52 protein-coding genes and 2 pseudogenes are annotated in these 56341 nt (G+C 67.9%); 24 read left to right on the top strand and 30 right to left on the bottom strand.

The window, feature by feature from the left end; translation table 11 throughout:
• Window positions 1–68 precede the first annotated feature (68 nt).
• From OEJ37_RS27240 to OEJ37_RS27220, 5 genes are all read right to left on the bottom strand, one after another.
• Window positions 69–950, bottom strand: a complete 882-nt coding sequence (locus OEJ37_RS27240) for a neutral zinc metallopeptidase (RefSeq protein WP_174420754.1) — start codon at window positions 948–950, stop codon at window positions 69–71.
• Window positions 951–1306: 356 nt separating this feature from the next.
• On the bottom strand, window positions 1307–3331 hold the full coding sequence (locus OEJ37_RS27235) for a sigma-54-dependent Fis family transcriptional regulator (RefSeq protein WP_263347355.1): 2025 nt from the start codon (window positions 3329–3331) through the stop codon (window positions 1307–1309).
• A 348-nt stretch (window positions 3332–3679) separates the two neighbouring features.
• Window positions 3680–4186: an acetone carboxylase subunit gamma gene (locus OEJ37_RS27230; RefSeq protein ID WP_034180969.1), complete on the bottom strand. Its 507-nt coding sequence runs from the start codon at window positions 4184–4186 to the stop codon at window positions 3680–3682.
• A 40-nt stretch (window positions 4187–4226) separates the two neighbouring features.
• Window positions 4227–6551, bottom strand: a complete 2325-nt coding sequence (locus tag OEJ37_RS27225) for a hydantoinase B/oxoprolinase family protein (RefSeq protein ID WP_263347351.1) — start codon at window positions 6549–6551, stop codon at window positions 4227–4229.
• 11 nt (window positions 6552–6562) lie between these two features.
• Window positions 6563–8707, bottom strand: coding sequence for a hydantoinase/oxoprolinase family protein (locus OEJ37_RS27220; protein ID WP_263347349.1), 2145 nt, complete (start codon window positions 8705–8707; stop codon window positions 6563–6565).
• A 430-nt stretch (window positions 8708–9137) separates the two neighbouring features.
• Between OEJ37_RS27220 and OEJ37_RS27215 the strand changes: the two genes are divergently transcribed.
• From OEJ37_RS27215 to OEJ37_RS27195, 5 genes are all read left to right on the top strand, one after another.
• Entirely contained in the window at window positions 9138–9929 is a 792-nt protein-coding gene (locus OEJ37_RS27215; protein ID WP_263347347.1) for an SDR family NAD(P)-dependent oxidoreductase, read from the top strand.
• 184 nt (window positions 9930–10113) lie between these two features.
• Window positions 10114–11166 (top strand): LysR family transcriptional regulator, encoded by a 1053-nt coding sequence (locus tag OEJ37_RS27210; RefSeq protein ID WP_263347345.1) that lies wholly within the window; start codon window positions 10114–10116, stop codon window positions 11164–11166.
• A 101-nt stretch (window positions 11167–11267) separates the two neighbouring features.
• Window positions 11268–11954: a DUF4286 family protein gene (locus OEJ37_RS27205; RefSeq protein ID WP_263347343.1), complete on the top strand. Its 687-nt coding sequence runs from the start codon at window positions 11268–11270 to the stop codon at window positions 11952–11954.
• An 89-nt stretch (window positions 11955–12043) separates the two neighbouring features.
• Window positions 12044–13351, top strand: a complete 1308-nt coding sequence (locus OEJ37_RS27200; protein WP_263347341.1) for an MFS transporter — start codon at window positions 12044–12046, stop codon at window positions 13349–13351.
• Window positions 13352–13400: 49 nt separating this feature from the next.
• Window positions 13401–14102 (top strand): DUF2848 domain-containing protein, encoded by a 702-nt coding sequence (locus tag OEJ37_RS27195; protein ID WP_175918270.1) that lies wholly within the window; start codon window positions 13401–13403, stop codon window positions 14100–14102.
• A 96-nt stretch (window positions 14103–14198) separates the two neighbouring features.
• On the opposite strand, the gene OEJ37_RS27190 is transcribed toward OEJ37_RS27195, so the two are convergent.
• On the bottom strand, window positions 14199–15179 hold the full coding sequence (locus tag OEJ37_RS27190) for an NAD-dependent epimerase/dehydratase family protein (protein WP_263347338.1): 981 nt from the start codon (window positions 15177–15179) through the stop codon (window positions 14199–14201).
• A gap of 98 nt (window positions 15180–15277) precedes the next feature.
• Between OEJ37_RS27190 and OEJ37_RS27185 the strand changes: the two genes are divergently transcribed.
• Window positions 15278–16180, top strand: a complete 903-nt coding sequence (locus OEJ37_RS27185; protein WP_174420745.1) for a LysR family transcriptional regulator — start codon at window positions 15278–15280, stop codon at window positions 16178–16180.
• Between the two features lie 38 nt (window positions 16181–16218).
• Here OEJ37_RS27185 and OEJ37_RS27180 read toward each other — a convergent pair whose 3' ends face one another.
• Together OEJ37_RS27180 and OEJ37_RS27175 are read right to left on the bottom strand one after the other, a co-directional pair.
• The gene (locus OEJ37_RS27180) at window positions 16219–16539 is read right to left on the bottom strand and encodes a hypothetical protein (RefSeq protein WP_174420744.1); all 321 of its coding nucleotides are present in this window, start codon (window positions 16537–16539) and stop codon (window positions 16219–16221) included.
• A gap of 59 nt (window positions 16540–16598) precedes the next feature.
• Entirely contained in the window at window positions 16599–17471 is an 873-nt protein-coding gene (locus OEJ37_RS27175) for a LysR family transcriptional regulator (protein ID WP_174420784.1), read from the bottom strand.
• A gap of 147 nt (window positions 17472–17618) precedes the next feature.
• Between OEJ37_RS27175 and OEJ37_RS27170 the strand changes: the two genes are divergently transcribed.
• On the top strand, window positions 17619–19079 hold the full coding sequence (locus OEJ37_RS27170; protein WP_263347333.1) for an MFS transporter: 1461 nt from the start codon (window positions 17619–17621) through the stop codon (window positions 19077–19079).
• A 75-nt stretch (window positions 19080–19154) separates the two neighbouring features.
• Here OEJ37_RS27170 and OEJ37_RS27165 read toward each other — a convergent pair whose 3' ends face one another.
• A complete protein-coding gene (locus OEJ37_RS27165) occupies window positions 19155–19361 on the bottom strand; it encodes an oxidoreductase-like domain-containing protein (RefSeq protein ID WP_174420742.1) in 207 nt (68 codons plus the stop codon).
• 79 nt (window positions 19362–19440) lie between these two features.
• Between OEJ37_RS27165 and OEJ37_RS27160 the strand changes: the two are divergent.
• Window positions 19441–19661 (top strand): annotated as a pseudogene (locus OEJ37_RS27160) (RidA family protein); the annotation flags it as partial.
• A 74-nt stretch (window positions 19662–19735) separates the two neighbouring features.
• Here OEJ37_RS27160 and creD read toward each other — a convergent pair.
• The 4 genes from creD to OEJ37_RS27140 all read right to left on the bottom strand — a co-directional run bounded on the left by creD (window position 19736) and on the right by OEJ37_RS27140 (window position 24221).
• A complete protein-coding gene (gene creD / locus OEJ37_RS27155) occupies window positions 19736–21127 on the bottom strand; it encodes a cell envelope integrity protein CreD (protein ID WP_263347330.1) in 1392 nt (463 codons plus the stop codon).
• A gap of 103 nt (window positions 21128–21230) precedes the next feature.
• Window positions 21231–22700 carry a two-component system sensor histidine kinase CreC gene (gene creC / locus OEJ37_RS27150; RefSeq protein ID WP_263347328.1) on the bottom strand — a complete coding sequence of 490 codons (1470 nt, stop codon included), beginning with the start codon at window positions 22698–22700 and terminating at the stop codon, window positions 21231–21233.
• A 14-nt stretch (window positions 22701–22714) separates the two neighbouring features.
• Window positions 22715–23425, bottom strand: coding sequence for a two-component system response regulator CreB (gene creB, locus OEJ37_RS27145; protein WP_174420739.1), 711 nt, complete (start codon window positions 23423–23425; stop codon window positions 22715–22717).
• Window positions 23426–23507: 82 nt separating this feature from the next.
• Window positions 23508–24221: an SDR family NAD(P)-dependent oxidoreductase gene (locus tag OEJ37_RS27140; protein ID WP_263347326.1), complete on the bottom strand. Its 714-nt coding sequence runs from the start codon at window positions 24219–24221 to the stop codon at window positions 23508–23510.
• A gap of 395 nt (window positions 24222–24616) precedes the next feature.
• On the opposite strand from OEJ37_RS27140, the gene OEJ37_RS27135 reads away from it, so the two are divergent.
• Window positions 24617–25324 (top strand): dihydrodipicolinate reductase C-terminal domain-containing protein, encoded by a 708-nt coding sequence (locus OEJ37_RS27135; protein ID WP_263347324.1) that lies wholly within the window; start codon window positions 24617–24619, stop codon window positions 25322–25324.
• A gap of 99 nt (window positions 25325–25423) precedes the next feature.
• Here the strand turns inward: OEJ37_RS27135 and OEJ37_RS27130 are convergent, their stop codons facing one another.
• Together OEJ37_RS27130 and OEJ37_RS27125 are read right to left on the bottom strand one after the other, a co-directional pair.
• On the bottom strand, window positions 25424–26233 hold the full coding sequence (locus OEJ37_RS27130) for an SDR family oxidoreductase (RefSeq protein WP_263347321.1): 810 nt from the start codon (window positions 26231–26233) through the stop codon (window positions 25424–25426).
• On the bottom strand, window positions 26230–27063 hold the full coding sequence (locus OEJ37_RS27125) for a molybdenum cofactor biosynthesis F family protein (protein ID WP_263347465.1): 834 nt from the start codon (window positions 27061–27063) through the stop codon (window positions 26230–26232). The genes OEJ37_RS27130 and OEJ37_RS27125 overlap by 4 nt, the downstream gene beginning before the upstream one ends.
• A 170-nt stretch (window positions 27064–27233) precedes the next feature.
• On the opposite strand from OEJ37_RS27125, the gene OEJ37_RS27120 reads away from it, so the two are divergent.
• From OEJ37_RS27120 to OEJ37_RS27105, 4 genes are all read left to right on the top strand, one after another.
• A complete protein-coding gene (locus OEJ37_RS27120; RefSeq protein WP_263347319.1) occupies window positions 27234–28028 on the top strand; it encodes an AraC family transcriptional regulator in 795 nt (264 codons plus the stop codon).
• Window positions 28029–28230: 202 nt separating this feature from the next.
• Window positions 28231–29205 carry a DMT family transporter gene (locus OEJ37_RS27115; RefSeq protein ID WP_263347316.1) on the top strand — a complete coding sequence of 325 codons (975 nt, stop codon included), beginning with the start codon at window positions 28231–28233 and terminating at the stop codon, window positions 29203–29205.
• A gap of 197 nt (window positions 29206–29402) precedes the next feature.
• Window positions 29403–29975: a permease gene (locus OEJ37_RS27110; protein WP_263347314.1), complete on the top strand. Its 573-nt coding sequence runs from the start codon at window positions 29403–29405 to the stop codon at window positions 29973–29975.
• Between the two features lie 418 nt (window positions 29976–30393).
• Window positions 30394–31059: a hypothetical protein gene (locus OEJ37_RS27105; protein WP_263347311.1), complete on the top strand. Its 666-nt coding sequence runs from the start codon at window positions 30394–30396 to the stop codon at window positions 31057–31059.
• 327 nt (window positions 31060–31386) lie between these two features.
• Here the strand turns inward: OEJ37_RS27105 and OEJ37_RS27100 are convergent, their stop codons facing one another.
• Complete coding sequence (locus tag OEJ37_RS27100) at window positions 31387–31521, bottom strand: entericidin A/B family lipoprotein (protein ID WP_021158165.1); 135 nt, start codon at window positions 31519–31521, stop codon at window positions 31387–31389.
• Window positions 31522–31754: 233 nt separating this feature from the next.
• On the opposite strand from OEJ37_RS27100, the gene OEJ37_RS27095 reads away from it, so the two are divergent.
• The 4 genes from OEJ37_RS27095 (at window position 31755) to OEJ37_RS27080 (ending at window position 37102) form a co-directional block, all read left to right on the top strand.
• Window positions 31755–33050: an aspartate carbamoyltransferase gene (locus OEJ37_RS27095; protein ID WP_034180473.1), complete on the top strand. Its 1296-nt coding sequence runs from the start codon at window positions 31755–31757 to the stop codon at window positions 33048–33050.
• A 375-nt stretch (window positions 33051–33425) separates the two neighbouring features.
• The gene (locus OEJ37_RS27090) at window positions 33426–35663 is read left to right on the top strand and encodes a TonB-dependent receptor (protein WP_263347304.1); all 2238 of its coding nucleotides are present in this window, start codon (window positions 33426–33428) and stop codon (window positions 35661–35663) included.
• A 3-nt stretch (window positions 35664–35666) separates the two neighbouring features.
• The gene (locus OEJ37_RS27085; protein ID WP_263347301.1) at window positions 35667–36422 is read left to right on the top strand and encodes a tetratricopeptide repeat protein; all 756 of its coding nucleotides are present in this window, start codon (window positions 35667–35669) and stop codon (window positions 36420–36422) included.
• Window positions 36419–37102, top strand: a complete 684-nt coding sequence (locus OEJ37_RS27080; protein WP_174421920.1) for a Fe2+-dependent dioxygenase — start codon at window positions 36419–36421, stop codon at window positions 37100–37102. Before OEJ37_RS27085 ends, OEJ37_RS27080 begins: the two co-directional genes overlap by 4 nt.
• Before the next feature lie 79 nt (window positions 37103–37181).
• Here the strand turns inward: OEJ37_RS27080 and OEJ37_RS27075 are convergent, their stop codons facing one another.
• Window positions 37182–37604, bottom strand: coding sequence for an amino acid-binding protein (locus OEJ37_RS27075; protein WP_096473850.1), 423 nt, complete (start codon window positions 37602–37604; stop codon window positions 37182–37184).
• Window positions 37605–37808: 204 nt separating this feature from the next.
• Between OEJ37_RS27075 and OEJ37_RS27070 the strand changes: the two genes are divergently transcribed.
• The 5 genes from OEJ37_RS27070 (at window position 37809) to OEJ37_RS27050 (ending at window position 39754) form a co-directional block, all read left to right on the top strand.
• Entirely contained in the window at window positions 37809–38048 is a 240-nt protein-coding gene (locus OEJ37_RS27070; RefSeq protein ID WP_034180481.1) for a type II toxin-antitoxin system Phd/YefM family antitoxin, read from the top strand.
• On the top strand, window positions 38045–38440 hold the full coding sequence (locus OEJ37_RS27065; protein ID WP_175918709.1) for a type II toxin-antitoxin system VapC family toxin: 396 nt from the start codon (window positions 38045–38047) through the stop codon (window positions 38438–38440). The genes OEJ37_RS27070 and OEJ37_RS27065 overlap by 4 nt, the downstream gene beginning before the upstream one ends.
• A gap of 87 nt (window positions 38441–38527) precedes the next feature.
• Window positions 38528–38728, top strand: coding sequence for a M15 family metallopeptidase (locus OEJ37_RS27060; RefSeq protein WP_263347295.1), 201 nt, complete (start codon window positions 38528–38530; stop codon window positions 38726–38728).
• A 102-nt stretch (window positions 38729–38830) separates the two neighbouring features.
• Window positions 38831–39415: an NTP transferase domain-containing protein gene (locus tag OEJ37_RS27055; RefSeq protein WP_263347294.1), complete on the top strand. Its 585-nt coding sequence runs from the start codon at window positions 38831–38833 to the stop codon at window positions 39413–39415.
• Window positions 39416–39610: 195 nt separating this feature from the next.
• Window positions 39611–39754, top strand: coding sequence for a hypothetical protein (locus OEJ37_RS27050; protein WP_165948077.1), 144 nt, complete (start codon window positions 39611–39613; stop codon window positions 39752–39754).
• Window positions 39755–39856: 102 nt separating this feature from the next.
• On the opposite strand, the gene OEJ37_RS27045 is transcribed toward OEJ37_RS27050, so the two are convergent.
• From OEJ37_RS27045 to panE, 8 genes are all read right to left on the bottom strand, one after another.
• Window positions 39857–40615 (bottom strand): SDR family oxidoreductase, encoded by a 759-nt coding sequence (locus OEJ37_RS27045; RefSeq protein ID WP_263347289.1) that lies wholly within the window; start codon window positions 40613–40615, stop codon window positions 39857–39859.
• The gene (locus tag OEJ37_RS27040; RefSeq protein WP_175918319.1) at window positions 40612–42159 is read right to left on the bottom strand and encodes an FGGY-family carbohydrate kinase; all 1548 of its coding nucleotides are present in this window, start codon (window positions 42157–42159) and stop codon (window positions 40612–40614) included. The genes OEJ37_RS27045 and OEJ37_RS27040 overlap by 4 nt, the downstream gene beginning before the upstream one ends.
• Before the next feature lie 29 nt (window positions 42160–42188).
• Window positions 42189–43277: an alcohol dehydrogenase catalytic domain-containing protein gene (locus tag OEJ37_RS27035; protein ID WP_263347286.1), complete on the bottom strand. Its 1089-nt coding sequence runs from the start codon at window positions 43275–43277 to the stop codon at window positions 42189–42191.
• A gap of 46 nt (window positions 43278–43323) precedes the next feature.
• Complete coding sequence (locus OEJ37_RS27030; protein WP_263347283.1) at window positions 43324–44334, bottom strand: ABC transporter permease; 1011 nt, start codon at window positions 44332–44334, stop codon at window positions 43324–43326.
• Window positions 44321–45841, bottom strand: coding sequence for a sugar ABC transporter ATP-binding protein (locus tag OEJ37_RS27025; protein ID WP_175947756.1), 1521 nt, complete (start codon window positions 45839–45841; stop codon window positions 44321–44323). Before OEJ37_RS27025 ends, OEJ37_RS27030 begins: the two co-directional genes overlap by 14 nt.
• A gap of 62 nt (window positions 45842–45903) precedes the next feature.
• Entirely contained in the window at window positions 45904–46842 is a 939-nt protein-coding gene (locus tag OEJ37_RS27020; RefSeq protein WP_174421927.1) for a substrate-binding domain-containing protein, read from the bottom strand.
• A 119-nt stretch (window positions 46843–46961) separates the two neighbouring features.
• On the bottom strand, window positions 46962–47921 hold the full coding sequence (locus tag OEJ37_RS27015; RefSeq protein WP_174421928.1) for an AraC family transcriptional regulator: 960 nt from the start codon (window positions 47919–47921) through the stop codon (window positions 46962–46964).
• Window positions 47922–48194: 273 nt separating this feature from the next.
• Window positions 48195–49142: a 2-dehydropantoate 2-reductase gene (gene panE / locus OEJ37_RS27010; protein WP_263347278.1), complete on the bottom strand. Its 948-nt coding sequence runs from the start codon at window positions 49140–49142 to the stop codon at window positions 48195–48197.
• A 251-nt stretch (window positions 49143–49393) separates the two neighbouring features.
• Here panE and OEJ37_RS27005 point away from each other — a divergent pair, with 251 nt between their 5' ends.
• Entirely contained in the window at window positions 49394–50947 is a 1554-nt protein-coding gene (locus OEJ37_RS27005) for a methyl-accepting chemotaxis protein (RefSeq protein WP_174421930.1), read from the top strand.
• Window positions 50948–50972: 25 nt separating this feature from the next.
• On the opposite strand, the gene OEJ37_RS27000 is transcribed toward OEJ37_RS27005, so the two are convergent.
• Window positions 50973–51650, bottom strand: a complete 678-nt coding sequence (locus OEJ37_RS27000) for a response regulator transcription factor (protein WP_174421938.1) — start codon at window positions 51648–51650, stop codon at window positions 50973–50975.
• 379 nt (window positions 51651–52029) lie between these two features.
• Here OEJ37_RS27000 and OEJ37_RS26995 point away from each other — a divergent pair, with 379 nt between their 5' ends.
• The gene (locus OEJ37_RS26995; RefSeq protein WP_263347275.1) at window positions 52030–52521 is read left to right on the top strand and encodes a hypothetical protein; all 492 of its coding nucleotides are present in this window, start codon (window positions 52030–52032) and stop codon (window positions 52519–52521) included.
• Window positions 52522–52543: 22 nt separating this feature from the next.
• Here the strand turns inward: OEJ37_RS26995 and OEJ37_RS26990 are convergent, their stop codons facing one another.
• From OEJ37_RS26990 to OEJ37_RS26975, 4 genes and pseudogenes are all read right to left on the bottom strand, one after another.
• Entirely contained in the window at window positions 52544–53050 is a 507-nt protein-coding gene (locus OEJ37_RS26990; protein WP_263347272.1) for a hypothetical protein, read from the bottom strand.
• Window positions 53051–53134: 84 nt separating this feature from the next.
• Window positions 53135–54541 (bottom strand): sigma 54-interacting transcriptional regulator, encoded by a 1407-nt coding sequence (locus tag OEJ37_RS26985; RefSeq protein WP_411859290.1) that lies wholly within the window; start codon window positions 54539–54541, stop codon window positions 53135–53137.
• A gap of 174 nt (window positions 54542–54715) precedes the next feature.
• Window positions 54716–55300, bottom strand: coding sequence for a hypothetical protein (locus OEJ37_RS26980; RefSeq protein WP_263347270.1), 585 nt, complete (start codon window positions 55298–55300; stop codon window positions 54716–54718).
• 156 nt (window positions 55301–55456) lie between these two features.
• A pseudogene (locus tag OEJ37_RS26975) lies at window positions 55457–56341 on the bottom strand (chemotaxis protein CheA); the annotation flags it as partial.

The raw sequence follows: 56341 nt of genomic DNA, 5'->3' as shown, positions 1-56341 counted from the left end.
TAGCCGGTGTAGCCGGTGTAGCCGGTGTGGCAGGGACAATGCGGGCGCGCGACGGCGCGCGCCTTCCGTCAGCGTGCGTTCGCGGCGAACGTATCGCAGGCGCTCACCTCGCCCGCCTGCATCCCGCGCCGCAGCCAGTACACGCGCTGGTCGCTGCTGCCGTGCGTGAAGCTTTCCGGCACGACATAACCCTGCCCTTGCTGCTGCAGGCGATCGTCGCCGATCGCGGCCGCCGCCTTCAGCCCCTGCTCGAAATCGCCGGGTTCCATCAGCCGCTGGTTCGCACGCTGCGCGTTGTTCGCCCACACGCCGGCGAAGCAGTCGGCCTGCAGTTCCATCCGCACCGACAGCGCGTTCGAGCGCGCCTGGCTCGAACGCCTGCGTGCGGCGTCGACCTTGTCGGAAATACCGAGCAGGTTCTGCACGTGATGGCCGACTTCGTGCGCGATCACATAAGCCTGCGCGAAATCGCCTCCGGCGCCGAAGCGCTTGCGCAACTCGTCGTAGAAGCCGAGATCGATATAGACCTTGCGGTCGGCCGGACAGTAGAACGGCCCCATCGCCGTCTGGCCCGTGCCGCATGCAGTCGGCGTCGAGTTCGTGAACATCACGAGCTTCGGCGGCTCGTACTGCGCATGCAGCTGCGTGTTGAACACGCCCGTCCACGTGCGCTCGATATTGCCGAGCACCTTGCGCGTAAACACCGAGCCCGGATCGTTCGCCGGCGCGCCCTGGCGCTGCGCCGGCGCGGGCTGCGCCTGCTGCTGGCGGCCCTGCAGCGCCGATGCGCCTTCGAGCACCACGCGCGGGTCGATCCCGAAGAAATACGACGCGGCCAGCGCAACCACGATCGTGCCGATGCCGATCGTCGCGCCGCGCCCGCCGCCGAAACCGCCGGCGCCCCGGCGATCCTCGACGTTCATGCTTTCTCTTTCGTCGTCCAGCCTCATTGCCGGCTCTCCCTTCCTTGTCGTTGTGCTGACCGGACAGCCCCCGGCAGGCGATTGATTCCCATTGCGGCGGGCAGCGTCAGGCTCGTTATCGCACGGCGGCACCGCCCGGCCAGTCGTGTAGACCCGTTCAGACCTGTCGATACACGACGCACGCGGCACCCGGATGACAAGCTGGCGCACGCGCCATTTTGCCGACCCTGGCGTCTTATCGCAAAAAATATGGAGCATAGAGCGACCGGCCCGGCGACATCGTCATTTTTTGCAAAATGACGGCACGCGCGGCCCGGGAGGGCGAGATGGCCAGAGCGGAAAACCAGCTGGCCCGCCCGCCGCGCGGGCAGGCCAGCCGCGACTTACTTCGCGCGCCCCCGGCCGTCGCTCACTGCGTCGAGCAAGCGATACTTGCGGATCTTTTCATAGAGCGTGCTCTTCGCGATGCCGAGCTGACTCGCCGCCTTCGTCAGGTTGCCGGCATGACGCACAAGCGCACGGCGGATCGATTCCGCCTCGGCCTTCTTCAACGAGTCGCCCGCATCCGGCGCGAGCGTGTCGGCGGGCCGAGCGGCGAATGCGTCGATCGACGCCCCCGCGCCGATCTCGGCAGGCAGCTTGTCGGCCTTGATCACCGGGCTGTCCGACAGCAGCAGCGCCCCCTCGATCGCGTTCCGCAGTTCACGCACATTGCCGGGCCACGGATAGCGCAACAGGCACGCATACGCATCGTCGTCGAACGACCTCGGGGAGAGGCCATAGGACTCGCACAGATGCCCGAGCCAATGCGCAATCAGCGCCGGCAGATCCTCGCCGCGCTCGCGCAAGCTCGGAATCGACACAGTCGTGACCGCGATCCGGTAGTACAGATCCATCCGGAACTGGCCTTTCGCGACGGCGTCCTTCAGATCCCGGTGCGTGGCCGCGACCAGCCGGAAATTCACCCTGCGCGGCGTATTCTCGCCGAGGCGGTAGATCTCGCTCTCCTCCAGCACGCGCAGCAGATGCGGCTGGATGTCGAGCGGCATTTCCCCGATCTCGTCGAGAAACAGCGTGCCGCCATCGGCCGCTTCGATCTTGCCCGCCGCACCGGACTTGCGTGCGCCGGTAAATGCGCCTTCCGCGTAGCCGAACAACTCGCTGGCAAGAAGGTCTCTCGACAACCCGCCGCAGTTGAGCGCAACGAACGGACCGTCGGCGCGATCGCTCGCCTGGTGGATACCCTGCGCGAACAGCTCCTTGCCGACGCCGGTGTCGCCGAGCAGCAGCACCGGCACCCTGGATGGCGCGAGCTGGCGCGCACGATTCACGGCTTCCCGCAATGCGGCGCTGTCGCCGACGATGCGCTCGAACCCTCGCGGCTCGCTGCCGTGCCGTTCCCGTCCGCGCGCGATCGGGACGGCCCCGCGGGGATTCGCGATGCCCGGCGTCACGATCATGTAGCCGAGCACATCCGCGCCGTCCCGCACGGTTTCGATGTGGCTGCGCGACAGCCATGCCGGCGCACTTGCCGGCAGGCGGCCGTCGCCCGCGTAGTGCTCGAGTTCGGGCAGCGCGAACGCCGCGTCGCACCGGATATCGAATCCGAGCCGGCGCAACACCGGAACGACCTGCGCGTTGGCCTTGACGAGTCGGCCGCGCTCGTCGACGACGATCACCGCATCGGCGGAAGACGCACCGAAGCGTGACGCGCAGCGGTCAAGCAGGCTCAGGCGGCGCGCCATGCCCTCCTTCGCGAGCCGGCTTTCGATACGGCCCGCAAGCGACACTGCGAGCGCAAGGCTGTATGGGTTGTAGGTCTGCGCGAGCCCCGAAATGTCGATCACGCCCAATACGTGCCCGTCACGCGGATCCTGGATGACGGTGGCCGAGCAGGTCCAGCGCTTGATGCCCGCGCAAAAGTGCTCCGCGCCATGGATCTGCACCGGCTGCCTGAGCGCAAGTGCGGTGCCGATCGCATTGGTGCCGCAATTCAGTTCGGTCCACTCGCAGCCCGGAATGAGGCCGACCTCGCGCGCAGGCTCGACGATCCGCATGTCGCCCTCCTGCTGGAGGATCATCCCGCTCGGATCGGCCAGCAGCATCACCGTGCCCGTCTGCGAAAGGAAATCCCGGGTCTGCTGCATCAGCGGCAGGCTGGCATCGACGAGGCGACCGTTCGACGTGCGCCACTGCACGAGCCCGTCTTCGTCGAGCGGCGGCGGCGCGCGGTCGACGCCGGGATCGACGCGACTGACGAGACAGCGCTGCCACGAATCGTCGACCACGCCGCGTACGTCGGGCGAGCGCCACTCGCTGCCTGTCACCAGATGCTCCCATGCGGCCATGATGCTCGCGTCATGGTGTGGACTGGGAAACCAGTCCATCGGCGTGCCTCTCTGTTGCATGTCTGTCTCCTGGCGGTTTCGTGACGGCACGAACCGCAAGGCCGTCGCAGCGGCCTTTTTGTCGACTATGTGGGGCGCCCGACCGCAGCCGGCGGCGAGCGTAGCGACTATCGTACTCCGTCCCGGCGCCTCGACGGCCGTCGGGTCACCCACCACCGCAAGCAATGCGCGCGCCAGCCAACGCGCGCCCGCACGGCGTCGCGCGGCCCGGCACGCCGCCGGGAACCGATGGCCGAAAAGAAACCGGCCGTTCGAAAATCGAACGGCCGGAAATCGAACGCTTCCCGCGGACGAGGCAGAAACAAGGCCGGCATAAGCCGGGCCCCGCAGGCAGCCTCAAACATCAGATCATTGCACGCGCTCCGGAACCGGCAGCTTCACCCATTCCGCGTAGAACGCATCGATGTCGGGCTCGAAGTCGTGAATGACCGGGTACCACGGCGTAGGCGCCTCGACGTCGTGCATCGCGCCGCAGGTCGGGCAGTAGTATTCGCGGTAGACCTGCCATTGCGTGTCGGGCGCCATCAGGCGTGGATAGACCTCGTCCATCGCCTCTTCGGATTCGCGCACGAAGATGTTCGCGTGCAGCTTCCAGTTGTCGCGGTAATCGCAGAACACGTGGCCGCAGTCGCACTGTGTGACCCAGTGCTTCGTCGCCCATTGCTGCACGATGTACAGGTGCGGGCCGAGCGGCAGCACGATGCGGTCCTTCCAGCCGAGCTTCTGCTGCAGCGCATCGACATACATCCGGAAGCGCTCGCCGTCCTTCGGCATCGACAGCATGCGCAACGTCGTGTCCCAGTCGAGCTTGCCGTCGACCATGTTCCTGATCTGTTCCTTGGTGTAGGTAGACATCTCCAGTCCTCCATGTGGGTGATAGTGTGCAGGGTCCGGCTTACTCCTCGACCAGCACCACCGTATTGACGTCGGGCATCTTCGACAGGTCCATGCGGAATTTCGAGCCGTAGGTCGGCACGTCGAGCTCGTCCTCGGTGAGCGTCCACGTATCCGGCAGCTCCCAGAACGCGCGGAACTGCTGCTCGAATTTCGTCGACAGGCCGAAGCTCGTCGCGAACATGTGCTGCACCTGGGTCGACGCGTGCTTGAGCAGGATCCGCTCGCGCTCGCCCTTCATCCATTCGCGGGTCGGTTGCGAGCGCGCGAGACGCGCGTTGCGGATCTCGATGCGCTGCAGCGCGGTCGCTTGCGCGTCGACCGTCCAGATGCCGTTGGTATCCCGCGTCGCGACCGCCCCGTAGACCTTCTGCGCGTATTCGGGCAGCAGCACCGCATTGTTGAGATCGCGTTCGATCGCGTCGATCTCGCGGTCGAGCGGATCGCCGAAGCCAGGGCCGCCGCGCAGGTAGTTCAGGTAGAGATCGTAGTTGCTGTAGCAGTCCTCCGTGGTCATGCATTGCTGGTCGCGCTTGACGACCGCGCCGGCGTTCAGGTGGTTTTCGTAATCCGGCAGGTCCGGATTCGTATCGCCGCCGAGCGGCAGGCTTTCGCCGAGCGCGATGCGTTCCTGGATACCCGTGCGATGCGCTTCGAAGCGATAGCCGGTGGCGGGCGGGTAGCCGCCCATCAGGCCCCAGTCGCTGTTCATGTAGCCGTTGCCCATGAAGAACATCGTCCAGTCCTGCGCCTTCCAGACCATGCGCAGCGTCTCGAATCCGCACCCGCCGCGGTACTTGCCGTAGCCGCCCGAATTCGACTTCACGTTGCGGCCGAGGTATAGCAGCGGCTCGGCCATCTCCCAGATCTCGATGTCGCCCATGTCGCCTTCGGGGTTCCAGATCGCGGCCGCGTGATTCAGGCCGTCCTTGATCGCGCACGCGCCGGTGCCGCACGACGAGGCCTCGAAGCTGTTCACCGCATGGATGTCGCCGTCCTGGTTGATCCCGCCGCCCTGCAGCCAATTCGACGTGTTGGCGTTCCCCGCGTTGACTTCCTCGAGATAGCCGCGGCTGAAGTACGCCTGCGACAGCGCGCGCCACATCGCGCTCCAGCCCGACACCAGGAAGTGCCACGCATAAGCGTGCCCGGTGCGGCGGTCGTCCGGGTTCATCCACGCGCCCTTGGGCAGGTGGAATTCAGTGCCGAAATACGCGCCGTCGTTGATGCGCTGCGTCGGCACCAGCGTCTGCGTCATCATCACCCAGATGCCGCTCGTGAACGCGACCTGGTGCGCGTTGTACGAGTGCCAGCCCCAGCGGCTCGCGCCTTCGAAATCGAGACGCCACGAGCCGTCCTTGCGGATCTCCATCTCGACCGGCGAATGCATGATCGAGTCGAGCTTCGCAAACGCCGACGACGTCTGCACGTCCGGATGGTTGTACGGCACGTCGACGAACGCGACCTTGCGATACTTGCCCGGCAGCGTCATCGCCTTGATGCGCGTCTGCAGGCCGCGCCGCCCTTCCTCGATCACCTCGTAGCTGAATTCCTCGTACGCGTCGATGCCCTCCTCGTCGATCACTTCCTCGATCAGGTCGCGAATCATGTGGCAGCCGGCGATACGCGTGCGCTCGTCGAGAATCCAGTACTTCGGCGTACGAACCGATCGCTGGCTCTCGTGCAGCCAGTCGCGCAGCGGCGTGTCGTTCACCCCTGTCTTGCGGCACGTGATCATGTACCCGTCGCCGAAACGCTGCACCTGGCCCGTCGACATCGAGCCCGGCGTCACCGCGCCGGTATCGATCACGTGCGTGACGCCGCCGACCCAGCCGACCAGCTTGCCGTGCGCGAAAATCGGCACGATCGTCGCGATGTCGCACGGGTGGACGTTGCCGATCGAGCAGTCGTTGTTGGTGAACATGTCGCCGGGCTGAATGCCCGGATTGGCTTCCCAGTTGTTCTCGATCATGTACTTGATCGCCGCGCCCATCGTGCCGACGTGGATGATGATCCCGGTCGACGTGAGCACGCAGTCGCCCGCCGCGTTGTAGAGCGTGAAGCACAGCTCCCCTTCCTGCTCGACGATCGGGCTCGCGGCAATCTTCTTGGCCGTTTCGCGCGCATGCACGAGGCCGCCGCGCAGCTTCGAAAACATCTTCTCGTAGCGGATCGGATCGCGCTCGCGCAGCTCGAGCCGTTCGAGACCGTTGTAATGGCCGGTTTGCGCGGTGCGCTCGAGAATGCCGTCGCGAAACTGCTTGAGCGTCTGGCCGTTCTTCAGCAGATCGGCGAAGCCGACTTCCTGGCTGGACATCATGTTCATCGCATGTCTCCTTACTTGACTTCCCTGAGATGGAAGAGGCGGTGCTTGTCGAGCGTGGTGGCGAAGCCCTTCGGGACGACGAACGTCGTCGCGTCGGATTCGATGATCGCGGGCCCCGCGATCTCGTTGCCCGGCTTGAGCGACTCCATTCGCCAGATCGTCGCGTCATGCCACTGCTTGTGCCGATACAGACGCCGCGTGCCGACACGCGCGTCCGTCGGCGGCGTTGGGCCGGCGACAGGGTCTTCCGGCAAGACGGGTTTCTGCGTGACGACCATGCCGCGCATGATCGCGCCCGTGACCGAGAAGCCCAGCTCCGGCGAGCGCGCGGAGCTCGCGTACACGCGGCCGTAGGTGTCTTCGAAGGCCGTCACGATCTTGTCCCAGTCGTCCGCACCGGATGCGCCCGCGATCGGCGATTCGATTTCGAGGTCGTTGAGCTGGCCCATGTACTGCATCCGGAAGCCTGGCCGCAGGATCACGTCACGCTCGCTGAAGCCGTTGATGCGAAACTCGTCGATCACCTTGGCTGTCAGTTCGGCCCATGCCTTCTGGATCGTCTGCGCGGCCCGCGCCTTCTCGGCGTCGGACGCGAGCTGCGGCAGCGCGAGATCGACGCTCTTGTCGTAGCGATACTCGAAATCCGCGCACGCGCAGCCGAAGGCCGAGAAGCCCGCCGCCCATGCCGGCACGACAACATCCTTGAAGCCGAGACCTTCGGTGTAGCCATACGTATGCACCGGCCCCGCGCCGCCATACGAGAAGCACACGAATTCGGTCGGGTTGTAGCCTTTCGCGCTGACGTTCGAGCGCAGGTATTCGCGCAGTTGCAGGTCGAGCAGCTCGATCACGCCGGCCGCCGCATCCTCCACGGAGAGTCCGAGCGGCTCGGCGATCTGCACGCGAATGTGCTCGCGGGCGCGATTCACGTCGAGCTTGATCTGGCCGCCGAGGAAGTTGTCAGGATTCAGGTAACCGAGCACGACATGGCAATCGGACACGGACACCGTCGTCAGGCCGCTGTCGGGCCAGCACGTGCCGACGCGATAGCCGGCGCTGTCCGGCCCGAGCTTGATGGCCCCGCTGTACGGATCGAGCCGCACGAAGCTGCCGGCGCCCGCGCCGACCGAATCCATCGTGACGAGCGGCAGCGACAGCACGAGGCGCGCCATGTCCGGGTCGGACGCGATCGCGAATTTGCCCTTCGTGATGAGCGCCATGTCGAACGACGTGCCGCCGATGTCCGAGCATGCGATGTTGTCGTAGCCGAGTGCCTCGCCGAGGAGCTTCGAGCCGATCACGCCGCCGATCGGCCCCGACACGATGGTGCGCGCCAGCTCCTTCGCTTTCCAGCTGATCGTGCCGCCGTGCGTCGCCATCACGCGCAGGTCGAATTTCGCGCCGTGCTTGCGGAAGCGGTCGCTGACTTTCCTGAGCGTCTGCCGCGACGGCTCGGCCGCATACGCTTCGAGCACCGTCGTGTTCATCCGGTGGCTTTCCTTGCGCTGCGGGTAGTAGTCGACCGATGCGAACACCGGGAGATTGACGCCGCGCGCAGCCAGCTCGTCGCGCACGATGTCCCGCGCCTGGCGCTCGCTCGCCGCGTTCTTGTGCGACTGGAGAAAACAAATGACGATCGCTTTCGCGCCGGCGGCGACGAGCTCCCGCGTGGCCTGCCGCACTTCGTGTTCCCGCAGCGGAATGACGATCTCGCCCTGGACGTCGGTACGCTCGGTGACACCGCGCGTTCGCGACAACGGCACGAGCGGCTCGTCGTAGCGGTGCGTATTCAGGTGGATCCGCTCTTCGAGCGCGTACCCGAGGTAGCTCTGGATCGCCCGCCCCATCAGGTGCACGTGCTCGAAGCCCTTGTTGACGAGCAACCCGACGTCGAGCCCCTTGCGCTGCACGACGCGGTTGAGCATCGCAGTGCCGGAATACACGCAGGTGACGAGTTCCGGATAGACGTCGTCGACGTCGCGTTGCCAATGCGCGAGCGCGTCCTGCGACGAGTTGAAGATCGCGAGTGACTCATCCTCCGGATTGCTTTGCGCCTTGCCGACGACAAACCGTCCGTCCTCGCGCACGAAGAAGGTGTCGGTCATCGTGCCGCCCGCGTCGATGCCCAAGACCTGGACTTGCGAAAGTCCTTCCATGGTGATGTCTCCAATGATTGAAGTCGTGATGAGCCGCGTTCCGGTTCGAGCGAGGTCATCGTTCGACCCCAGACGTCGGCTCATCTGCAAGGAGGCAACAACCGTGCCATTCGGCGGATCCGGCCGGTCGGCGCGCCCCGGCCAAGCCAGGCGGGGCGCTCATCGGATGGAGCGGCTCTTCGTGCAGGTAGCGCACCGCGCGGACGTCCGGATTCCGGACTGGCCTGGCGTCCGAATATCAGTCGGCGCCACCGGCGGGCGATTGCACGCTCGCCCCGGATCCGGAACGGCGGCAACGCGAGCGCCTCGCCGTGCGGCGTTGTGTCACCGCCGATTGTCATCCCTCATTCGCGTTCATCCTTTCGGCTGATATCGGCGCTCGCCCGCACCGCCTAAAGTGGCCGGAAACGCCCCCCTTCCGGAGAACGACATGACGCACCCGCAACCCCGCACGATCGCCATCACCGGCGCTGGCACCGGCATCGGCGCCGCATGCGCGCGCCGCTTCGCCGGCCGCGGCGACCGCATCGTGCTGATCGGGCGGCGTCAGGCGCCGCTCGACGCGCTGGCCGCCGAGACGGGCGGCCTCGCGCTCGCCGGCGACGCCGCGAGCACCGCCGACTGGGCCGGCTTCATGCCGCGGATCGCCGAACGCTTCGGCCGCGTCGACGCGCTCGTCGCGTGCGCGGGCGGGCACGGCATCGGCCGTGCGGACGAAACCGGCGACGCGCAGTGGCGCGACGCAATACACGCGAACCTCGATACCGCGTTCGTCAGCGCGCGTGCGTGCCTGCCCGACCTGATCGCGCAGCGCGGCAGCATCGTGCTGGTCGCGTCGATCGCGGCGCTCGCGGCCGGGCCCGGCGTGTGCGGCTATACGGTCGGCAAGCACGCGCTGCTCGGGCTCGTGCGGTCGCTCGCGCGCGACTACGGGCCGCACGGCGTGCGTGCGAACGCCGTGTGCCCGGGCTGGGTCCGCACGCCGATGGCCGACGCGGAAATGGAACCGCTGATGGCCGCGCATGGCGACACGCTCGACGATGCGTATGCACGCGTCAGCGCCGACGTGCCGCTGCGGCGCGCGGCCGATCCGGACGAAATCGCGGCCGTGTGCGCGTTCCTCGCGTCGCCCGATGCGTCGTTCGTGACCGGCGCGACGCTCGTCGCGGACGGCGGTGCGATGATCGTCGACGTGCCGACGCTCGCGTTCGACAAGCTTTGATGCGAGGGGGCACGCTGCCCGCGTGACGCATCGCTGCGGGCGGCGTTCCGTGCAACGTCCTCGGGAACTCCGACGCCCGCTGCGGCACGTGCGCCGCACCGCCCGCTCGTTTCCCGCGCCGAAAATCCGCTACCATCGACCGACCGCGTGCCCCTCCCGGCGCCACCTCACCGTTCCGACCTCGATGAACATCCGGTTTCTTGAAACCTTCGTCTGGCTCGCGAAGCTGGAAAACTTCCGGCTGACCGCTGAAAAACTGCACACGACACAAGCTGCGGTATCAAGCCGCATCGCGTCGCTCGAAGAAGCATTCGACGTGCGCCTGTTCGACCGCAACACGCGCTCGGCCACGCTCACGCCGGCGGGCCGCCGCATGCTGGCCTATGCGGAGCGGATCGTGCGGCTCGACAGCGAAATGCGGCGCGACATCGACGCAGCGAGCGATGCCGGCCTGATCCGCATCGGCGTGATCGAATCGATCGTGCACAGCTGGTTCCCGGCGCTGATGGCGCAGCTGCGCGAGCGCTATCCGCGGCTCGACGTCGAGATCACGAGCGACACGACGCTGCACCTGATCCGCCTGCTCAGCACCGACGGCGTCGACCTGATCCTGCAGACCGACCCGGTGCCGGGCCCCGACTTCACGAACCTGCCGCTGTGCGAATTCCCGGTGCGCTGGGCCGCGAGCCCGCGCCTCGGGCTCGGCGGCCAGCCGCTCGACGTCGCGCGCCTGGCCGAATTTCCGATCATCAGCTTCTCGCGCCACTCGGGGCCGCACGCGACGATCGAGCGGCTGTTCGCGGCCGTCGAGCGGCCGGCCAGCATCAACTGCATCACGTCGGTCGCCGCGATGATCCGGCTCGTCGCCGACGGCCTCGGCGTGGCCGCGCTGCCGCCCGCGATCATCGGGCGCGAGCTGCACGAAGGCACGCTCGAACTGCTCGACGTCGAACCCGAATTCCCCGCGCTGCCGCTCGTCGCGACGTACCGCAGCCAGGGCCTGCCGGTCGCCGCGCGCATCGCGGAACTGGCAAGCGAAGTCGCACGCGCAATGGCGGCCGCCGCGAGCATCGCGAAGCCGGTCGCACCGGCCAGCCCCGAACCCGTCGACGCATCGCCCGCCCGTACGGCGGCCAAAATAGAAACAAAGACAACTACGAAGGCAACTGCGAAGCGCGCGGCGAAATCCGCGCCGCCCGCCGCCGCCCCGGCAAAACGCCGCCCGCGCCGCTCATAAGAAAACCTGTTCACCGCGAATTTGTTTTCTTGTTGGACGGGCGCGGCCCGTCTTCGGGAAACTGCGGTTCCTGACACACCCCCGTCACGAGGAACCCCGCGATGACCCGCATTTCCCTTCCGCACGGCCAGCTTTGCGTCTGGACGGATATCGACCCCGCGCACGAAGCCGATTTCAACGCGTGGTACGACCGCGAGCACATGCAGGAACGTGTCGCGATTCCCGGCTTCACGCATGCGCGGCGCTTTCGCGCGAACGATGGCGGTCCGCGCCAGTACCTCGCGCTGTACGTGACCGACGCGCTCGATGTGTTCCGTAGCGACGCATACCGGCGCGCGTTCACGCAGCAGACCGCGTGGTCGCTCGCGAACTTCGAGCGCATGACGGGCACGCAGCGGCGCGTCGGCGAACTGACGATCGAGGCCGGCGACGGCGAAGGCGCGCATCTCGCACTGTTCGTGCTGCCGCCGGAACGCATCGACGTGCTGCAACTGCGCGAGCGCTTCGACGCCGCGCTGCGGGAACCGGGCATCCACGCCGCGCGGCTCTTCCGCACCGCGCCCGAGCTGTCCGCGCCGATCGGCGCCGATGCGGCCGCCCGCCCGGCCGCCGACGCGCTCGTGCTGATCGAAGGCAGCGACGCGGCCGCGACACGCCGCGTGGCCGCCGCACTCGCCGGGCACGACGACGTGCGCACCTTCGACCTGCTGTGGCGCGCCGCCGCGCCGCTGCCGGTTGCGCACCACGGCTCCGAAGCCGAACCGGCCGCCGCCGCGTTGCCTGCCTGAACGCCGACGCCGGCCGCGCCGCACCCGCACGCGGCCGACGCGTCGGCCCCGCGCTTGATCCCGTTCTCCGTCACGACAGGCCCGAACCCATGAGCACTCTCGCCCAGCCCGCCGCCCACGCCCCCCGCCGCGTCCGCAACAGCCGACTCGCGACCGCGAGCATGATCGGCACGTCGCTCGAGTGGTACGACTTCACGATCTACAACACGCTTGCCGCACTCGTCTTCAACCACCTGTTCTTCCCGTCGGTCGATCCGCTGGCCGGCACGATCCTCGCGTTCTCGACCTATGCGGTCGGCTATGTGTCGCGCCCGCTCGGTGGCTTCGTGTTCGGCAATCTCGGCGACCGCATCGGCCGCCGCGCGGTGCTGATGCTCACGCTGGTGCTGATGGGCGTGACGACCGCGCTGATGGGCGCACTGCCGACCTACGCGCAGGCCGGCATCCTCAGCCCGATCCTGCTCGTCGCGCTGCGCTTCGTGCAGGGCGTCGCGCTCGGCGGCGAATGGGCCGGCGCGGTGCTGCTGTCGGTCGAGCATGGCGACCAGAAGCGACGCGGGCTGTCCGCGTCGTGGACGCAGATGGGCCCGTCGTTCGGCACGCTGCTCGGCACCGGCTGCATCGCGCTCGTGACGCTGTCGACCACGTCCGCGAACTTCCTGTCGTGGGGCTGGCGCGTGCCGTTCGCGGCCAGCGCGCTGCTCGTCGTGTTCGGCTTCTGGCTGCGGCGCGGCGTCGACGAAACGCCGCAGTTCGAGCAACTCGCCGAATCGCACGCGACCGCCGAGGTGCCCGTCGCCGACGTGCTGAAATACCACTGGCGGCGCCTGCTGATCGCGGGCGGCGCACGGATCGGCTCGGACGTGCTGTATGCGCTGATCGTCGTGTTCACGCTGACCTACGTAACGACCGTGCTGCACCTGTCGCGCCCCGTCGCGCTGACGGCCGTGATGGTCGGCACGGCCTGCAACGCGCTCGCGGTACCGTTCTTCGGCGCGCTGTCGGACCGCTTCGGCCGCCGGCCCGTGTACCTCGCCGGCGCGATCGCCGGTGTCGTGTGGGCATTCGTGTTCTTCGTGATGCTCGATTCGGCACGCCCCGGCGCGATCGTCGCCGCTGTCGCGATCGGCCTCGTGATCCATGCGGTGATGTACGGCCCGCAGGGTGCGTTCGTGACCGAACAGTTCCCGACGCGCGTGCGCTATGCGGGCTCGTCGCTCGCGTACACGCTCGCCGGCATCGTCGGCGGCGGCTTCGCGCCGCTCGTGATCGCCACGCTGTTCCGGCAGACGGGGACTACGACGGCTGTGTCGCTGTACGTCACCGCGTCGCTGGTCGTCACCGCGATCGCGCTGCTCGCCGCGCGCGAGACCGCGCACCGGCCGCTTGCGGATTGAGCGCCGCCGCAAGCCGATTCATTCCTTCGCACTTCAAACGGATATCTGCATGCAAGCCCTGTCGTTCAACGTGATTTCCCTGCAACGCGCGCCTGCCGCCGTCGACGTCGAGATCGAGCGCGTCGTGATTGCCGGCTGGGCTGGCCGCGATCCGGCGGCGATCCGCGCGCACATCGACGAACTCGCGGCGCTCGGCGTGGCCCCGCCTTCGACCACGCCGTGCTTCTATCGCGTGTCGTCCGCGCTGCTGACGCAGGCGCCGTCGATCGATATACTCGGTGCACGCTCGGGTGGCGAGATCGAATGCGTGCTGGTCGACAGCCCGGCCGGCACGCTGGTCACGGTCGGCTCCGATCATACGGATCGCGAAGTCGAGGCGTACGGCGTCGCGGTATCGAAGCAGGTGTGCGCGAAGCCGCTCGGGTGCGATGCGTGGCTTTACGCGGATGTCGCCGATCACTGGGATGCGATCGAGATGCGTTCGTGGTTGATCGGACGTGACGGCGAGCGCATTGCGTACCAGCACGGCGCGGTCAGCGGCCTGCTCGCGCCGGACGCGCTGTGGCAACGCTTCGACGACCGCCGCACGATGCCCGCGCGCTGCGCGATGTATGGCGGCACGGTCGCCGTGCATGGCGCGATCGCGGCGATGGACGACGGCGACGCGTTCGAGATGGAACTGCGCGATCCGGTGCTCGGGCGCAGCCTGCGGCACCGGTATGCGGTCGAGGTGTTGCCGGTCGTGGCGTGACGGAAGCGGCGGGCCTGACGGATGCCGAAGTGAAAGGCGTGCACGCATGCTGTCATGTCGACACGTTCCGTTCACCGCCGCCTCTCGTGCCGCCGATCACCGCAAGCAACCGAGCCCCGCCAGCGTCGCCTCCACCGCCGTATCGAGCGGCGTCAACGGCTCGCGGCCGAGCACCGCCGTCACCCGCGCGTTGTCCATCCTGAGCGGCTCGCGCCACAGGTAGCGCATCTCCAGCATCTCGCGCAGCGTCGTGACGAACGGCGCCGCGGCCCACACGAGCCACCACGGAAAGCGCCGCACCGCCGGCCGCATCCCATGCCGTTGCGCCACGCGACTGATGGCCGCGGCCATCTGCGTGCCGTCCGTATCCCAATGCCCGCCGAGATGGAAGCGCGCAAACGGCTCCAGCGTGTCGCGTCGCTCGATCAGCTCGACCATCGTGCGCGCGACGTCCGGCAGATACGCCCACTGATGGCCGACGCCCGGCCGCCCCGGCACACTGATCGTCGAGATTGGCCGCCCCGGCTTGATCAGCCCCTGCGCAAACCAGTTGTTGCCGGCACGCACCCCGAAGAAATCGCCCGCGCGCACGATGATCGTGCGGACGCCCTGCGCGGTCGCTTCCTGCAGTCGCCGCTCCAGTTCGACGCGGATCGCGCCCTTGCGGGTCGCCGGATGCTGCGGCGCGTCTTCGCGCAGCACCGGAAACGCGTCGGCGCCGTAGTTGTAGACCGTGCCGGGCAGCACGACGGTCGCCCGCGCCACCGTCGCCGCCGCGATCGTGTTGTCGATCATCGGCAGCACCTGCGTCGGCCAGTTCCGGTAGCCGGGCGGGTTCACCGCGTGCACGATCACGCTGCAGCCGCGCGCGGCCCGCACGACCGCCTCGCGATCCAGCGCGTCGCCGCGCATCCACGTCATCCCGTCGCGCTCCACGACTTCGGCGTCGAGCCCGCGCTTGAGCGCACGCACCTGCCAGCCGGCATCGCGCAACTGCCGCGCGACTTCCCCGCCGATCCCGCCGCTCGCTCCGAGCACGAGTGCCTGTCGTTGCGCCGCGCCTGCGTTCGTCGTCATTGCCGTTCTCCTTGAATAAACCGTCGTGAGATGCATTCTGGCGCGCCGACGGTTAGCAAGGAATTGCCTATCATCGGATATCAGCTATACATTTATGCATGACCACCGATCTGAACTGGGAACGCTACCGCACCTTTCTCGCGGTACTGACGGAAGGCTCGCTTTCCGGCGCGGCGCGCGCGCTCGGCATCACGCAGCCGACGGCCGGCCGCCACGTCGCGGCGCTCGAGGCCGCTTTCGGCCAGACGCTGTTCACGCGCTCGCCGTCGGGCCTGCTGCCGACCGAGGCGGCGCTCGCGCTGCGCGGCCATGCGGAGGCGCTGCGCAGCGCGGCAGCCGCGTTCGAGCGCGCGGCCGCGAGCCACGGCGCCGGCGTGCGCGGCACCGTGCGGATCTCGGCCAGCGACGTGATCGCCGTCGAGGTGCTGCCGCCCATGCTCGCGCAATTGCGGCGCGATCATCCGGGGCTCGTCATCGAACTGGTGCCGACCGACCGCATCCAGGACGTACTGAACCGTGAGGCCGACATCGCGGTGCGGATGGCGCCGCCCGCGCAGGATGCGCTCGTCGCGCGGCGGGTCGGCGAAATCGAAGTCGGGCTGTATGCGCGCGACGACTACGTGGCGCGCAACGGTTCGCCCGCGACGATCGACGAACTCGCGCATCACGCGCTGATCGGCTTCGATACCATCACGCCGTTCATCCGTTCGGCGGGGCGCGGAATGCCGCTGTGGAAGCGCGATGCGTTCGCGCTGCGCACCGACAGCAACCTCGCGCAGCTCGCGATGATCCGCGCGGGCTACGGCGTCGGCTTCTGCCAGTCGGGGCTTGCGAAACGCGACGCGCGGCTCGTGCGCGTGCTGCCGGACGGGCCCGCGATGAAGCTGGAAACCTGGATCGTGATGCACGAGGACCTGCGGACGAGCCCGCGCTGCCGGGCCGTATTCGATGCGCTGGCGGACGGGCTGCGCGCCTATGCCGACGGAGAAGCTGCCGAGTAGACGGCTCGAAGCGGCAGGCGCGCATCGCCCGGACGGCGCTACTCGTAGATTTTCCCGGCGAACAGGATGTCCGCCATGCGCCGCCACGGATTGTCGGGCACGTCGTGGAAGCGCAGCCCTTCCTCCGACGCTTCTGCCCAGTCGACCATCGCCTCCAGGTATTCGCCGATCGAGCGGTTTTCCCAGCCGAGCGCGGCGCGCGCGTACGGCGACGGCGGCACGTCGGCCTCGAGTTGCCGCTCCGTGTTCCAGTCATGGCCGAGGACGCGCAGGAAATGGATCAGCGAGCGCTCGTCGACCACCCGCTCCAGCGCGTCCTGCAGCCTTTCGGCCATCCGGCTTTTCAGTTCGTCGTTCATGCGCTTGGCCCCTCCTGCTGCTCTCGAATACGCGCCGCTGCCTGTCGCGCGGCGCGCTTTTACATCAGCAACTGCCGCGACAGCACCTCACGCGCCTGCGTGACGGTTTCGCGTTCGCCCGGCATCGGCGGCGTCAGCGAAAACACCGCATCGGGCAGCGGCGGCAGACGGTATTTCGCGCCGAGCCGCATCATGCCGTCGCCGATCGCCGACGCGCACAGGCAGCCGACACCGAGCCCCGCCGCAAGCATCGACTGCAGCCCCGCGACGCCCGACGCGCTGTGCACGAGCACGTACGGCATATGCTGCTCGTCGAGCGAGCGCACCGCGATCTGATGCATCATGCAGTCGTCCGGCAGCAGCACGAGCGGCAACGGCTCGGGCAATTGCTCGGCGAGCGCGGGCGACGCGACCCACGACAGCGGCTCGCGCCGCAGCACCCAGCGCGTGTCGGCCGACGCCGGCCGGAACGGCCCGCTCGACAGGTTCATCACGACGCCGAGATCGATCTGCCCTCTCGCGTGCGCCGCCTCGATGTCCGCGCTCTTCATCGCGCTCACGTGCAGGCTCAACTGCGGGTAGCACTCACGCAACCGCGCGAGCAGGCCCGCGACTTCATTCGTCCGGTAGTAGTCGGTGATCGCGACACGCAGCTCGCCCTTGATCGCCTGCCCGCGCAGCTCGTCGAACGCGGCCTCGTTCAGCGCGACGATGCGCCGTGCGTGCTGCAGCAACCGCGTGCCGGCCGGCGTCGGCTCGACGCCGCGCTTGCTGCGCACGAACAGCGGCACGCCGGCGCGCGCTTCGAGCTTGCGCACCTGCTCGCTGACCGTCGACTGCGACAGGTGCAGCAGCGGCGCGGCGGCCGTCAGGCTGCCGGCGTCCGCGACCGCCGCGAAAGTGCGCAACTGGTCTAGGTCGAAACCGCGCATCGCCATCCCCCATCCATCGATTAACCCGTTGGATGCTACCACCCTTTCCCGCTTTTCCGATTCATCGACCGCACCCAGAATACGGGGTCAATGGCCGGCCCGCGCTGCTCGCGCATACGGCCCTCATTCTTTTCGGACCTTTCGTTCATGACGAACCAAACCCTTGCCCCTTGCGCGCCGGCCGGCGCGGCTGCCGCGGCGACGCCGCGCAGCCATCACGGCTGGGCGCTGGTGGTCCTGCTGGTCGGCGCCATTCTGCCGCCGCTCGACTACTTCATCGTGAATCTCGCGCTGCCGGCCATCCGCGACGGCATCGGCGCGCGCCCGGCCGAGCTCCAGCTCGTCGTGTCGGCCTATGCGTGCGCGAGCGCAGTCGTGCAGATCACGGGCGGCCGCCTCGGCGACCTGTACGGTCGCAAGCGCATGTTCATGCTGGGCATGGCCGGCTTCGTGCTCGCGTCGACGCTGTGCGGGCTCGCCGGCAGCGGCGCGGTGCTCGTCGGCGGCCGCGTGCTGCAGGGCCTGTTCGCGGCGATCCTCGCGCCGCAGGTGCTCGCGACGATCCGCAGCGTGTTCAGCCCGCAGGAACAGGTGCGCGTGATGGGCTTCTACGGTTTCGCGTTCGGCCTCGCGGCCGTGATCGGCCAGCTCGGCGGCGGCGCGCTGATCAGCCTGCATCCGTTCGGGCTCGGCTGGCGCGCGATCTTCCTCGTCAATCTGCCGATCGGCATCCTTGCGCTGATCGGCAGCTGGCGCTTCATCCCGGAAAACCGGCCGCCGCGCGGCCAGCGCATCGACGTGCCGGGCACGGTGCTGATGTCACTGTTCCTGCTGATGCTCGTGTATCCGCTCACGCAGGGCCGCGAGGCCGGCTGGCCGCTGTGGATGATCGCGTGCGTCGTCGGCGCGCTGCCGATGCTCGGTGCGCTGCTGGCGGTCGAAGCGGGCCGGCTCGCGCGCGGCCGCGATCCGCTGCTCGACGTGCGTCTGTTCCGCAATCCCGTCGTCGCGCTCGGGCTCCTGCTCGCGTTCCTGTTCTACACGCTGAGCGCGTTCTTCCTGAGCTACGGGATCTATCTGCAAGGCTGCCTGAACTGGTCGCCGCTCGCGTCCGGGTTCGCGATCCTGCCGCTCGGGCTCGGCTTCCTCGCGAGCCCGCTGCTGATGCCGCGCCTCGTCGGCCGGTTCGGCGGTTATCGCGTGCTGACGCTCGGCTTCGTCATGCTCGCGGCCGGCGTCGCGACCGCCGCCGCGCTCGCCCGCGAAGGCGCGCCCGGGCCCGGCTTCTACGCGGGCATCGCAGCGATCGGCATCGGGCAAGGGCTCGTGCTGCCGTCGGTCGTGCGGATCGTGCTCGCGGAAGTCGACGCGGCACGCGCGGGCGTCGCGTCAGGGATGGTCAGCGCGATGCTGCAGATCGGCGCGGCCGTCGGCGCCGCGACGATCGGCGGCGTGTTCTTCGCGCGGCTCGGCGTGCATCCGGCCGCGGTCGATTACGTTCAGGGGTTCCGGACGTCGATGTTCACGCTGACGGTCGTATTGCTTGCGTGCATCGCGCTGTCGACCGCGCTCGGGCCGCTGCATCGGCGGCTTCATGCGGGCGCATGATACGGGACGCGGATCGCACCGCCGGCAGAACCTGCGGCGGGAAGGTGAATGCGCGGCCGCTCGCCGGCATCCGGCTCATCGGCGTTGTTTGCGTTGCGCCTGCCGCGCTTCCCACTCGGCCAGCTCGACGCGATAGCGCGCCAGCGCTTCGTCGTACAGGTCGAAGACGCACGGCGAGCAGCCGCTGTTGCAGCAGTCTTCCAGTTCGGGTTGTTCGGGCGGGATCGGGCGGGGATCGTCCGCGGACGGATCAGACGGATCGGTGGGGGCAGGCGTGGGCACGGCGAAGATCGAATGACGAGGAACGTCTACCAGTATAAGGGGATGCCGCCCGGCCTGCCGGCAGCGTCACATCCGTCCGCAGATGCGCGATGTGATCTCGCTCGTCCATCACGCGACCGACGTCGATGCGTCCATGCAGGCCGGCGATATCCGCAACACCTGCTTCGCCGGGCCCGGTCCGGTCCGGTGACGACGGCGATCCAGGTCGAGCGTCTCTACCATCCGGATCTGCCGATCGAGATCACGGCCGCGGCTGGAATTCCGCTGGCGCGGTTTCGCCGGCCTTCGCCTCACGCGTGAATCGCGACCGTCCCGCGCGGCGTTGCGCTGCCGGCCGGGGCATACCCGGCCGGCAGCGCACGCGAAACCCGCGCTTACTTCGACGGCGCACCCGGCTTCACGGCATCCGCGCCCGACTTGTCGGCCAGCGGCTGCCACGCGGCGCCGAGCGCATACCAGTCGATGCGGCGCGTGAGCGTCATGATGCCGGCGAGGATCGCGAACAGCAGCAGCGAACCGAGCATCAGCGCGTTGTCCTCCGACAGCAGCAGCCCGTAGAGCGCCGCATACAGCATCGCGAGCAGCGCCGCGAACGTCGCGCCGCGCTTCACGCTGTGCAGCACGAACGACAGGTAGAAGCCGAGCAGCCCGATGCATGCGCCGCTCGCCGCGAGATACGCATAACCGAACGCGATATGCTCGGACAGGCTCAGCAGCAGCAGGAAGAACAGCGCAAGCGACAGGCCGACCAGCAGGTACTGGATCGGGTGAATGCGCAGCCGCTTCGCGAGTTCGTACATGAAGAAGCTCGCGAACGTGAGCATCACGAACAACGCGCCGTACTTCGTCGCGCGTTCGGCCTGCAGATAGACGTTCACGGGTTCGATCACCGATACCGACGCCATCTCGATCGCGCCTTCTCCGTTGCCGGTCGCGACCTGTTCGCGCGCCTTCGTGTTGAACGACGTCACGTGCCAGTTGCCGGTGAAGCCGTGCGCATCGATCGTGCGCTCGCCCGGCAGGAACGCGCCGCCGAAGCTCGGATGCGGCCACGTCGATTTCAGCGAGAAATCGTTCTGGTCGGCCACCGGTGCAAACGCGACGGATTCCGCGCCCGCCAGCGGCAGGCCGATGCTGAACGGCACGACAGCCGCTGCGTTTGCGTCCGCCAGCGCCGCGAGATCGATATTCGCGTGCACGCCCTGGCGCAGGCTGTCCAGCCGCGTGCCCTGCTCCACGTCGAACCGCTTGCCGCCGATGCGCAGGTCGGGCTGCGCCTTCAGCCCGCGAATGTCGCCGATGCCGATTGCGACATACGCGCTGTCGACCGCGAAGCTCACGTGGCCGTCGGCCTGCGGCAGCTTCTTCAGGTCCGGCAGCGCCAGCGTGCCCGTCAGCCGGCTATCCAGCCCGTACACGAGCGCCTTGTGGATGCCGCGATAGCGCACCTCGACCTTGAGCGTGCCGTCGACGTTCAACGTCTTCGGAAACACCAGCAGGCGCTTCGTCTCGCTTCTCAGGCTGGTTTTCGCCGCGCCGCCGGCCGGCGTGTCATCGCGCACGCGCGTGACTTCCGTGTAATGCACGACGAGCACCGGCCCCGTCACCGTCTGCGGCCCCGCGTAGCTGGCCCAGATGCTCTGCAATGCGCTCTCGCGATACTCGGCGCGTTCCCGCACGATGCTTTGAACCATGTGCAGCGGGATCAGGATCGCCAGCGCGAGAAACGCGGTGATCACGGATTTGAACAACAGGACTCGATTCATTGCTGACGGGTACCGGAGTGGAAGATGCGGTCAGCATGAACGGGCCCGGTGAACGGCGATTGAAGCCGGTGTGAAGCGAATGTGTGGCGAGCGTGAAGCGCGCTCAGCCCGGCGACGGCAGCGTGAGCGTCGCGCACGCGCCGCCTTCGTCGCGGTTCGCGAGCGCGACCTGGCCGCGATGCAGCATCGCGACTTCGCGGACGAAGCACAGCCCGAGGCCCGTGCTGCGATCCTGCCCGTCGGGGCGCGGCAGCGAATAGAAGCGTTCGAACACGCGCGACAGCGCGTAGTCGGGCACGCCGGGACCGTCATCGGTCACGCGCACGACCGCGACATGCGCCCTGCCCGCCGGCTGCCGTTCGAGCGCGATCCGGATCGTGCTGCCTTGCGGCGCGAAATCCAGCGCGTTGTCGAGCAGGTTGCCGAGCGCCTGGCGCAGCAGGAACGGATCGCCTTCGACGACTGCCGGATCGGCCGCACCGTTCGCGTCGTTCGCGTCGTTCGCGCCGATCCGCAGGCTCACGCCGCGCTGGCGCGCGCGCGGCTCGATATCCTCGACGAGCTGTTCGAGCACCGGCAGCAGCGCGACCGGCTCGCGTACCGACAGGCGTTGCTTTTGCTCGACTTCGGCCAGCGCGAGCAGCTTGCGGATCATCTGTTCGAGGCGACCGGCCTGGCGGCGGATGTTCTCGGTGAAGCGCCGGCGGTTCGCGACCGGCATCTCTTCCTGCAGCAGTTCCGCCGCGCCGCTGATCGCCGCCAGCGGGCTTTTCATCTCGTGCGTGAGCGTGTGGATATAGGTTTCGACGTACTGCCGGTCCTCCAGACGCTGGTGCATGCTTTCCACCGCGCGCCCGAGCTCGGCCAGCTCGTTCGCGCCCTGCAGCGGCATCGCCGCGCGCTCGCCGGCCGCGATCGCGCGCGCATAGCGTTGCAGCCGCCGCAGCCCGAGCACCAGCCACCATGTGCAGGCGGCGCCGATCAGGATCGCGCCGCCCATCAGCAACGCGCCGTACAGCATGATCTTGCGCTGGCTGCGCGCGATGAACGGCGCGACGGTCTGGTTCGGCTTCGCGATCGTCAGCACGCCGATGATTTCGTTACCCCGCCGGATCGGCGCCGCGACGTGCATCACGGTGGTGCTTTCGTCGTTCGGATCGGCGCGCGTGCTGCGTGCGCCGTATTCGCCGCGCAGCGTCCGGTACACGTCGTTCCAGCGCGAATAGTCCTGCCCGACCGCGCCGCCGGCCGAGTCGTAGCGCACGATGCCGTGCGCGTCGGTGATGTAGATGCGGTAGCTGATCGTGTTCTTGTGCATGCCCCACACGTTCGCACTGACCGGGTTCTCGTGCAGTTTTTCGAGCTGCCGCGCGAAGGCGCCGTCGGCGATATGCCCGTTCGCCATGTCGGCGGCGGCCAGCGTCGCCAGCACCTGCGCGACGTCGACGAGCGTGTCCTCCATCGCTTCGCGCACCCCCGGCTTCACCTCCTGCACGAACACGCGCAGCGTGATCAGCGCGGCAAGACCGACGATCAGGAAAAAACCGAAGAAGATGCGCAGGCCGATATGCATGGCGGTGCCCGTCGTTACGGTTGCAGCGAATAACCCATCCCGCGATGCGTGCGGATCGGGTCGCGCTCGGGATCGATCGCGCGCAGCTTCGCGCGCAGCGTCTTGATGTGCGTATCGACCGTGCGGTCGGCCGAATCGAGCGCCTCGTGCCACACGAGGTCCATCAACTGCTCGCGCGAATAGATGCGCCCCGGATGCCGGACAAGCAGCGCCAGCAGGCCGAATTCGTAGCGCGTGAGGTCCAGCGCGTGGCCGAGCCACGACACGCGCGCGCCTTCGGTGTCGAGCACGAAGCCCGGCGCGGTTGGCGCGGCCTGCGCCTCTGCCGGCGCGGACGTCGTTTGCGGCGCGGCCGCCCGGTGGAAGCGCCGCAGGATCACGCGCACCCGCGCGGCCAGCTCGCGCGGCGAAAACGGCTTGACCACGTAATCGTCGGCGCCGATTTCGAGCCCGACGATCCGGTCGATTTCGTCATGCCGCGCGGTGAGGAAGATCACCGGCACGTCCGTGAACGTGCGCAGCCGCCGGCAGACTTCAAAGCCGCTGAGGTCCGGCAGGCCGACGTCGAGCACGACCAGGTCGAAGCGCGACTCGCGCAGGTGGTCGAGCGCCGCCTGCCCTAGCGTGCAGTGGACGGTCTGCATGCCGTCGGTGCCAAGGGCGTAGACGATCGTGTCCGCGATCGCCGTTTCATCTTCGACGATCAGGATCTTGGGCTGATTCATGGTCTCAGGCTGGGCTCGCACGTTTCCGGTGCGACATTGTACGCACGGCCGGCTGCGGCGCGGCGAGCCCCGCCCGCCCGCGCTACGCCACGCGGCCGTTCACCGGAATCGACGCGCCGGTGATCGCCTGTGCGTCGGCCGACAGCAGGAACCCGATCGTCGCCGCGATCTGTTCCGGCCGGACCCAGCGCGAGAAATCCGCGTCGGGCATGTCCGCTCGGTTCGGCGGAGTATCGATGATGCTCGGCAGGATCGCGTTCACCGTCACGCCGCGGTCGAGCAGTTCGGCCGCCAGCGCCTCGGTGAGACGCGCAACGCCGGCCTTCGCGGCCGCATAAGCGCCCATGCCCGCGCCCGCCTTGAACGCCGCGCCCGCGCCGATGTTGACGATACGGCCGGCCGGGCTCGCGAGCAGGTACGGCAGCGCGGCCTTCGACGCGTTCAGCGCGGTCTTCACGTTCAGCTCGTACATGCGGTCCCACGTGGCGGCGTCGCCGTCGGCGATCGTCTGCCATACGAATGCGCCGGCGATGTTCAGCAGCGCGTCGACCCGGCCGAATTCGCGGTTTACCGATTCGAGCGCCCGTGCGGCGGCCTGCGGGTCGACCAGGTCGATGCCGCCGATGCGCAACGCGTCGGCCGGCACGCCGGGCAGCGTCTGCGCAGCAGGCACGGCGCCGCGGCCGATCAGCGCGACGCGTGCGCCGCGCTCGCCCAGCCATGCGGCCGTCGCGACGCCCAGATGACCGAATCCGCCGGTGATCGCGACTGCCTTGCCTTTCAAGTCGTGTTCCATCGATGTGCTCTCCTGGATCGAAGGTGGATTGTCGATGCGTGATGCATGGGTCATGCCGGCCGCGGCACGAAAGTGCGCGGCCGGCGTTTCGACAGCGTAGCGCCGTTCACGCCTGCGTGCGCGCGGCGACGAAGCTGCGGCGACGCAGTTCCTCCGCCGTTTCGCGCTGGTTGCAAGGGCGTCAGCCCGGCGGCGGAATCACGAAGCGGAACGCGGTCCACACGTGGCGGGCCGCCGCGACTCCGCATGCGAGGCCTGGCGGGCACGCATGCGGGCGGCCGGGCATAATGCGCGAGGCCCGCTAGGCGTGTCGCGAGCCGTGACCGGGCCGTGCCAGGCTACCCGACGGCCACGCCGATCCCGTATCGAATCCTGAACCTCAACCCGTCAATCCCATGCAAGTATTCGTCGTTGGAACCGGCAAGCTGGCCAATGAGCTGCTCGGCTCGCACAAGCTCGACCCGGCAACCTGTCGCGTGATGCCCTGGTCGGACAGCGCGCGAACCGACGAGCGGAGTAGCGACGCGCGACGTAACGACGCCCGATCGATCGTCGTGCATGCCGGCTCCGGCCGCGAGCTCCCCGCCGTGATCGCGTTCTGCGAGGCCACCGCATCGCCGCTCGTCGAACTGTCTACCGGCTCCGACGTCGAAACCGGCACGCACGGCTTCCCGGTCGTGCTGTGTCCGAACACGAACATCCTGATGCTCAAGTTCATGAGCATGCTGGAAACCAGCGGCCACCTGTTTCGCAACTGCGAGATCAGCCTGACGGAGTCGCATCAGGCAGGCAAGACGTCCGTCCCCGGCACGGCCGTCGGCATCGGCCAGTCGCTCGGCGTGCGGCCGGAAGACATCCGCTCGGTGCGCGACCCGGACGTGCAGCGCAGCGAATTCGCGATCCCCGACGATCAGCTTGGCCGCCACGCGGTTCACCGGATACGCATCGACGACGGCGCGTGCAGCCTGCAGTTCGAATCGCGCGTGTACGGCGCGACGCCCTACGCGGATGGCGTGTCGCGCATCATCGAGGCCGTCCGGCAGCACGATCTCGAGAACCGCCGCTATTCGATCGTCGAGTTCATCCGCAACGGCTGGCTGTAGTCGCGGCGATGTGCGGCGGGGCCGACGATCGCGCCGCCGCAGAACCGTGCCGGCCGCGATCGCGCCACGGCCACATCGGATGCCGGTTCGACTCCGCCGTCACACGTCCCCCAGCACCGCGCCGCTCTCCGGCAAGGTCGCGCCGCCGTCGACGACGATCGTCTGCCCGGTGATGTACGCAGCATCGGCCGAGGCGAGAAACAGCATCGCGTTCGCGATGTCCTCCGGTTCGCCCATCCGCGCGAGCGGAATGTCGCGCGCGATCTGCGCCGCGACCGACGCGTCGCCGAGATTGCCGGCCGCCGGCGTGCGAATCATCCCCGGCTCGACACCGTTGACCGTCACGTTGCGGCGCGCAAGCTCCAGCGCCGCCGCGCGAATGAAGCCGTTCACGCCGGCCTTCGACGCCGCGTAGTGCGCGAGCCCCGGATAGGCGACGCGCGGCCCCGTCACCGACGACGTGACGAGCAGCCGCCCGCCCCCCACGCGCTCGAATGCGGGCAACGCGGCCTGCGCGAGCCAGAACAGCGCCGACAGGTTGACCGACAGCGTCCGCTCGAGCGTCGGCTCGTCGATCTGCGCGAACGGCGTCAGCGGAAAATACGCGGCATTGTGGACGACGACATCAAGCCGGCCGCCGTCGCGCTCGACCGCCGCGACCAGCGCGCACAGTTCGTCGCGGCTGGCGGCATCCACCCGATACGCACGCGCCGCGCCGCCCGCGCCGGCAAGCGCATCGGCCTGCTCGGCGGCGGCCTCGCCGTTCAGGTCGGCGAGCGCGACGAACGCGTCGGATTCCGCGAAACGGCGCGCGATCGCCGCGCCGATCCCTTGCGCGGCGCCCGTGACGAGCACGACACGCCCGCTGAAATCCGCACGCAGGCGGCCGCTGCCCGGCACGGCATTCATCGCTGCGCCTCGCCGCCGAGCGGATGCACGGTTTCATTCAGCACCTGCGCGTGGGCGCCGATCTGGAAATTCGACAGCGTGCCGAAATCACCGCCCTGGTAGCCGAAGATCTTGCCGTCGGTCTTGCGCTGCGCGAGGTCGATCAGCACGACGCCGAGCGTCGGCACCACCTTTTCGCGCCACACGAACAGATACAGCTCGTTGGCGATCCTGAAGCAATGGCAGCGATCGACATCGGCCAGCCCGCCTTCGACGCCCTGCAGGCACTGCCACGCGTAGAAGTTCTCGTTCAGGTAGATGTGCTCGTAGCATTCGGTCGGGCTGTAGCGGTACATCGTCCGCTTGCCGATCAGTTCGCGCGTCGGCCCGTGCAGCGGCCCCGGCCGTGCGTGACCGCCGAGCGTGCCGTGCCGGAACGCCGCGTCGACGGCCGTCAGCGGCAGCCCGCGCGCGACGCGCGTGAACGCGTCGATGCGCGTGTCGGCTTCGGTCGGCAGCACGCCGACGACCGACGTCCATACGCCGCTGTCGAGATCGATCACGAGACTGACCGACGTCGCGCGGGCGGCCGTGTCGATGTAGTCGACGAAGTACAGAGCGTCGCGCAGCCGCGTGACGCGGCACGGCTCGCGGCCGCCCGTGCCGGTCGCCGCGTCGCGCCACTGCAGCGCGCCCGGCTCGAACGCATAGACGCGCCACGCGCCCGATGCATCGCCGAGCGCCAGCGTACGCCCCGCGAGCGCGTCGACGGGCGCGAGGATGTTCGCTTTCGGCGCGAAGCCGTCCGCGAGGGCGCCAACCTGAATGAATACCGGATCCTGTCGTTCCACCTGCCGCCTCCCGCGCAGCTTCAGGCCCGGCGGGCCGTATACGCTGCTCATGTGTACATGGTGCGGGCTGCGCGCGCCGCGCGGTATCGGCCAAAAGGATGAAGGGCGCGCGGCGGCGGAACGCGTTAAAGTGCACGTGATCCGCGCTGCACCCGGCGCGAGGAGCGCACATGCACCGTGTCACCCACTACCGACGGACCAGCGAAGGCATCGAGGCGATCAGCCTCGAATCCGACCGCGCGTTTCCGCGCCACGCGCATGACGAATTCGGGGTCGGCGTGATCGTCAGCGGCGCGCACCGGTCGTGGAGCGGCCGCGGGCAAGTCGACGCGCTGGCCGGCGACGCGATCATGGTCAACCCCGGCGAAATGCACGACGGCTCGCCGCTCGATGCCGGCACGGGCCGGCGCTGGCGGATGCTGTACCTCGCGCCCTCGCTGGTCGCGGGCGTCGCGGCGGAAGAAGGCCTCGGCGGCGTCGAGCTTGCGCATCCGGCGGTGCGCGACGCGCGGCTCACGGCCGCCGTCGGCCGGTTGCATGCGCGCATCGTCGCCGGGGAAACCCAGCCGCTCGCCCGCGACGAGGCGCTCGTGATGCTCGTCGCGGGGTTGCTCGCCCGGCACGCGAACCGCACGCTGCCGGCGGCCGGCGTCGCGCCGGCGATTCGTGTCGCCCGCGAACGGCTCGACGCGGCGCCAGCCGCGCCTGTTTCGCTCGCCGAACTGGCCAATTTGAGCGGCGTGAGCCGCTTCCAGTTGCTGCGCGGGTTTGCGCGCGAACTCGGCATCACGCCGCATGCCTACCTGATCCAGTCGCGCGCGCGGCTGGCGCGCACGCTGCTCGCCAGCGGCCTGCCGATCGCGGACGCCGCGGCCGAAGCCGGTTTTGCCGATCAGAGCCACTTGACGCGCGCATTCGCGCGCCAGTTCGGCATCACGCCGGGGCGGTTTACGCAGGCCGGTTGACGCCGACGTCGTTCCACCGAAAGGCCATCGGGTGCGCCGCGTTATAGGTGGCTGCCACGTCGAGGACCGCAGCGGCTGTCGATGTTGCTGACTGCCGCTGACACCTGCACGCCAGGCTCCGCGCACCGCACTCGACATCCCCTCGCGCCCGTTGCAATTTCGTTCAAGACGCGCACCGTCGCCGTACGCGACGATGCGGCGCATGAAGACACGACTGATTGGCTATCTCTATCTCGCCGCCGCGATGGTGGGCGTCGGCAGCACCGTCATCGCGAGCCGTCTCGCGGCCGGCGGCCTGCCGCCATTCGCGGCCACGGCGCTGCGCTTCCTGATCGCGACACCGCTGCTGTTCGCGCTGATGCGCGCGCAGCGAATGCGCTGGCCGCGCATTTCCCCACGCGACGCCGTGCTGCTCGTCATCCAGGCCGCGGCGGGCGGCGTCGGTTATACGGTGCTCCTGATCAGCGGCACGAAGCTGTCGTCGCCGCTCGATGCGGGTGTGATGCTCGGCACGCTGCCAGCAATGTCGACGCTGATCGCGGCTGTCGTGCTGCGCGAGCGGCAGACGCCGCGCGACTGGCTGGCCGCCGCGCTCGCCACGGGCGGCGTGCTGTTCGTCACGTTCGCGCCCGGCCAGGCCATGCCGTCGCTCCAGACGCTTGTCGGCGATGCGCTGGTGCTGGCCGCCGTCGCGTGCGAAGCCGTCTTCATCCTGCTCAACCGGCGGCTTGCCGCACCGATGCCGCCGCTCGCGCTGTCCACCGCGATGTCGGGCCTCGGCTTCGTGCTCGCCGTCGTGCCGGCCGCGTTCGAATGGCGCGCGGCGGCAACCGGCTGGACCGTCGGCGCCGTATCGGCGATCGCCTACTACGCACTGGTGCCGACCGTACTCGGCTACCTGTGCTGGTATGCCGGCTCCGCGCGCACGAGCGGCACCGAGGCCGCGCTGTTCACGGCGGTCGCGCCGGTCTCGGCCGTGCTGTTCGCGGTCGCGCTGTTCGGCGAGACGCTGACCGGCACGCGTGTCGTCGGCATCGCGCTCGTCGTCGCGGGCATGCTCGTCGGTGCGACGCGGCGGCGCGAACCGCCCGCGCACATCACCACGCGCGATGCGACGCCGGCGAACTCGATACAGCCTGCAAGCCCCGCGCCGTCGGCGCAAACCGCCGCCGACTGACCCGAACCCGCGCTCATGCAAAAACGACGGCCGCGCATTTCCGTGACATGGCCGGTCGATCCCCCTACTCTCGCAAAGCCGCCGGCGACTGTAGGAATGTGTCCGCGCGCCGCAAAACCGTTGCGCACCATCACGCAAGATGCAATATTCGCGTGGCCGGAACCTTTGACAACCATCTGACAACAAACCGCCAAGCAATGAACAGGAAGGACGCCAAAACAAGAATCGCGGTGCTGCTGTCCGCGGGAACGAGGAAGGCCGACGTGCTGGCCGAGCTGTCCGGACAGGGGCTCAAGGATCGCGTGATCGCAGGCCTGATCGCGTCGCGGCCCGATCCGGAACGCTGTCGCAAGAACAAGGTGCACACCTGGATCCTGGTCGCGCTCGGCATCCTCCAGTTGGCGATCAGCCTCGTGCTCGCCTATTACTTTTCCGCCGCTGCCGGCGACCTTGGCGTGTCGGGCGCGCTCGGCAATGGCCTTGTCGTCGTGTTCCTCGCGCTGACCGTGCCGCTGTCGCTGCTGTTCATCTGGGGCTTTGCGACTCATCGCGTCGGCGCGTATCACGCGTTTATCGTGCTGTCGCTGCTGCAGTTGCCGAAGACCGTCGCCGAGCTCGGACGCGATCCGTCGACCGCGCTGCCGGGCCTTGCGGTCACGCTGGTGCTGGTGGGTTATGTCTGGTTCGTGCGCAACCGGATGTTCCCCGACTACGGCTGGTTTACGCCGCGCAAGGTCGAAGGCCGATACGCGTTCGTGGAACGCGCGTGACGCCACCGGCGTCAACGCCGCGCTGTCCAAAAAAATGTTCATCGTGGATTACCGGGGAACGCGGGGCAGACTGTCGGGGATCGGCCAAACGCGGACGATCGACATGGTCATTGAGATCGTTGACACCCATCACTGGGCCCGACGGGCTGAAACGTTTGCGCAGAGCTGGGCCCAGCCAGAGCTAGCGCTATCGTCTCTGCTCAGAATTCCGCACGGTGTTCGACACAGGCGCTGTAACCCTGCAAGCGGGACTGAAGTGTGAAGGCCTACCTGGAAGGACGAACGGAAAAGAGGCGATACACCAACTCGCCCTCATGGAAGGAGAGGGAAAAGATCTGGACATAAATTCCTTCCAAGCATTCCGCTCCGGGCGTGCTACACTCCTTTCCGTGCGCTCAAACAAAGGAACGGGGAAGAAATGACGAACGTCTATCAAACACCGGAAAAATTCTCGACGAAGACCACTCTTTTTCGTATTGGGGAAGAGGCGTTGCGGAAGGAAGGGTGGGAGGTGAATTCCGTGCCCGGCGCCGGAGCGGGAAGCGTGCGGCGAATCACGCGCGGAAATGAGAGCAAGCTGGTCAGCATCCGGACGACCCAGGACACCTATATCGCATTCCCGCGCGACCGGCAGGACAAACGGTGGGTAACGCTCTCGGACGTGGATGCGGTGGTGGCAGTATCTGTCGATGACCGGCACAACCCACAGAACGCCAACGTTCATTTTCTCGATGCCGAGGAAGTGCGGGCCCGCTTCGACCGCAGCTATGCTGCTCGGATCAAAGCAGGTCACAGGATTCCCGTTGGTCGCGGTGTGTGGGTCGGTCTTTACCAGAAAGAGGCCTCACATCCCCCCAGCCATGTCGGCGGTGGCATTGGCCTCATCTATCCGCCGATCGCACAAGCCCCACTCTCTGCCGAGTTCCGTGCATACGCGACTTCGGAAGAGGAGGAGCTGGCAGTAGATGTAGCGCCGCCCGCGGAGAAGGCTGAAGCGCCCCTCACTATCACTGAGGCGAAGCGTCGCTTGGCGGAGACTTTCGGAGTCTCGCCGGACAGCATCAAAATCACGATCGAGGCCTAGAGGGCGCCCGGCATTAACGAGCGCGAGCCCAGCGTCTGCCGAAGACGGCGGCTCGTGCTGGATTACTGCCTGGCGCTCACTTGGCCGCTTTGCGAGGCAATGATTTGGCCCGTGCCGTGTTGTGCGCCATCGCCTCGCGATCCTATCCGCATCAATGAGTCACAACGGTTCGATCTTCAGCTTGACGACCGTTACCGAGCAGCGTGACCGGCCGCTCTGGGTCGGCAAGCACCATCCACGAAATTCCGCAAAGAACCAAAAAAAGCGCCGGGCCGTCCCGCAATCGCGGGACGGCCCGGCGCTTTCTGCATTCCGGAACCGGTCGGCTTACTTGGCCTTTTCAGCCGTATCGCTGATCGCCTGGCCGCCCTTCGAAATGTCCTGGCCCACGCCGGCGACCGTATTGCAACCGGCGAGCGCAGCGGTCACAACCAGCAACATTGCAGCAATCGTACGCGTCATTCTCATTCTCCTTCGAATCAACAAGCCCGACCGGGCGAATCGTTTGCGGCATGGCGCCCTGCCGATGCAGGGCACGGGGCCTGACCTGATTATACGGAGGCGGACGCCGCGCGCCAGTGCGAGCCCGTCGAGTGTCACACGCACCTCACAGCCCGATCACGCAGATTTTCCTTGACTTCACTGCACCACGAACTAATATACGCACCGCGTATATTTTCCGTCAGGAGCCGCCGATGACCGTTCCCCAGCAAGCCTTCCTCCGCGACGCGATGCGCCGCCTCAACATGACCCGCGAAGCGTTCGCCAATCGCATCGGCGTCAGCCGGCGCGCGCTGGATACCTGGCTGCTGCCCGACGATTCGCAGGAATCGCGCGGGATGCCCGAGATCGTCGAGCGCTTCGTGTCGGAAATCGTCGAGCGTTCGGCACCGGAAGGTGGAGTCTATACGCAAAGCGTAGACAACCAGGGGCTCGCGAAGCAGTTCCTGTTCGAAGGCAAGCCGCAACTGCTGTCGGTCGACCAGTTCTCGCGGGAATCGGTCGAGGCGCTGTTCCGCGTGGCCGACGTGATGCAGCCAATCGCGCGGCGCCACAAGATTTCGCGCGTGCTGGAAGGCGCCGTGCTCGGCAACCTGTTCTTCGAGGCCAGCACGCGGACGCGCGTGTCGTTCGGCGCGGCGTTCTGCCGGCTCGGCGGCTCGGTGTGCGACACGACGGGCTTCACGTTCTCGTCGATGGCCAAGGGTGAATCGATCTACGACACGAGCCGCGTGATGGCCGGCTACGTCGACGCGCTCGTGATCCGCCACCCGGAGAAAGGCTCGGTGGCCGAGTTCGCGCGCGCGACCAACCTGCCCGTGATCAACGGCGGCGACGGCCCCGGCGAGCACCCGAGCCAGGCGCTGCTCGATCTCTATACGATCCAGCGCGAGTTCTCGCGGCTCGGCAAGATCGTCGACGGCGCGCACATCGCGCTGGTCGGCGATCTCAAGTACGGCCGCACCGTGCACTCGCTCGTCAAGCTGCTCGCGCTGTACCGCGGACTCAAGTTCACGCTCGTGTCGCCGCCGATGCTCGAGATGCCGGCGTACATCGTCGACCAGATCTCGACGAACGGCCATGTGGTCGAACAGACGACCGATCTCGCGGCCGGGCTGCGCGGCGCGGACGTCGTCTACGCGACGCGGATCCAGAAAGAGCGCTTCACCGACGAGTCGTTCGAAGGCTACACGCCGGATTTCCAGATCAATCAGGCGCTCGTCGACTCGGTCTGCAAGCCCGACACGCTGATCATGCACCCGCTGCCGCGCGACAGCCGGCCCGGCGCAAACGACCTGTCGGTCGACCTGAACCGCGACCCGCGTCTCGCGATCTTCCGGCAGACCGACAACGGCATTCCGGTGCGGATGGCGATCTTCGCGGTGCTGCTCGGCGTCGAGAATCTTGTGCAGCATTCGATGCGCGACGCGACGTGGCGCCCGCCGGCATACCTCGGGCCGGAGGACGCGGTGTTTCACGGAGTCGATTGAGCCGCACCGGGGGGCTCGCGCCCGCCTGCCATCGCTTCATGGGCCGGGCGCGCTTGCCTGACGCAGAACGCGCCGTGTTGCACGGCGCGTTTTCAATTTCAGCGCAGTTTATGGAGGCTGGCGACCGGGTGCTACCGCGCCCACTCTAGCCCGCCCGAAGATCCCGTCACACTCGGCCAATCGGCCATCATCCCCCGCCCACCCACCCCGTAACATTCGTCAACACTTACCTTTTAATTGATAACAAGAACGCTTCTCATTCAACAAAAAATTACATAGAATGCCGGCTGAAAACAAATCGTAATAATTCCCGGCGGCATGCACATTTCCGCAGCACACCGCCTCCGGGGCCACATCGCGAGGTCCAAGCGCACCATGAAGTCCCGTTCCGACGAGTTGAAGCTCGGCAAATTCACCACCCTGTGCAGCGTGCTCGCCGCGAGCCCCGCATTCGCCGACGGCGCGCCGCCGCCCCCCCCGTCCAGCACCGAAGGCCATCTCGCGCCGATCGAGATCCAGGGCAAGACCGAGCACAGCTACAAGGCCGACTTTTCCGCTTCCGCGAAATTCACCGCGCCGCTCGTCGACACGCCGAAATCCGTCACCGTGATCCCGCAGGAACTGATCCGGAACAGCGGCGCATCGACGCTGACCGAAGCGCTGCGCACCGTGCCCGGCATCACGTTCGGCGCCGGTGAAGGCGGCAACCCGCTCGGCGACCGTCCGTTCATCCGTGGCTACGACACGCAGGGCAGCATGTTCGTCGACGGCATGCGCGACACGGGCGCCACGACGCGCGAGATCTTCAATACCGAGCGCGTCGAGATCACCAAGGGTTCCGACGGCGCGTACGGCGGCCGCGGCGGCGCCGGCGGCAGCATCAACCTGATCACGAAGGCCCCGCACCTCGGCACGACGGCCAGCGCGAGCGCGGGGGTCGGCACCGACCGCTATCGCCGCTTCACGGCCGACGGCAACTGGCAGTTCGCCGATCACGCCGCGTTCCGCCTGAACCTGATGAGCCACAACAACGACGTCGCCGGCCGCGACGCCGTCAACAACGAGCGCTGGGGCGTCGCGCCGTCCATCGCATTCGGCCTCGGCACGCCGACGCGCGTGACCGCGAGCTACTACCACCTGTCGACCGACGACATGCCGGACGGCGGCATCCCGTACGTCTACGGCTTCAACATCCCGAAGGGCGTCACCGACGGCCCGGCGCCCGTCGATCGCCACAACTTCTACGGGCTGATCGACCGCGACTTCCGCAAGACCACGTCGGACATCAGCACGATCAAGATCGAGCACGACATCACGTCGTCGCTGACGATCCGCAACACAACGCGTTACACGGAATCGACGCAGGACTACATCTGGACGCAGCCTGATGACAGCCAGGGCAACGTGGTCAACGGCAAGGTCTGGCGCCGCAACAACAACCGCAACAGCTCGATCAACAGCATCGCGAACCTGACCGAGCTGTTCGGCGAATTCCGCACCGGCCCGTTCAAGCACAGCTTCACGACCGGCATCGAGCTGACACGCGAATGGGGCAAGCGCGACACGTACAACGTCGCGACGGATAAGGGCAATATCTGCCAGAAAGGCATCGGCGCGGCGTCGGGCTACAACTGCACGAGCCTGTGGTCGCCGAACCCGAACGATCCATGGGCCGGTTCGATCACGCGCAACAACGACTACGCGCATGCGCGCACCACGACGAAATCGATCTACGGCTTCGACACGATCGAGATCACGCCGCGCTGGCAGGTCAATGCCGGCGTGCGCGTCGACGACTACTCGACCCGCTTCACCGACACCAAGGCCAACGGCAGTAAAACCTATACGCGCGACGACACGCTCGTGAACTGGCAGGCCGGCCTCGTATTCAAGCCCGCGCAAAACGGCAGCATCTACGCGTCGTATGCGACGTCATCGACGCCGGCCGGCATGCTGCTCGGCGAAGGCAGCGAGACGCAGTCGCTCACGCCGGGCCGCGGTGGCGTTGGCCCGAACGCAGACCAGATGGCCCCGGAAAAAAACCGCAGCATCGAGCTCGGCACCAAGTGGAACGTGCTGAACGACAAGCTCGCGCTGACCGCCGCGCTGTTCCAGATCGACACGACGAACGCGCGCGTGACGCTGCCGAACAACCAGTACGCGATGGTCGGCAACAAGCGCGTGCAGGGTCTCGAGCTCGGCGTCGCAGGGCAGATCACGAAGCAGTGGCAGGTATTCGGCGGCTACACGTACATGAAGAGCGCGCTGCGCGACAACGGCAAGGACGCGGCGAACAACGGCAACCGCTTCCCGAACACGCCGAAGCACAGCCTCACGATGTGGTCGAACTACGACGTGACGCCGAAGTTCACGGTCGGCGGCGGCGCGTTCTACATGTCGGAAGTATTCGGCGATCCCGCAAACCAGCGCGCCGTGCCGTCGTACTGGCGCTTCGATGCGATGGCGCAGTACCGGATCAACAAGAAGCTCGATCTGCAGCTGAACGTGAACAACCTGTTCAACCGCACGTACTTCGATCAGGCGTATCCGGCACACTACGCGTCGATCGCACCGGGCCGCTCGGCGTTCGTCACGCTGAACGCGCGCTACTGATCGATGGAGGCCGTGTCGCTGAAGGCGCTCGCGTCGGTATCGCCGCGCGAGTTCGCCGATATCCTGGCCGGGCCGCCCGAGCGCGCCGCCGCGTGGGTCGCGGCGGCGGCCGACCACGGCATCGTCGATGCGCAGGCCGTCTACGGGCAGTACCTGCTCGACGGCCATGGCGTCGCGCGCGATCCGGCTGCCGCGTTCGGCTGGTTCCGGCACGCCGCGCGGGCCGGTCATCCGATGGCGATGAACATGCTCGGCCGCTGCTACGAGTTCGGCTGGGGCACGGCCGCGTGCGCGCCGGTCGCCGTGTACTGGTACCGGCTCGCCGCGCAGGCGGGGCTCGACTGGGGCATGTACAACTACGCGACGGCGCTCGCGCTCGGAAACGGCGTCGACGAGAACCGCGCCGACGCGCTCGACTGGTTCCGCCGCGCGGCCGCGCTCGGCCATGCGAAATCGATCAACCTGATCGGCGGCTTCTATGAGGACGGCTGGGCCGTGCCAGTCGACCACGACGCCGCGTTCGACCACTATCGCCGCGCAGCCGTTGCCGGCGACTTCCGCGGCCAGTTCAACTTTGCGCGGCTGCTCGCCGAGCGCGGGCGCATCGACGAAGCGCTCGTCTGGCTCGCGCGCGTGCCGGCCACCGCGACGCCCGCGTTCATCGCGAAGATGCGCGCGTATCTCGCGTCGTCGCCGATCGACGCGTTTCGCTCGGCGGCGCTGCCACTGGCGTCGCACGCAATGGAATCCGCATCATGATGCTTCATATCCCCGGCGTATTGACCAAGCCGCAGGTCGCGCAATGCCGCGACCTGCTCGATGCGGCCGAATGGGTCGACGGCAACGCGACGTCCGGCGCGCAATCGGCGCTTGCCAAACGCAACCGGCAGTTGCCGGAAGGCTCGCCGGCTGCGCGCGCGGTGGGCGACGCGATCCAGGACGCGCTCGCGCGCCATCCGCTGTTCTTTTCGGCGGCGCTGCCGCTCAAGGTGTTTCCGCCGCTGTTCAACCGCTATGAAGGCGGCGAGACGTTCGGCACGCACGTCGACAATGCGATCCGGCTGCTGCGCGGCACGGATTTCCGCGTGCGCAGCGATCTGTCGGCGACGCTGTTTCTCGAGGAACCCGATGCGTACGACGGCGGCGAGCTGTGTGTCGAGGATACGTATGGCGTGCATCGCGCGAAGCTGCCGGCCGGCGATCTCGTGCTGTATCCGGCGTCGAGCCTGCATCACGTGACGCCCGTTACGCGCGGCGAGCGCGTCGCATCGTTCTTCTGGATCCAGAGCATGGTGCGCGACGATGCCGATCGCACGCTGCTGTTCCAACTCGATACGCAGATTCAGCAGCTCTCCGCGGACAAAGGTGCGCACGACCCGGGCGTGATCGCGCTCACCGGGATCTATCACAACCTGCTGAGACGGTGGGCGGATGCGTGAGCCATCCGGCGGGGCCCCGCAACCTCCTGAACCGCATGCCCCTTCCGGCCAAACCAGTCCACCGTCCAACGCAGCCGCCTTATGCCCGCTGCAGGATATCGATCGCCTTGTCTGCATCGTCCACCGAATCGACCGCGAAATAGGCAATGAACTGGGAACCCAGCACGGCGGCCGACACGCCACGGAGATTGATCGCGCCGTCCGCGAGCATCTGGGTCAGTTGCCCGATGATGCCCATTTGATCCAGACCCATTACGCGGACGGAGTGAACGCTCGGGGTGACGCTGAACCCCACCTGCGTGGCCGCGCGAATCACAGCGTCTCCCTGCAGCGGCGCGACAAACACGACGCCCTTGCCCGGCGCCTCCGATGTGCGGCGTGCGACGATGAACTGCAAGTCTGCACCGGCAGTCCGCAGGGCGCCTAATACTGTCGCGAGGCCGCCCGGCTTGTCGTCGATGTTCGCCGCCCAGACATCGACACGTTCTACGCTCAGTTCCATGGCGTCCCTCCCGCCTGAGAACCCGGATAGAAAAAATCTAGGTCACGGCAAGCATGCAAGCAAGGCGGGCAGCATCTTCCGCCCCTCGGTATCGACGCACCCTGTCGCGCTTTGCATGCATCCGGTGACGCCCGACCTTCGCGACTTGCCTTCCTCCGCCGCACCGCCATAAAATGACCATCGTCACATGACCAGGTCCATATCATGATGCCGCACGCTCCCGTTTCGAAATCCGAATTCAAGGCTCGCGCACTCGAATACTTCCGGCTCGTCGAGTCGTCGGGCGAAAGCCTGATCGTCACCGATCACGGCAAGCCGACGCTCGAGATCCGGCCATATCACGCACGCGAGGCCCAGCCGTTGGACATATTGCGCGGCTCGGTCATGCGCTACGACAATCCTGTCGATCCGATTGCGGAAGATGATTGGGAGGCGTCGCGGTGATCGTGCTGGATACGCATGCATTGGTGTGGTGGGTGGCGGGCGATCCTTCGCTCAGCAAGAAAGCGCGAAGCGCGATCGATCGCGCGCGCAGCGAAGGCGCACTCGCGGCATCCGCGATCTCCGCGTGGGAGATTGCGATGCTCGTGCGCAACGAACGCCTCGCACTGACGATGGAAGTCGACGCATGGCTCGCCACCGTCGCGCAGATCGACGGCATGCGCTTCGTGCCCGTCGATGCCGACATCGCCGCGAAGTCCACTGCGCTGCCCGGCACGTTCCACAAGGATCCGGCCGACCGCATGATCGTCGCCACCGCGCGGCGGCTCGGCGCACCGCTCGTCACCCGCGACGAAAAAATCCGCGCTTACGCGCACGTGAAGACGCTCTGGTAAGCGTCGCGCAGCCGCAGGCCAATCCACATCGCACGCCCACGCCAACTCCGACATGTTGGCGATTCGTCTGACCAGATCGACCATAACTTGCAGGTACAACCGGGCACGCCCGCACTGCGAAACCGCCACGTACTGATCGCCGTGCTGACCGGCACCGGCTTCACGAATTACCCGTCCGAATGGTGGCACTGGTCGTTCGGCGATCGCTATTGGGCCGTCATGCAGCGTGAATCGCACGCGATTTACGGCCCCGTCGAGGAAAACATGCTCGACGAAGGTGCGCGATGACAGTCTTTCCGACCTGACGGGCGCGACTCGGTAACATCCTCACTTGCCGATCCCCGCCCGCTCCCGCACAATCGCAGCACCTGTCTCACTCCCCCCGCGCCGATGTCCTATGCGTCACTCGTCACCGGCGTCCTGCTCGCCGGCGGTCTCGGTCAACGCTTCGATCCAAGCGGCCTGCACAGCAAGCTGCTCGCGCGGCTTCCCGACGGCACGCCGGTCGCGGTCGCGGCCGCCCACCGTCTCGCGGCAGCCACGGCCGACGTGATCGCCGTCGTGCGTCCCGGCGCCGAAAAACTCGCGATTCTGCTGAACGAAGCCGGTTGCCAGGTCGTCTATGCGCCCGATGCGTTGCGCGGCATGGGCGCGAGCCTCGCGGCCGGCGTGCGCGCCACGCCCGAATCGAACGGCTGGCTCGTCGCGCTCGGCGACATGCCGTGGATCGCGCCATCGACCTACGAAGCCGTCACGCGCGCGCTCGACACCGACAACACGTCGATCGTCGCGCCCGCGCATCGCGGCATGCGCGGCCATCCGGTCGGCTTCGCCGCGCACCACTTCGATGCGCTCGCCGCCCTCGACGGCGACACGGGCGCCCGTGCGCTGTTCGCCAGCGCGCCGGTGACACTGCTCGACGTCAACGATCCCGGCATCCTGCGCGATGTCGACACGCCGCAGGATCTGCGCTGACCGCGATCGCGCGGACCACGCAACGCATGGCATTACAGGATCCCGCTCGACGATCGACGATCGCCGATTCACGGATTTCACCGACGGCCGACAACCCGCCGCAAGAATCCCGCTGCAAACGCTCGCCCGATTGCCTATAACGGAGACGAGGCGCACCCTCCGCGCCGCCGCCGTCACGCATTGCACGAGCCCTCCATGACCGACCACACGACCCCGACGCCCGAGCCACCGGCCGACCCGAACCGCGATCCGGAAGACGACCCGCTGTCGTCGCCGCCGGGTCATCACCACGACAACCCGCAGCAACCGGACGGACCGCCGAGCAAAGACCCGGTCTAGCCGCACGTCGGCCATTCCGCACATTCGCCCCTATTTCCCGTCATGCGCGGTCGACGGCAGCCGGCCGCCCGTCACCCATCACCCGTCACCGCATGACTTGGCCTATCGCGCCGTATACCCGCCGTCGATCGGCAGCGACACGCCACTGATCATCGACGCCGCATCGCTCAGCAAAAACAGGATCGGCTCGACGACCTCGTCCGGCTCCGCAAATCGCCCGAGCGGAATCGCCGCCAGCATCGGCGCGCGCTTCTCCGGTTCGCTCCACGCGAACCGCGCCATCGGCGTGAGCGTGACGGTCGGGTTCGCGCTGTTCACACGAATGCCGTGCGGCCCGAGTTCGATGCACAGCACGCGCGTGATCGCGTCCATCGCCGCCTTCGACGCACAATAGCTCAGATGCGCGGGCAAGCCGACGAGCGCGGCCTGGCTCGATACGTTGACGATGCTGCCCCGCGCATGCGTGGCGCCGCGTCCGTCGCGCACGATCATCTTCCGTGCAACCGCCCGCGCCACGAGTGCCGCGCCGCGCGCATTGACGGCCATCACGCGGTCGAAATGCTGGGCGCTGACCTCGAGCGCCGGTTCGAGCGACGCGATCCCCGCGCAATTGACGAGGCCGTCGAACGCATCGTGCGCGGCGAGCGCGGCATCGATCGCGTGTTCGTCGCCGCCGACATCGATGCGCAACGTATCGCATGCAGTCTCGCCGGCCAGTGCATCGAGGGCGGCCATGTCACGCCCTGCCGCGACGACCTGCGCGCCCGCCTGCGTCAGCGCAACCGCGCATGCGCGCCCGATGCCGCTCGATGCACCCGTGACGAGCATCCGCGAACCGCTGAAATCGAATCGTGTCTTCATGATGGCGTATGCAGCTCGTGCATGATCGGCTTGAGTGCCGGATACAGCGCCGTATAGAGCGCGAAGCGCGCCGCATACGCTTTCGCGCGTTCGGCATCGGGTCGCGCGCGCTCGACAAGCGTGACCCAACCGCCCTGCGCGTCGCCGTGCGACACGAGCCCTGCCCCGACACCCGCGAGCAGCGCGGCGCCCATCGCCGCTTCGACGTCCTGCTCGATCGTCCACACCGGAAAGCCCGTCACGTCCGCGATGATCTGCATCCACAGCGCCGAATGCGCGGCCCCGCCGACGACGATCAGCCGGTCGTCCAGCGCCACCGCCCCGCGGCGGCCGGCCTCGATGTTGTGTCGCAATGCGAACGCGATACCTTCGAGCACCGCGCGATAAAGGTGCGCCCGCGTATGCGCGAGACTCAGCCCGACGAATGCGCCGCTCGCCTTCGCATCCCACACCGGGCTGCGCTCGCCCATCAGGTACGGCAGGAACAGCACGCCGTCGGCACCGGCCGGCACGCGTTCGGCCGCCTCCTCGAGCAGCACGTGCGGATCGCCGTGCGGCAGCACGCGCGCCGCATCGATTTCCGCATGACAGAACTGGTCGCGAAACCACGCGACCGACGCGCCGGCCGTGATCGCACCGCCGAACACGTACAGGTCGCGCTGCCCGTCGAACACGTGCGGCATGCTGACGAGCCCGTGCCGCGCATCGACGTGCCGGTTCACGTAGCCCCAGCACATGCTGGTGCCGATCATCGCGACATGCTGCCCGATGCGCGTCGCGCCGGCCGCGAAGGTCGCGACGGCCGCATCGACGCCGCCCGCGACCACGGGCGTGCCGGCCGGCAGCCCGAGCTGCTCGGTCCACTGCGACAGCAGCCCGCCGACGATCTCCGTCGAATCGACGAGCCGCTCGGGCATCATCGTCGCCGGAATGCCGAGCATGTCGAGCGCGTCGTCGGACCACTCGCGGCGCGCGACGTCGTACACGCCGCCGATATTGCCGGCCGAGCTGTGATCGACCGCGACCTCGCCGGTCAGCAGGTAGATCACGTACGCGTTCGGCGGCAGGAAATAGCGCACGTTCGCCCACACGTCCGGCCGCTGGTCGCGCAGCCACAGCATCTTCGTGAAGCCGTAGTAGCTGTCGACGCCGTTGCCCGTGATCACGCGCAGCCGCTCGACGTTCACGTGCTCGCCGACCCAATCGACTTGCGCGGTCGCGCGCCGGTCCATCCAGATCAGGCACGGATGCAGCGGCCGCATGTCGCTGTCGACCGGAATACCCGAGCCGCCGTACAGGCTGCTCACGCACAGCGCGCGGATCGCGTCGGCCGGCACGCCCTGCGCGCGCGCGTCGCTCACGCAGCCCGCGACGCATTCGAGCACCGCGTCGAACCACACCTGCGGCCACTGCTCGGCCCACAGCGGGCGCGGCGTGTCGGGCTGGTAGCCGGCCGAGCGCCGCGCGACGATCGTGCCGTGCCGGTCGACGAGCAGCGCCTTGGTGCTCTGCGTGCCGATATCGACGCCTATCACGTATTCCATGATGTCTCCGGTGAGGTGCACACCGGCCGTCAACGGGCCGGCTTCAGCAGCACCTTGATCGATTCGGGCGATTTCGCGACGCGGATCGCGTCGTCCCAGTCCTCGAGCGCGAAACCGTGCGTGACGATGCCTTTCGACGTGACGAGCCCGCGCGCGAGCAGGTCGATCGCGACCGGATAGCAGTATGGCCCGAGGTGCGCGCCGCGCACATCGAGCTCCTTGCGATCGCCGATGATCGACCAGTCGACGGTCGCGTCCTCGCCGAACACGCTGAATTCGACGAAGCGGCCGAGCTTGCGGATCAGGTCGAGCCCCTGGTTCACGCCGACCGGCGCGCCGGTCGTCTCGATGTACACGTCGCAGCCGTAGCCGTCGGTCAGCGCGCGGACGATCTCGCGTGCATCGTCACGCTGCGGGTTGATCGTCACGTCGGCGCCGAACTCGCGCGCGAGTTCGAGCCGTTCGTCGATCAGGTCGATCACGACGAGTTTCTTCGGCGTCTTCAGGTGTGCGACCTGCGTCATCATCAGCCCGAGCGGGCCCGCGCCCGCGATCACGACGACGTCGTCGAGCTGGACGTCGCCGCGGTTCACCGTATGGATCGCGCACGACAGCGGCTCGATGATCGCGGCATCTTCGAGCGATACGCCGAGCGGAATCTTGTGGACGATCGCGGTCGGCGGAATGCGCATGTATTCGGCCATCCCGCCGTCGGCGACCTCGCGCTGGAAGCCGAAGATGTTGTGCACTTCGCACATCCAGTACTGCCCCGACTTGCAATAGCGGCACTTGCCGCACGGCACGATCTGCTCGGCGATCACGCGATCGCCCAACGCCACGCCGAAATGCTCGGCCGCGCGGTCGCCGAGCGCTTCGACATGGCCGAAAAATTCATGGCCGGGAATCACGGGCGCCTTCACCCACGGGTTCGGGCCGCCCCAGAACATCTTCGCGCCCGTATAGCACTTGCAGTCGCTCGCGCAGATCCCGCACGCGGCGATGCGGATCACGAGCTCATTCGCGCCGGGGCGCGGCTTCGCGACCTGTTCGACGCGATAGTCCTCGGGGCCGTGGCAGACGACCGCGGTCATCCGCGGCTGGGCTTCGGGTGTCGTCATGAGTTGTCTCTTTCGTTGATGATTCGGATGTCTGATCGATCACGCGTCAACGCGATCGTTCTCGGCTGATATAGATCGCGAGCAGGATGATTCCGCCCTTGATCACGTTCTGCACATACGGGTTCACGCCGATCATGTTCAGCCCGTTGTTGAGCACGCCGAGCAGCAGCGCACCGACCAGCGTGCCGAGGATCGCGCCGCGCCCGCCGGAGATCGACGTGCCGCCCATCACGACGGCCGCGATCGCGTCGAGTTCGAAGCCCACGCCCGCGTTCGGCTGCCCGCTCATCAGCCGGCCCGTCAGCACGATCGCGGCGAGCGCCGACGTGAGCCCGGCCAGCGTGTAGACGATCAGCTTCACGCGTGCCACGCGCACGCCGGTAAGCCGCGTCGCCTGCTCGTTGCCGCCGATCGCATACACGTAGCGGCCGAACGGCATCCGATCGAGCAGCAGCCACGCGATCGCGTAGACCACCAGCATGATCAGCACGGGCGCCTGGATGCCGAGCACCTTGCCGCTGCCGAAGAACGCAACCCAGTCGGGCAGCCCGTCGATCGGATAACCGCCCGTGTAGATCAGCGCGAGGCCGCGCGCGATGCCCATCGTCGCGAGCGTGACGATGATCGGCGGCATCCCCGCGAACGCGACGAACACGCCGTTCAGGAAGCCGAACCCGAAGCCGACTGCAATACCGATCGCGAGCGCGGCGACCGCGTTGACGCCCGCGACCATCAGCCCGGCTGCAAGCGTGCCCGACAGCGCCATCACCGAGCCGACCGACAGGTCGATCCCGCCCGTCAGGATCACGCAGGTCATGCCGACCGCGATGATCGCGTTGATCGACACCTGGCGCAGCACGTTCTCGAGGTTCGCGGCGGACAAGAAGCTCGGGCTCGCGATCATCATCGCGATGCACACGACGACGAGGCCGACGAGCGGATAGAACAGCGTCGAGCGCCGCAACTGCGCCCACATCGCGCGTGGCGGCGAATCGCCGTTTCCGGCGTTGGCCGCGAGCGTCGTGGAGGGCGTGGAAGAAGAATCAGGCAGGTTCATGGGTCGCTCCTCGCGTGCCGGCCGTGGCATGGGTCATGACCGTGTCGGGATCGATCTCGTCGCCTTCGAGCGTCGCCTCGATGCGGCCCTGCCGGAACACGGCGACGCGATCGCACATGCCGACGATTTCCGGCAGCTCGGACGAGATCATGATGATGGCGTAGCCGCGCGCGGTGAGTTCGCGCATCAGCCCGTAGATTTCCGCTTTCGCGCCGACGTCGATGCCGCGCGTCGGCTCGTCGAAGATCAGCACCGACGTGTGATGGTTCAGCCAGCGCGCGATCACGACCTTCTGCTGGTTGCCGCCGGACAACGTCGCGACCTCGGTGTGGATCGACGGCGCCTTCACGCCGACGCGTCGCATCACGTCGTGCGTCGCGCGCGCCTCGCCGCGGCGGTCGATCAGCCAGCGCATCGACCGATACTTGCCGAGGTTGTTCAGCGAGATGTTGTCGCGGATCGAGAACGACGTGACGAGCCCTTCCGTCTTGCGGCTTTCCGGCAGGATGCCGATGCCCGCGCGCAGCGCGTCGGCCGGATCGCCGAGCTTCGCCGCCGCGCCGCGCACGCGCACGTCCTTGCGGTGCGCTCGCGTCGCGCCGATTACCGCGAGCGCGGTTTCCGTGCGGCCCGAACCGACGAGCCCGGCAAAGCCGAGGATCTCGCCGGCCCGCAGCGCAAAGCGGTTCACCGGGCCGTCGCGCTCGATCTGCAGCGCATCGACTTCGAGCACGGCCGGCGCGTCGGCCGGCAGCGCGGGCTTCGGCGGAAAGCTGCTTTCGATCCGGCGGCCGACCATCATCCGCACGAGCTGTTCGACGTCCGTGCGCGCGACGTCGGTCGTCGCGACGTACTGGCCGTCGCGCAGCACCGTGATGCGATCGCACACCGCGAAGATCTCGTCGAGATGATGCGAGATGAAGATCATCGCGACGCCCTGCCGCTTCAGCTCGCGCATGATCGCGAACAGGTGCTCGGCCTCGGCCGGCGTGAGCGTGGCGGTCGGTTCGTCGAGAATCAGGATGCGCGCGTCGAGCGACAGCGCCTTGCCGATCTCGACGAACTGCTGCTGCGCGACCGACAGCGCACGGATTGGCGCATCGAGATCGATCGACACGCCGAGCCGCGCGAAGATCGCGGCCGCCGCGCGGCGCATCCGTGCCCGGTCGCGCGCGCCCCAGCGCGTGCGCAGCTCGCGGCCGAGGAACAGGTTGTCGACGGCGTCCAGGTGCGGGATCAGGCTGAATTCCTGGAACACGATGCCGACGCCCGCCGCGACCGCCTCGTGATAATTCGCGAAATGGCGCGCGGTGCCGTCGATTTCGATCGTACCGGCATCCGGTTGATGGATGCCGCACAGGATCTTCATCAGCGTCGACTTGCCCGCGCCGTTCTCGCCGAGCAGCGCGTGGATCTCGCCGCGCGCAATCTCGAGATGAATGTCGGACAGCGCCTTCACGCCCGGAAAACGCTTCGTGATGTGGCTGAGCCTGAGTATCGTTTCCATCGGCTTCTCCGTGCGAAGGGCGCCGGCCATGCCGCCGCCCTTCGCGTCGCATCGCACGTCGTTCACCAGCTGAAGCCCTTCGCGTTGCTGCGATCGACGACCTTCACGTCGACCGGGATCGCCTTCGGCACCGTCGCGCCCCACTTGCGCGCGATCGCGATGCCGAGCGCGATGCGCACCTGGTCGGCCGGGAACTGCGCGGTCGTCTCGATGAACTTCGAGTTCGGTTTCTGGATCGCGGCGATCGCCTCGGGCGCACCGTCGACGCTGGTCAGCTTGATGTCCTTGCCGGAACCCTCGATCGCCGCGAGCGCGCCCATCGAGCCGCCGTCGTTCACGCTGAAGATGCCCTTCAGGTTCGGATGCGCGGAGATCATGTTTTCGGTGACCGACAGCGCGGTCGCGCGCTCCTGCTTGCCGTTCTGAGTGTCGACGAGCTTCACGTTCGGGAATTTCGCGAGCCCGGCCTTGCAGCCGCGCACGCGTTCGAGGATCGGCACGACCGGAATGCCGTCGAGGATCGCGACCTCGCCGCTGCCGCCGATCGCCTTCGCGAGGTATTCGCACGACATCACGCCCGCGTCGTAGTTCTTCGAGCCGACGAACGAATCGACCGGGCCGTTCGCGTTCGCATCGACGGCGACGACCACCGCGCCGGCCTTCTTCGCCTGCGTGATCGCCGACTGGATGCCGGTCGAATCGGTCGGGTTCACGAGCAGGATGTCGATCTTCTTCTGCAGCATGTCCTCGACGTCGCTCACCTGCTTGCTGACGTCGTGATGCGCGTCGGTCACGACGACCTGCGCGCCGATCGACGTGGCCGCATCGTTCAGCGCCTTCTGCATCGTCACGAAATACGGGTTGTTCAATTCCTGGAACGTCATGCCGATCCGCAGCGGCGCGGCATGCGCGGCGGCTGCGGGCAGCAAGGCCGCGAACGCGGCAAGGGTCGCCATCCGGGCGGCGCGGCTGAATGATGAAGCGGGCGATGCGTGCGTCATGACGGTGTCTCCATTTATGTGCGGCTTTTTCGAGGTTGAACGAGCCCCTCGCGACGTGAGCGACGCGATCGGCTTGGGTGAAACGGCGTGGAACAGTCAGGCGGGCGGCGGCCCGGCGATCATCCGGGCTGCGGCGCGAGTTCGGGCGCGCCGGGCGTCAGCACACGCGGCGGCATCGGGTTGCCGGTGGGCGCCGCGTGCAGCGCGAGTTCGCGGCTGCGCGCGTTCAGGCGCTGCAGCGCACGGAACTCGGACGGCGCCATCCCCTTCACCGAGCGGAACTGGCGGTTGAAGTTCGATACGTTGTTGAAGCCGGACTGGAAGCAGATGTCGGTGATGTTCGCGTCGTCGGCAAGCAGCATCTGGCACGCGGATTCGATCCGCAGCCGGTTCACGTACTGGACGAACGGCATGCCGGTCTGGCGGTGGAACGCGCGCGAGAATGCGCTGACGCTCTGCCCGGTCAGTTGCGCGAGTTCGGACTCGCGCAGCTCGGATGCGAGGTTCTTGCCGATATACGACAGCGCGTGGCTGAGCCGCGTCGGCGTGACGTCCGCCTGGTCGTATGCGGGGCTCGCGAGCAGCGTGCGTTCGTCGGCGCCGCAAAGCCGTTCGAGGATCGTCATGAACAGCGCGATGCGGCGCATGCCGCGCGCGGCCAGCAGTTCGTCGAACAGCGGCGCGATCGCGGCGCTCGTCGCATCGTCGAAGCCGACACCGCGCCGCGCGTCGTCGAGCAGCGCCTGCGCATCGCGGCATTCGGGAAACGCGTCCATGCAGCGGCGCACGAACGCCGGGGCGAACTGGATCACGAGGTTGCGACGCTCGACGGTTTCACCTTCGGCCATGTCGCTGACCCAGTTGTGCGGCAGGTTCGGGCCGAGCAGCACGAGATGGCCGGGGCCAAACGAGCCGATGTGATCGCCGACGAAATACTTGCCGCGCGTCGCGACGATCAGGTGCAGTTCGAATTCGGGATGGAAATGCCAGCGGATCGTGCGATACGGGTAGCCGTGCGACCAGACCTTGAACGACTCGTCGCGTCGCACTTCGACCACTTCGAGATCGGGGTGCATCATGTTGGCGTCTCCATTCCCATGTATTGCTGGCCGGCCTGTTCGGCTGTTCGCTCGTGCGCCGCATGTTTCGCGTGTTTCGTGCGGCGACGCGACCGGTCGCATGGGAAGCAATGTAGGTCGATCGCGCGCGCGGCTCCACCAACTTTACGCCTGATTTCCGATACTTTTTTGCACTTTCCGGCCGCAAACGGCGCTGGACGGCAAATTTGTGCAGCGCGCAACGGCACCGGGCGGCCAGCCGCCGGGCCGGTGCGATGCGCGCGCGCCGATGGTTTACGCGGCTGCGTGCTCGCGCGCCGTGCGCACCTCGTACGTCTTCAGGTGGTTGTATGCGATCCGCAGCAGCGACAGCGCATCGGCCGCCTGCGGGTCGCGGCGTGCGAGCAGGTCGCCGATCACGTGATCGGCTTCGACGCGCGCATGGTTCTCGACGTCGCGCAGCATCGACGCGGTCAGCGGCGACGGCGTCAGCACCATCCGCTGCATCCGCTCGATCGCCGCCGGGTCGGGCCGTTGGCCGTTGTATTCGGCGATCGCACGGCATTCGCCGAGCATCGTCTCGAGCAGGCGGCGGCCGTCCGGCGCGGCGAGAATGTCGCCGATCGAGCCGCGGAACAGCGACGTGCTCGCGGCGAGCGTCGCGAGGAATACCCACTTTTCCCACATCCGCGCGGCGATGTCGTCGCTGAGCGTCGCGTCGAAGCCCGCGCCGCCGAGCACGTCGGCCACCGCGCGCACGCGCGGCGACTCGCCTCCCGCGAGTTCGCCGAACGACACGCCGTGCGTGTCGTTCAGGTGCACGATGCGCTGCTCGCGATCGAGCGTCGCCGCGATCACGCACAGCCCGCCGAGCACCTGCGCCGCACCGAACCGGTCGCGCAGCACGTCGAGATGGCGCATCCCGTTGAGCATCGGCAGGATCAGCGTGTGCGGCCCGACGAACGGCGCGAACGACGCGATCGCATCGTCGAGGCTGTACGCCTTGCAACTGAGCAGCACGAGGTCGAACGGCGCGACCCCGGCGCCGGCGTCGCCCGCGCGCACGGTCTGCACGTTCGCGAGCGTCAGGTCGCCGCGCGGGCTGCGGATCAGCAGCCCGTCGCGCGCCAGCGCGGCCGCGCGACCGTCGCGCACCAGGAACGTCACGTCGCGCCCCGCCGCGGCCAGCCGGCCGCCGAAGTATCCGCCGACCGCGCCGGCCCCTACCACCAGAATTCGCATCGTTGCCTCCTTTCGGTTTCATTCGGCGCCGCGCCGCCGCCAACACGGGCGCCCGACGCGCGCAATCGATCCGACAGTATAGCGATGCCCGTTATGCATATGCATAGATACCCGTGCCGACGTCGAAGGCATGAGCGGCCGCGCCGTCTCTAGGGGATTTCCCGCCTACGGCGAAGCGTGTCGCGCGCCGTCAAGATACTTATCCCGTCACGCCGTTCCGGTGAGCATCCTCGACTGACCGACCCCATACCATGCGCAACCTTTCCCTGAATCAGAAACTCGCCTCGATGATCGTCATCCTGTGGCTCGGCCTGCTCGTGATCGCCGGGCTCGGCGCGTGGCAGACGCGCGCATCGATGATCGCGGACCGCCGCGACCAGCTCGCGTCGCTGATCGCGCAGGCCGCGAGCGTGACCGACCATTACTACAAGCTGTCGCAGCAGAACGCGATGCCGGAGGCCGACGCAAAGCAGAAGGCGCTCGAGGCGATCGCCGCGATGCGCTACGGCGCCGACGGCTACATCTCCATCAACGACTCGAAGCCCGCGATCGTGATGCATCCGATCAAGGCCGAACTCAACGGCAAGGACATGTCGAATTTCACCGATCCGAACGGCAAGCACCTGTTCGTCGAGATCGTGAAGGCCGGCAACATGGAAGGCGGCAAGGGCTTCGTCGAGTATCTGTGGCCGAAGCCGGGCGCCGACAAGCCGCAGGAGAAAACCAGCGCCGTGCAGCGCTTCGCACCGTGGGACTGGTATCTGGTGACGGGCATGTACATGAACGACGTGCACTCGGCCGTGCTCGCGAGCATCGGCCGCTGGTTCGCGATGACGGCCGTGCTCGGCGCGATCGCGACCGCCGTGATGGTGCTGGTGCTGAAAAGCGTGCGCGCCAGCCTCGGCGGCGAGCTCGAGGTCGCGCTCGACGCCGCGCAGCGCATCGCGCAGGGCGACCTGACCGCGCGCGTCGCCGTGAAGCAGGACGATCGCGGCAGCCTGCTGCATGCGCTGCACACGATGCAGGGCGGGCTGATCGACATGGTGTCGCGCGTGCGGATGGGCACCGAGAACATCAACGTCGGCGCGAGCGAGATCGCGTCCGGCAACACGGACCTGTCGCAGCGCACCGAAGAACAGGCGGCCGCGCTCGTGCAGACCGCATCGAGCATGGACCAGATGACCGCGAACGTGAAGCAGAACGCGGACAGCGCCGCGCAGGCCGCATCGCTCGCCGGCGAGGCCGCACAGGTCGCGACGCGCGGCAGCGCGGTGGTCGACGACGTCGTGCGCACGATGCACGAGATCACCAGCCGTTCGCACAAGATCGGCGACATCATCGGCGTGATCGACGGCATCGCGTTCCAGACCAACATCCTCGCGCTGAACGCGGCCGTCGAAGCCGCGCGCGCGGGCGAACAGGGCCGCGGCTTCGCGGTGGTCGCGGCCGAAGTGCGCTCGCTCGCGCAACGCTCGGCGACGGCCGCCAAGGAGATCAAGTCGCTGATCGTGTCGTCGAACGAGACCGTCGAGCACGGTGCGGCGCTCGTCACGCACGCGGGCGAGACGATGGCCGAGCTCGTGCAGTCGGTGCGCCGCGTGAACGAGATTCTCGACGAAATCAGCCACGCGTCGCGCGAGCAAAGCGCCGGGATCGAGCAGGTCAATCGCGCGGTGGGCGAAATGGACCAGGTCACGCAGCAGAACGCGGCGCTCGTCGAACAGGCGGCCGCGGCCGCGCATTCGCTTCGCGATCAGGCCGAAGCGCTGCGCGACGCCGTTACGCGGTTCGCGTTGCCGGCCTGACGGCGCCCGCCCCGCACGCGCCTGCTCACGCCGAGCCGCCGGGCCGCCGCACGGCCGCCCCGGTGCCGAGCCCCAGCCCGGCCGCCCGCTGGATCAGCTCGACGTCGTTGTTCGCGCCGAGCTTCTTCATCGCGCTGATCTTCTGCGCGCTGACCGTCTGCTTGCCCTTGCTCAGGCGCTGCGCGATCGTCTTGATCGGCATGCCCGACAGATACAGGCGAATCACCTCGATCTCGCGCGCCGACAGCTTCACGTGCGCGTCGCCGCGCTCGTCGATCGCGTCGACCGCGCGCCTGACGCACGGCGACAGGTAGCGCCCGCCGCTGTAGCTCGAATGGATCGCCGTGACGATATGGCCGACTTCGTCGAACTTGCTGACGATGCTCACGCCGCCGATCGCGAGGATCGACCGGAAGATCAGCGGGTTCTCGTTCCCGACCAGCGCGACGATCCCAGCGTTCGGACGCGTGCGCCGCAGCCAGTCGAACAGCGCGAGGCCGTCCATCTGCTCGTCGCCGCGGATCGAATAGTCGACCAGCACGATGTCGCAGTCGACACCGCCGAGCGACGCAACCAGCTCGGCCGCGCTCCGGTAGACCGCGACGAGCTCGATCGCGCAGGCGCTGCCTGCGACCTGCTCGACTCCGGCCAGCGTCAACGGCCAGTCGTACGCGAAAACGATGCGAACATTGAATTTCCTCATGCGCAGTTCCTGGTGGTTCACCGGCCGTGCGGCGCGGAACGCACGCGGCCGGTTTGGCGTTGAAAGGATGTTCGGGATATTTTTATCCCGAAGATCGATTCTATGAAGCCGCGCGCGAGCGGGATATCGGACGGCATCGGGATCGGCCGCCAAGAACGTAATACGAGTTTGATATTTGCGCCGGGTCAGGCGCCCGGCATCAGCCGGATGGCCGGCATTGCGCCGCGCGCGGCCCTTGCGCCCCGCCAGCAGGTAAAATTGCAGCCTTTGCATGCCAATCCGGGCACCCGGCGGCAAGCGATGCGCCGATGACGGCCGCGCGCCACCGCCCTTTTACCGGCTGCCCATACTCCGGCTGCCCGTACTCCCAGCTTTCCTCATGACCGAATCCGACCTGCAATCCGACGACACCTCCATCCACGAAGACGGCCTCTGGCGCGACAACGGCTGGACCGCCCGCATCATCAAGAACGAAGACGACGACGGCTGGGCCGTCGAGATGATCAAGGACGGCGAGTCCGAACCCGCGCTCGTCGGGCCGTGGACCATGGGCCGCGACAAGAAGAACCCGAAGCCGATGGACGCGAACGCGTTCCGCACGCTCGTGAAGACTGCGACCGAGGTGCTGATGCGGCACGAGCAGCAGCGGCGCGCGATGCTGCACAAGGAAGTGTCGGTTCAGGGCGAGGACGGGCAGGAGGTGTCGGTGACGCTCGACATCGTGCCGGACGAGTTCGAGCCGTACGCGCAGCTCAAGGCGTTCGATCCGTACGGCGAGCTGCTGGCCGACGCGAAGGTATCGGCCGGATTCAAGCTCAGCAAGGCCAGCGCCGAGCGCTGGGTCGCGTCGGGCTTCGATCGGCCGGCCTGACCGGGCGCAGCGCGCCGCGCGATCAGGCGCCGGCGCCCTGCTGCGCGCGCTGCAGCCGGCGCACCGCCAGCTTGCGCCGCACGAGCTGCTCGAACTGCTGCGTCGCGACCTCCGGATCGCGCGCGGCCAGCCCGAGCGCGTTGCGCGCGAGTTGGATCGGCGTCAGCACGACGCCCCACGGCAACCCCCACCAGCCGAGCGTGGCCGATGCAAGCAGCGCGACCGCCTGCTTCTTGCGGCCGCAGCGGCGGCAGCACACGTGGCGCCGCGTCGCCCAGCGCGTGACGAACACCAGCGACACGACGCGATGCGACGCGTGAACGTCGACCGGATGCCCTTCGCGCAGGCAGATCGGGCACGGCCCGTACCGCCAGTCGTCGACGTACTGCCGGACCTTCGCGTCGGGCACCCGTTCGGCCTCGACGACGATCGGATGCGCGTGCGCGCACGCCGGACTGCAATAGCGGCGGCCGTCGATCGACTGCCCGCCGACCAGGAACGTCCTGCCGCAGTGACTGCACTCTGTCACGATAACCTCGGATAAGCGTGTTGCGCCGCGTGCCGGCCGCGCACGCATCGATGCGCCGGCGGTCCGGACGGGCCGTTTCTTGTTTTAACGGCCGCCGCCGCACGGTCTTGAGCGAACACGCGCCACCGCGCGTCCGCCGTGCAGCCCGTGCGCGGTCATCAGGCGGTATAGCGTCGCGCGCGAAATGCCCAGCTCCGCCGCGACATCCGCATGCCGGTAACGGTGACGCAGCAGCGTTTCCTCGATCGCGTGCCGTTCGGCCTGCCGGCGCACTTCGGCGAGCGTCGGCGGCTGCCGCGACGCGTACTGGTGCAGTTCGAGATCGGCGGCCGAGATCATCGGGCCGTTCGTCATCACGATCGCGAACCGGATCCGGTTGATCAGCTCGCGCACGTTGCCGGGCCACGGATAGTTGTGGATCGCCCCGACCGCGCACGGCATGAAGCCGCAAATCCGGTACGAACTGTCGCCGCGATAGCGCCGCAGCACGTCATCGGCGAGCAGCATGATGTCGCGACCGCGCACGCGCAGCGGCGGCTCGTCGATGCGCAGCACGCACAGGCGGTGGTACAGGTCGGCGCGGAACCGCCCCGCCTGCATCGCGGCCTCGAGATCGACGTGGGTCGCCGACACGATCCGCACGTCCACCGGGATCGACGCGTGAGCGCCGAGCCGCTCGATCTTGCCTTCCTGCAGGAACCGCAGCAGGCTCGCCTGGCTCTCGAACGGCATGTCGCCGATTTCGTCGAGAAACAGCGTGCCGCCATGCGCGGCCTCGATGCGGCCGATCTGGCGCTGGTGCGCGCCCGTGAACGCGCCGCGCTCGTGGCCGAACAGTTCGGCCTGCAGCAGCGTCGACGGAATGGCCGCGCAGTTCACGCCGACGAACGGCGCCGCGGCGCGCGCCGACTGCCGGTGGATCGCCGCCGCCGTCAGTTCCTTGCCGGTGCCCGATTCGCCGGCGATGAACACGGTGGTATCCGTGTTCGCGACCTTGCGGATCGTCGCGAACAGCCGGCGCATCGCGTCGCACGAGCCGATCATCGTGCCGCCGGGGGGCGGCGCCTCCGCGGCCGGGTCGCAGTCCACAAGCTTCAGCATCCCGTACGCATGGCCGACGAGATAACCGATCGTCGTGTAGGCCGTCGCGTTGCGCACGTAGTCGAAACAGCAGCGGCGGATCAGGCGCGCGATGGAAATGTCGCGCAACCGCTCGGCGTCGGCGAGCGCAACCCAGCCGACGCGCGGGTCACGCAGCAGCGCCTCGAACGAGGCGACGTCGGGCGACACGAAGCTGCCGAAATCGACGATGCCCGCATGCGGGCGGTTCGCCCTGACGAGGTTGAGTGCGTCCGCAACGGTTTTCGCGCGCCACACGTCCCAGCCGCGCAACGCGAGACAGTCGACGAGCGCGGCATCGTGCTGCTGCGACAGGTAGACGAGCGGCCGCGACGGCACGACATGGTTGCACCGGATGGCGAGGAACGGCATCTTGCCGGACTCCCGTTCGACATCCTGCGGGCCTGACACCCTCATCTGGAAGCAATGGTTCACGATGGCCTCGCCGTTTAGGGTTGTATGTCGGACGGCCGTTGCCGGATCGCATGTGACGGGGTCTCGTGGTCCCGCGGCGCGGCGCCGGCCTGTCCTCGGATTGATGTTTCGTTATCGGCAGAAAACGACGCGCTGCGTGTAGATCTGCGGCTCGACGACCGGCTTCGCCGCCCCGTTGAGATCGTCGCGATAGGCTCGGTAGGTCTTGCCGTTCACCGTTACGTCGGTCGCGCGGGCCGTCTCGATCCTGTCCAGCCCGTTGCGCCGCCACTCGCTCACCCGGTCTGCCGCCGACACGCGCGGCTCGCCGGCGATCTTCTGCGTGATCGCGCTGCCGTCGCTCCACGGCTGCGTCTGCATGTCCTCGGCGTGCTGCATCGCGCCGACCGTCTTGCCCGTCGGCGTCGGCCCGTTCTGCGCTGCGAACGGCGCGCCGCGGCCGTACACCGGCGATTGCCACGACGGCGCGTGACCTTCCTCGGGCATCATGTAAATCATCTGCGGGTCGCCGATCATCATCATCGGTGCGCATGCCGTGTTGTCGGGTCGGCCGAGCGTCGTCAGCGCCTGCTGGACGCTCGCGGCGTTCGCGACGGTCTGCTCGCTCAGGATGACGAAGACCGCGGGATTCTGAAAAACCGACTGCGCAGCGGCTTGCACGCCGACCAGCAGCAAAGCGACCAAAAAGATCCTCATGATTGAGGCCTCCTTGCATCCTCGTCAGGCAAAAAGAGGTGTTGACCTCGGGGATGGGACCAACACCCGTCAAATCGGCAACGACCGTCGCGCATCGGGTCCGAACGGCGGCCGTGCGACCGGCGTTCCGGTCGCACGGCGGCCCGACCCGCGTGCTTACGACGACGTGCTCGTCGAGATGACCGCCGGCGCCGGTACGGCCGGTGCAGCCGGTGCGGCCTGCTGGTCGACCGTGGCCGGCGGCAACGCCTTCGCCGGATCGGTCAACGCGGACATGTCGGCAGGCTGCGCAGGTGCGGCCGCGGATTCGACCGCGTCCGGCACCTTCGCGTCGGCGGCCGGCATGTCGGCGGCAGGCGCGGCAGCGGCAGGCTGAGCGGCTTGCGGCGCGGGCGCATCGGCAGCAGCTTGCAGCGCCGGCTCGGCGGCCTTCACCTCGGCCGCGGGCGCCGCGACGACGGCGGCGGCCTGCGTCGATTCGGCAGCCGGCGCGGCAGCGGCCTGCGCTGCGTTGTCGGTCGCAGCCGGCATCGGCTCCGGCGCCTTGTCGGCGACACGCTGCACGGGTTCGGGTGCCTTGTCGGCGACAGTCGGCGCAGGCTCGGACGGCTTGTCGGCGATGGCCGGCGCTGGCTCGGGTGCCTTGTCGGCAACGGCCGGTGCGGCGATGACGGCTGCCGCCGGCTCGGCTGCCATCGCGGCTGCCGGCACGACCGCGGCCGCGGGTGCGGCTGCGGCTGCGGCTGCGACAGCCGGTGCAGCAGCAACCGCAGGTACGGCAACGGCCGGTGCAGGCTCGGGCGCCTTGTCGGCGACGGTCGGTGCGGCGACGACGCCTGCCGCCGGCACGGCTGCCATCGCGGCTGCCGGCACGACCGCGGCTGCGGGTGCGGCTGCGACAGCCGGTGCAGCAGCAACCGCAGGTACGGCAACGGCTGGTGCAGGCTCGGGCGCCTTGTCGGCGACGGTCGGTGCGGCGACGACGGCTGCCGCCGGCACGGCTGCCATCGCGGCTGCCGGCACGACCGCGGCTGCGGGTGC

The organism is Burkholderia sp. BKH01 (assembly GCF_025685725.1).
GTDB lineage: Bacteria > Pseudomonadota > Gammaproteobacteria > Burkholderiales > Burkholderiaceae > Burkholderia > Burkholderia pyrrocinia_C.
This window is presented reverse-complemented; position numbering and strand designations above follow the sequence as displayed.

What these genes read in the sequence shown, in the direction of transcription:
- OEJ37_RS27240 (WP_174420754.1), bottom strand. Translation starts at nt 950, where the DNA reads ATGAGGCTGGACGACGAAAGAGAAAGCATGAACGTCGAGGATCGCCGG.
- OEJ37_RS27235 (WP_263347355.1), bottom strand. Translation starts at nt 3,331, where the DNA reads ATGCAACAGAGAGGCACGCCGATGGACTGGTTTCCCAGTCCACACCAT.
- OEJ37_RS27230 (WP_034180969.1), bottom strand. Translation starts at nt 4,186, where the DNA reads ATGTCTACCTACACCAAGGAACAGATCAGGAACATGGTCGACGGCAAG.
- OEJ37_RS27225 (WP_263347351.1), bottom strand. Translation starts at nt 6,551, where the DNA reads ATGAACATGATGTCCAGCCAGGAAGTCGGCTTCGCCGATCTGCTGAAG.
- OEJ37_RS27220 (WP_263347349.1), bottom strand. Translation starts at nt 8,707, where the DNA reads ATGGAAGGACTTTCGCAAGTCCAGGTCTTGGGCATCGACGCGGGCGGC.
- OEJ37_RS27215 (WP_263347347.1), top strand. Translation starts at nt 9,138, where the DNA reads ATGACGCACCCGCAACCCCGCACGATCGCCATCACCGGCGCTGGCACC.
- OEJ37_RS27210 (WP_263347345.1), top strand. Translation starts at nt 10,114, where the DNA reads ATGAACATCCGGTTTCTTGAAACCTTCGTCTGGCTCGCGAAGCTGGAA.
- OEJ37_RS27205 (WP_263347343.1), top strand. Translation starts at nt 11,268, where the DNA reads ATGACCCGCATTTCCCTTCCGCACGGCCAGCTTTGCGTCTGGACGGAT.
- OEJ37_RS27200 (WP_263347341.1), top strand. Translation starts at nt 12,044, where the DNA reads ATGAGCACTCTCGCCCAGCCCGCCGCCCACGCCCCCCGCCGCGTCCGC.
- OEJ37_RS27195 (WP_175918270.1), top strand. Translation starts at nt 13,401, where the DNA reads ATGCAAGCCCTGTCGTTCAACGTGATTTCCCTGCAACGCGCGCCTGCC.
- OEJ37_RS27190 (WP_263347338.1), bottom strand. Translation starts at nt 15,179, where the DNA reads ATGACGACGAACGCAGGCGCGGCGCAACGACAGGCACTCGTGCTCGGA.
- OEJ37_RS27185 (WP_174420745.1), top strand. Translation starts at nt 15,278, where the DNA reads ATGACCACCGATCTGAACTGGGAACGCTACCGCACCTTTCTCGCGGTA.
- OEJ37_RS27180 (WP_174420744.1), bottom strand. Translation starts at nt 16,539, where the DNA reads ATGAACGACGAACTGAAAAGCCGGATGGCCGAAAGGCTGCAGGACGCG.
- OEJ37_RS27175 (WP_174420784.1), bottom strand. Translation starts at nt 17,471, where the DNA reads ATGCGCGGTTTCGACCTAGACCAGTTGCGCACTTTCGCGGCGGTCGCG.
- OEJ37_RS27170 (WP_263347333.1), top strand. Translation starts at nt 17,619, where the DNA reads ATGACGAACCAAACCCTTGCCCCTTGCGCGCCGGCCGGCGCGGCTGCC.
- creD (WP_263347330.1), bottom strand. Translation starts at nt 21,127, where the DNA reads ATGAATCGAGTCCTGTTGTTCAAATCCGTGATCACCGCGTTTCTCGCG.
- creC (WP_263347328.1), bottom strand. Translation starts at nt 22,700, where the DNA reads ATGCATATCGGCCTGCGCATCTTCTTCGGTTTTTTCCTGATCGTCGGT.
- creB (WP_174420739.1), bottom strand. Translation starts at nt 23,425, where the DNA reads ATGAATCAGCCCAAGATCCTGATCGTCGAAGATGAAACGGCGATCGCG.
- OEJ37_RS27140 (WP_263347326.1), bottom strand. Translation starts at nt 24,221, where the DNA reads ATGGAACACGACTTGAAAGGCAAGGCAGTCGCGATCACCGGCGGATTC.
- OEJ37_RS27135 (WP_263347324.1), top strand. Translation starts at nt 24,617, where the DNA reads ATGCAAGTATTCGTCGTTGGAACCGGCAAGCTGGCCAATGAGCTGCTC.
- OEJ37_RS27130 (WP_263347321.1), bottom strand. Translation starts at nt 26,233, where the DNA reads ATGAATGCCGTGCCGGGCAGCGGCCGCCTGCGTGCGGATTTCAGCGGG.
- OEJ37_RS27120 (WP_263347319.1), top strand. Translation starts at nt 27,234, where the DNA reads ATGCACCGTGTCACCCACTACCGACGGACCAGCGAAGGCATCGAGGCG.
- OEJ37_RS27115 (WP_263347316.1), top strand. Translation starts at nt 28,231, where the DNA reads ATGAAGACACGACTGATTGGCTATCTCTATCTCGCCGCCGCGATGGTG.
- OEJ37_RS27110 (WP_263347314.1), top strand. Translation starts at nt 29,403, where the DNA reads ATGAACAGGAAGGACGCCAAAACAAGAATCGCGGTGCTGCTGTCCGCG.
- OEJ37_RS27105 (WP_263347311.1), top strand. Translation starts at nt 30,394, where the DNA reads ATGACGAACGTCTATCAAACACCGGAAAAATTCTCGACGAAGACCACT.
- OEJ37_RS27100 (WP_021158165.1), bottom strand. Translation starts at nt 31,521, where the DNA reads ATGACGCGTACGATTGCTGCAATGTTGCTGGTTGTGACCGCTGCGCTC.
- OEJ37_RS27095 (WP_034180473.1), top strand. Translation starts at nt 31,755, where the DNA reads ATGACCGTTCCCCAGCAAGCCTTCCTCCGCGACGCGATGCGCCGCCTC.
- OEJ37_RS27090 (WP_263347304.1), top strand. Translation starts at nt 33,426, where the DNA reads ATGAAGTCCCGTTCCGACGAGTTGAAGCTCGGCAAATTCACCACCCTG.
- OEJ37_RS27085 (WP_263347301.1), top strand. Translation starts at nt 35,667, where the DNA reads ATGGAGGCCGTGTCGCTGAAGGCGCTCGCGTCGGTATCGCCGCGCGAG.
- OEJ37_RS27080 (WP_174421920.1), top strand. Translation starts at nt 36,419, where the DNA reads ATGATGCTTCATATCCCCGGCGTATTGACCAAGCCGCAGGTCGCGCAA.
- OEJ37_RS27075 (WP_096473850.1), bottom strand. Translation starts at nt 37,604, where the DNA reads ATGGAACTGAGCGTAGAACGTGTCGATGTCTGGGCGGCGAACATCGAC.
- OEJ37_RS27070 (WP_034180481.1), top strand. Translation starts at nt 37,809, where the DNA reads ATGATGCCGCACGCTCCCGTTTCGAAATCCGAATTCAAGGCTCGCGCA.
- OEJ37_RS27055 (WP_263347294.1), top strand. Translation starts at nt 38,831, where the DNA reads ATGTCCTATGCGTCACTCGTCACCGGCGTCCTGCTCGCCGGCGGTCTC.
- OEJ37_RS27050 (WP_165948077.1), top strand. Translation starts at nt 39,611, where the DNA reads ATGACCGACCACACGACCCCGACGCCCGAGCCACCGGCCGACCCGAAC.
- OEJ37_RS27045 (WP_263347289.1), bottom strand. Translation starts at nt 40,615, where the DNA reads ATGAAGACACGATTCGATTTCAGCGGTTCGCGGATGCTCGTCACGGGT.
- OEJ37_RS27040 (WP_175918319.1), bottom strand. Translation starts at nt 42,159, where the DNA reads ATGGAATACGTGATAGGCGTCGATATCGGCACGCAGAGCACCAAGGCG.
- OEJ37_RS27035 (WP_263347286.1), bottom strand. Translation starts at nt 43,277, where the DNA reads ATGACGACACCCGAAGCCCAGCCGCGGATGACCGCGGTCGTCTGCCAC.
- OEJ37_RS27030 (WP_263347283.1), bottom strand. Translation starts at nt 44,334, where the DNA reads ATGAACCTGCCTGATTCTTCTTCCACGCCCTCCACGACGCTCGCGGCC.
- OEJ37_RS27025 (WP_175947756.1), bottom strand. Translation starts at nt 45,841, where the DNA reads ATGGAAACGATACTCAGGCTCAGCCACATCACGAAGCGTTTTCCGGGC.
- OEJ37_RS27020 (WP_174421927.1), bottom strand. Translation starts at nt 46,842, where the DNA reads ATGACGCACGCATCGCCCGCTTCATCATTCAGCCGCGCCGCCCGGATG.
- OEJ37_RS27015 (WP_174421928.1), bottom strand. Translation starts at nt 47,921, where the DNA reads ATGATGCACCCCGATCTCGAAGTGGTCGAAGTGCGACGCGACGAGTCG.
- panE (WP_263347278.1), bottom strand. Translation starts at nt 49,142, where the DNA reads ATGCGAATTCTGGTGGTAGGGGCCGGCGCGGTCGGCGGATACTTCGGC.
- OEJ37_RS27005 (WP_174421930.1), top strand. Translation starts at nt 49,394, where the DNA reads ATGCGCAACCTTTCCCTGAATCAGAAACTCGCCTCGATGATCGTCATC.
- OEJ37_RS27000 (WP_174421938.1), bottom strand. Translation starts at nt 51,650, where the DNA reads ATGAGGAAATTCAATGTTCGCATCGTTTTCGCGTACGACTGGCCGTTG.
- OEJ37_RS26995 (WP_263347275.1), top strand. Translation starts at nt 52,030, where the DNA reads ATGACCGAATCCGACCTGCAATCCGACGACACCTCCATCCACGAAGAC.
- OEJ37_RS26985 (WP_411859290.1), bottom strand. Translation starts at nt 54,541, where the DNA reads ATGCCGTTCCTCGCCATCCGGTGCAACCATGTCGTGCCGTCGCGGCCG.
- OEJ37_RS26980 (WP_263347270.1), bottom strand. Translation starts at nt 55,300, where the DNA reads ATGAGGATCTTTTTGGTCGCTTTGCTGCTGGTCGGCGTGCAAGCCGCT.